This is a genomic window from Pseudoxanthomonas sp. J31 (assembly GCF_000510725.1).
Taxonomy (GTDB): domain Bacteria; phylum Pseudomonadota; class Gammaproteobacteria; order Xanthomonadales; family Xanthomonadaceae; genus Pseudoxanthomonas.
The window spans coordinates 1-56954 of the sequence record NZ_AZNZ01000014.1 but is presented as its reverse complement, the minus strand read 5'-3'; the positions used below and the strand labels follow the sequence as shown (position 1 = coordinate 56954).

Here is a 56954-nt window from a genome sequence, read left to right as displayed (position 1 = left end):
CGCAGCACGTAGGCGATCTGGCCCTGCTCGCGCATGGGCAGGGCGATCCAGACCTGGTCGATGTGCCGGGCCTCCACGAAGGCGGCCAGCCGGTCCACCCGGCCCATGGGGCGGATGCCATGCAATGCGCAGCGGTCGGCGCTGGTGGCAAACCAGCCGACAACCTTGATGCCCATCCAGGGATTGCGATGCAGCGTGTCGACGATGCGCTGTGCATCCGGGTTGCCACCCACGATCACGGCGGTACGCAGGTCCATACCGCGTGCACGGGCCCACGAGGCGCAGCCGCGCAACACGATGCGGATGGAGGCGGCGCCGGCCAGGCTAAGGCCGAACCAGGCGCCCAGCCACAGCCGCGACAGTTCGCCGATCATCTGGATCAGGGTCGTGTAGAACAGAACCCCGGTGCAGATCAGCAGCCAGCACACCCCCAGGTGCATCAGCTCGGCGCCAAGGCCGCGGCCACGCCAGCTGCGGTAGAGGGAGGAGGACCCGAAGATCAGCAGGCCGAACAGCGTGGTGATCACCACCAGGCTGACGTAGTCCTTCTGCAAGTGCCAGGTACCGAAGCGGATGCGGTACGCCAGCAGCGCACCGCCGACGAGGATCAGCGGATCCGCGATTCGTATCAGTGCACCGATGGCGGCCGTGAACTTGCTCGCCGTCCGAGGTGGGGCACTGGTTTCCGACCTGATTGGCATGAGCAGCATGGTATTTCCCCTTCATCCTTGTGCGTGGCCGGCAGGCGCCGGTTGGGGAGACTTGATGTTGCATTGCAGCATCAAGTCTTGCAAGTCCTTAGTTTGTGCCTCCCGCTCATCCAGTCTGGGAGGCTATGTCAACGGGTTATGGATCTATGTATTCAATATTGTCAAAGTAAAAGTGGCTGTCGCGTTCGCCGGTGAGCGAATAGAGGCTGTACTTGCGCTGCAGGCGCGCGCCACCATCGCGTACCAGCGGATGCCACATCAGGCGCGAACGTACCTGGCTGGAGCGGGGGAGCAGCAGGTCCATCGGCACGGACAGGTAAATGCCCTTGTCGAAGCTGCCTTCGCCGAATTCGGCCGACGAGACATCGGTCTTGGTGGCGAACGCGCCCATCACCACGCCATTGCGGAACATGCGCGAAACATCCAGGGTCACGCCCCAGTCGCCGGCCAGGTAGCGTCCGGCGGAGGTGGCCACCTGCACGCGGCCGTCGTCGCCGAAGTGGGCGTAAAGCGTCGCGTGCCCGGTCGCGACCTCGTAGTCGCGGAACGAGAACTTCTGGCCGAAATCGCGCTGCTTGACCCAGTTGGCCTCCACGCCCAGTGCCCAGCGCTGGCCGACGGGACGGTACAGCAACTCGCCGCCCACGCCGCCATACATCATCTCCAGCAGGCCCGCATAGGCCATGCCGTACAGGTCACGGCCCAGCGCATGCACCGTGGTGACCTGAAGGTTCGGGATGGTGACGTCGGAGGTGGTGACGTAATGGCGGATGTCGGTGCGGACGCGCGGCAGGTTGCTCGGGGCGTCGTACTTGAACTTACGGAAGTTGTTGTGCACGTCCACCGCCGTGGTGGCGGTAAGCCAGGTGCTGTCATTGACCCGCAGGCTCGTGTGCAGGTTCGCGGTCAGCTGGTACAGGAAGAAGCCGTCCGGGCCGCCAATGATCTCGTTCAGCCCGGGGGAGACGTGGTAATCGAAGCGTCGCCCCTTCGGCCCCTCGTAGACCACCTCGCCCTCGCGCGAGCTGCCGGGCGGATTGACCTCCACATGGCGCGCCATTTCCCTCAGGTCGATATCGCCCTGCGCATAGGCGTTGAGCGCATTACGAGAGACGCTGCTCTGCGCGATAGGCATGTTTTGCCGCGTGTATTCCAGCGTGACCCAGTCGACACTGGGATCGATCGCCGTATCCAGCACGCGCGCCGCGCGCCCGAGGCCCTCGGTCGGGTAGAAATACTTCAGCTGGGTGCCGTGCAGGATCACCTCGTGGTCGTTGACTTCGACCTTCTGTACGTAGAAGCCGGCATTGCGACGCAGTTCCGTATCAACGCTCTCCCATGTGTGGCCGAGAAGGAGGGGATATCCATCTTGGTCAGTCGAAGAAATTGTGCCGCCGAAGGGGGGGGGCTCCCCTTGCATGGCATTGCTTGAGGTAGACGCTGCTTCGCTGTCTATCTCACTTCTCAAAGGGCGCTTGAGTGGATCCAGCCAGCGTGCCTGGCGCGGCCTAGCTTTCAGGTTGGTATAGAACGCAACGCTTGCAAGAAGCTCGTTTCCTCTCTCCCATCCTAAAGTAATGCGCATGCCAGGAGTCGGACTGTAATTAAATCCAATGTTAATCCGACTGCTTTGCGCAATCTGGACAGGAACTCTTCTGGGGCGTGCCTCTTTATCATAATCGTGCCCGTCATATTCGAGCTTAACGAGCAAAGGCTCCCACGGGGTCTGCCAAGATAGGCCGCCAAAAATACCAACTGGGCCACGGAACATCAGCTTTGAGTTAAATCCACCGGCACCCTGGGTACCCGGACGTATCTCAAATTCATCCCGGATAAAGCGCAGCGGGTTACGGAAGTCGCCATTGCTGCCCAAGTAGCCAGTAGCCAAGCCAATGCTGGCGTCAAGCTGCCCGAAGCGTTTGCTGGCTACCAGGTATTCGCTCGCGAACAGGCCTGTGCCACCAAAATCGCGCACACCGAACGCAACCGCGGGCAGCCACCTGCGTTCATTCCACAAACTGACCTTGAAATCGATTGATTTATCTTTGTAATTTTGGTCGCCGCTTAGGGATTCTGGGCCATAGGGCACACCCGCCACGTTGACGTAGCGGTAGATACCCTCGAACCAGGGGAAGGGCTGCATCGCCACGTTGTAGCGGCTGTAGGGCGAGGTATGGCTTGCGGTAAAGGCAAACTCGCCCTCCTCGGCCATGCGCGCTGTAGGCGTCTGCAGCAAGCCGATGCCGCCCCAGTCGTTCTGCGTGGCCGGCACCTCGGCATGCAGCCCGCCGCATACCGCCAGGCTGAGCAGGCTCAGGGCGGGCAGGGCGCGGCGGCGGAGGTTGTTGCGGCTCATGGCGTCACCAGCCCGGCGTGGGGCAGGGGCAGGGTGGCGAGGAAGGTGGTCATCGCGCCATCCAGCTCGGGCGCGAATTTCTCCGTGGCGCGTGCGCGCAGCGGCACGTAGACGATGGCACCCGGTGCGAGGGCCAGCGGCTCGTTGCGATTCCACAGGGCGATACCGAGTGCGTGGATGCTGCCGTCGGGCTGCACCACATGGATCACGTCGCGGTTGGCCGCCTCACCATCCACCGTGCAATCGCGCAGGTAATCGGCCGCGTCGCGCAGCGGCACATGCGCCACCGCGCAGGGCTGGAGCACGGCGCCGACGATGGTCACCGTTGCCGGGCGCTCCGGAAAGTGGAAGCGGTCGCCATCGGCAAGCAGGCGGTTGCGGTCGCCCTTGCTCGCCTCCAGCCGCCGCGGGTTGCCTTCCAGCGGCAGGCGGCCGGTGGCCGGCAAGGCGGAGACCCAGGCATGCAGGGCACGGGCGCGTGCGGCCACGGCGGGCGGCGCTTCGGTGGCCGTGGCCAGGGATTCCAGGTCATGGAGCAGGCCGGCGCGCAGCCTGACCTGCCGGGCAAGTTCATCCCTGCGGAAGACCGAGGCGCCCAGGGCATAGGCATCACGGCGCGGCATCGCGGCCACGACGGCGTCGTCGAACCGGCTGCCCTCGGGCAGCTGCAAGGTGCCGGCGCGCTGCACCGCGCCCTCGGCCGAAACCTGCAGCGTGCGGGGCTGGGCGGCGGAAGCGAAGGAAATGCAGGCCAGCAGGCCGGCCATGGCCATTACCCGCGATCGCATCATCGCGACCTCCGCCGGTAAGGCTTGATCAGGCTGATCTCGAGGTAGGCGTCCGGGGCGGCCAGCTGCCGGCTCTTCCACAGCATGCCGGTGGCCGGATCGACCCAATAGGTATTGGTGCCTTCCACGCCGGGGCCTTCCAGGCGTTCCTCGTACCTGGCCAGGGTGCGGCTGCGGCCCAGCGGATCCACCATGGTTTCCTGGCCCACCCGGCGCAGCACGCCGGTGACCGGCACGCCGTAGCGGTAGCCACTGCGCCAGTCATAGCGGCGGCTGACGGTGATGCCCGCCTCGCCCACCGTGCGCAGGTCGGTGAACGGGTTGTCGCCTTCGATCCGGGCCTCATCCAGGCCCGCGCGCAGGCCATGGGTGCCGCACAGCACGCCGCCCTCGCACAGGAACACGACGGCCTGCCGGCTATGCCAGGAAAGCCGCCCCTCGTCATCGTTGCCCAGCACCATCACCGCGCGGTACTGGCCATCGTCCATGAGCAGGCTGGCGTAGGGCAGGGCGGCTACCTTGGTTGCGGCCTCGGAGAGGTCGTCCTTGCCGGCCACGGCGGTACGAACGAAGTCCACACTGGTTTGCATCACCGTGCCGCAGCCGGCGAGCATCAGCACCAGCGCCAGGGAAACCAGGGCGCTGGTGCATGCTGGAAACGGGCTGGAACCGGGGCGGCGGCGGGAGCCTTGGGCCCGGTGGACGGTAGACGCTTGCACGGCGGCCGTCAGTTGTTGGAAAGATCGTTGCTGGCGCTTGCGGCGTTGCTGATGATCCCGGTGAACGGCAGCAACTGGTTCACGAAGCGGCTCCAGCGGGTAATGCCGGCGGCGCCCACGAACACCACGTCGCCGGGCAGCAGCTCGAACTGGCTGGCCACCGCGAAAGCCGCGGGGGACTTGGCCTCCAGCTGGTAGACCACGGAAGGCTGCTGCTCGAGGGCATCAGGCTTGGCGCCGCGGATCACGTACACCGCATTGCCATCCGCCGTCGCCTGCGCCAGACCGCGCGCCCGGCCCAGCGCCTGGCTGAGGCTGATGCTGCCGGTCTTGAAGTTCTGCGCGCCGGGCTGGTTGACCTCGCCCACCACAAAGACTTCCTTGGCATCCAGGTAAGGGATGTAGATCTGGTCCTCTGCCTTCAGGTAGATCGGGGTGCCTCCGAGCCGGGTCATGTCGAGCACGTATGTGGTGCCGTCGCGGGTCAGGCGCACGCCGGATAGATCGGCTTGGGAGGGATCGAAACCGGCGGTGCTGATGGCGTCTTGCAGCGTCAGCGGGACCACGGTCAGCGGCACCACGGAAGCCTGGCGTGCAGCGCCCGACACCCAGACCCTCTGACTGGCATAGGTCAGGATCGACACGTCCACCTGCGGCTCATGGATCACAGCTGCCAGCTGGCCGGCAAGCTTGTCTCGCAGCTCGGTCGGAGTGAGCCCAGCTGCTTGGATCTTCCCTATATATGGGTAGAACAGCGTTCCGTCGCCCTGGACCAGGCGACCCGCGAGATTGACCTGCTGCTGTGGACCCGCAGGGACCGTCAGCTCCGGATGGTCCCAGACGGTGATGTAGAGCACATCACCCGCTCCAATGCGGTAAGGATCGGGGTGGTAATCCAGCAGGGCGCGCGGGATCTGCTCCGAACTGGCGCGGCCGGCATGTTCCTGCGCAATGAGGCGCGGGGTAATCGCCACGAGATCCAGCTGGTCATTGCCGGATGTCCGGATCTGGCCTGGTCCTGGCTTGGTACGGGCCAGATGCTGGCCGGGGGCCCAGACACAGCCGGAGAAGAAAAACGCCGCCATCAGCGCGAGTGCGCCGGACCGGTAGGCTCGATTCATGTCGCTTCCATTCGAGTTCACGGGGGAGGGGGCCCCGTACACAAAAAAGCCCGCCGGACATCGAAGGCCGGCGGGCCTTGTGCTCAAGACATCCAGGGCGGGCTATCAGCCGCCGGTGCCACCCGTGCCGCCGGTACCACCCGTGCCGCCAGTGCCACCGGTACCGCCGGTACCACCCGTGCCCGGATCAGGACCCGGACCCGGGCCCGGGCCCGGGCCGGGACCCGGCTGGGCGCGGTTGTCGTTATCGTCATTGATCACCGACAGCACGCCGATGGCCAGCGCGGTGCCACCCGCGGCCCAGGCAACCGCTTCGCCATCGACGCCGCCACCCGCAGCGGTGTCGCTGCCCGCCGCATCGCCGCTCTCTTCCTGCTGGGTGCTACCGGAATCCTGCGCAAACGCGTACGGCTGCGCGACCAGACCCAGTGCGATGGCCAGACCGATCAGTTTGGTCTTCATGGGGGAAACTCCGTTTCAAGATGGACGGGCTACTTCACAGGCCAGACCATAAGCGGGCCCAGGGGGGCTTGTCAATCAGTGGTTTATGCACGAAACCTTCACGCTGTCGCGCTGCAGCATCGGGTTGCATCGGGTAAGCTTGCGCGCGGCCGGGACGTACTGCGCTCCGGAACCATTGGAACCAGTCAGCGCGGGGACCGGCGTTAGTGTTCAGAAAGATCCTGTTTGTCTGTGTGGGCAACATCTGCCGCAGTCCCACGGCGGAACTGCTGATGCGCCACCGGCTGCAGGGGCGCCCGGGTGTGGAAGTGTCGTCCGCGGGCCTGCAGGCCCTGGTCGGGCGGCCGGTCGATCCGGAAGCGGCCGCCCTGCTGCGCGAGGCGGGCATCGACCCGGACGGGCACCAGGCGCGGCAGGCGACGCCCTCCATCCTGGCCGCAGCGGACCTGGTCCTGGTCATGGAGCACGCCCACCAGACCAGGATTGCGCGCGAAGTGCCCCAGGTCAGTGGCAAGACCTTCTTACTCGGCAAGTGGCGGGGGCAGCGCGAGATCCCCGACCCGTACCGCCAGCATCGCGAAGCCTTCGAGCACGTGTACCAACTGATTGATGATTGCGTCGACAGCTGGCTCCCCTACATCAAGTGATGTTGCCGGCGTCACGTTCCCCCGGTCTTACAACTCTGGAAGAGAACTATGGGCAAGGAAAAGGCAGCGGTAACGCCCGCCACTGAAGACGAGATCGACCTGCGGGAACTGGTCGGCGTACTGATTGACCGCAAGTGGTGGATCATCGCCACCACGGCAATCTTTTTCGTGCTGAGCGTGGCCTATGTACTGTTGGCCGCGCCGGTGTACCGCGCCCAGGCGATGGTGCAGGTCGAATCGAAGATGCCCAGCATTCCGGGCTTGTCTGACCTGACTTCGTTGGCCGGTGGCGGCAGTGTCGCGTCTACCACCGAGGTGGCTCTGCTTCGCTCGCGCACCGTGGTTGGCTCGGCAGTTGATCAGCTGAAACTCGACATCTTCGTTGAGCCGTATAGGCTCCCTTTGATTGGCGGTGCGCTGGCCCGCCGGTTTACTCCGCTCGAAGGAGGGAAGATTGCTGAGCCATTCCTGGGCTTGGATAGCTTCGGCTGGGGAGGAGAGACCCTTGAATTCCAGCGTCTGGAGGTGCCTCAGGCTCTTGTCGATAGCGAGCTGACCCTTGAGGTGCTCGACGATCAGGGTGCTTACGCACTGCGTGATGAAGATGGCAATGAACTGGTGAGGGGCAGGGTGGGCAAGCCCGCAGAGCGTGGCTCCGTGCTGGCCGAAGTCTCGACCCTCCATGCCAATCCGGGCATGAGGTTCAAGGTCGTCAAGGCTCGTCGCCTGGACGTCGTGGCCGCTCTGCAGCAAGACATCAATGTTGCGGAGCAGGGCAAGGAATCCGGCATTCTCCTTGTCACCTACGAAGATACCGATCCGGCGCGCGCTGAAGCTGTAGTGCAGAAGATCGTTGAGGCCTATGTCCGCCAGAACGTCGAGCGCAGCTCGGCCGAGGCGGCTGCCCAGCTGCAGTTCGTCAAGGACCAGCTGCCCACCGTGCGCAAGCAGGTGGAGGAAGCGCAGGAGGCCATGGCCCGTTACCAGTCCTCGGCCAACTCCGTGGACATCACCATGCAGACCAAGGGCCTGCTGGAGCAGGAGGTCGCGGTCGAAACCAGCATCCAGCAGCTGCGCCTGAAGCAGGCGGAGATGGACCGCAGCTTTACCCGCGACCATCCCGCCTACCGCGCGCTTATGAGCCAGATCGGCGAGCTGGAGGCACGCAAGGCCAGCTTCCGCCGCCAGGTCAGCGAGCTGCCGGATACCCAGCAGGAACTGCTGCGCCTGACCCGCGACCTGCAGGTCAGCAACGAGCTCTATACCGCCCTGCTGAACCAGGCCCAGCAGCTGGATGTGGCGCGCGCGGGCACGGTGGGCAATGTGCGCATCGTCGATCCGGCCGTGGCTGACACCTCCAACCCGGTCAAGCCGCGCAAGGCGCTTGTGGTGCTGGTGGCGACGATGCTGGGCGCATTCCTTGCCATCGCCTTCGTGTTCGTCCAGCGCATGCTCAACCCGGGCATCGAGGACCCGGCCGTGATCGAGGAGCTGGGCCTGCCGGTCTATGCGGCCATCCCGCTGAGCAACTCCAAGGCGCTGCCGACGGCCAAGCGTGACCGCCTGGGTGTGCACCATATCCGCGCCGACGGCCGCCAGCACCTGCTGGCCGTCGACGAGCCTGCGGACCTGGCGGTGGAGGCGCTGCGCAGCCTGCGCACCAGCCTGCACTTCGCCATGCTGGAGGCAAAGAACAACATCCTCACCATCTCCGGTCCGCGTCCGGGCGTGGGCAAGACCTTCGTCTCCTCCAACCTCGCCGCGGTGATCGCCCAGGCCGGGCAGCGGGTGCTGGTGGTCGATGCCGACATGCGCAAGGGCACTTTGCACAAGCTGCTGGGCATCAGCCACAAGAACGGCCTGTCCGACGTGCTGGTCGGCAAGCTGGACCTGGACGCGGCCATCCACGCGGTGCCGGACCTGCCGAACATGCACTACATCGTGCGTGGCGACATCCCGCCGAACCCGTCCGAGCTGCTGATGCACCCGCGCTTCAAGCAGATCGTCGAGACGCTGGCGCCGCGCTACGACCTGGTGATCATCGATACCCCGCCGATCCTGGCCGTAACCGATGCAGCCATCGTCGGCGCCCACGCCGGTTCGACCCTGCTGGTGACCCGTTTCGGCCTCAACCAGGCCAAGGAGATCCTGCTCACGCTCAAGCGCTTCGAGCAGAACGGCGTGCAGGTCAAGGGCACGATCTTCAACGCGGTGGAGAAGCGCGCCACCGGCTACTACAGCTACGGCTACTACGAGTACAAGGCGGCCGACGCCTGATGTAGCGGAAGCAGGCCGGCACCCGTTGCCGGCCTGCTAACCTTTGCGCCATGGGTTACGAACGTTACGAGCGGGCCACCGCGCCGGGCCCCGGCTGGCGCGAACGCCTGGGGCAGTACTGGAAGCTGGTCCGCGGCGACCGCCCGATCGGCGTGCTCCTGCTGCTGTGGCCGACCTGGTGGGCGCTGTGGCTGGCCGCCGGCGGCGTGCCGGGTCCCTGGACCCTGTTCGTGTTCACCGCCGGCGTGTGGCTGACCCGCTCGGCCGGCTGCGTGATCAACGACTACGCCGACCGCTGGCTCGATCCCAGGGTCGAGCGCACCCGCGACCGCCCCCTGGCCACCGGCGCCGTCTCCGGCCGCGAGGCGCTGGCGGTGTTCGCGGCACTGATGCTGGTGGCCTTCGCCCTGGTGCTGACGCTCAACCTGCTGACCATCCTGCTCAGCTTCGTCGGCCTGTTCCTGGCGGCCACCTATCCCTACCTGAAGCGCTACACCTACCTGCCGCAGGTCTACCTGGGCATGGCCTTCGGCTGGGGCATCCCGATGGCCTTCGCCGCGGTGCAGGGCGAGGTGCCGGCGCTGGGCTGGCTGCTGTACTGCGCCAACATCCTCTGGTCCACCGCCTACGACACCTGGTATGCGATGGTCGATCGCGAGGACGACATCCGCGCTGGCTCCAAATCCACCGCCATCCTGTTCGGCGACCTCGACCTGGTCGCGCAGGGCGTGCTCTACGCCTTGGCCTTCCTTGCCCTCGCGCTCGCGGGGCGGCAGGCACAGCTGGGCATGGCCTACTGGGCCGGCCTGGGCGTGGCCGCGCTGCTGGTGGCGTGGGAGTTCTGGATCGCGCGCCGGCGCGAGCGCGGGCCCTGCTTCCGCGCCTTCCTGCACAACAACTGGGTCGGCGCGGCGGTATTCGCCGGCATCGCCGCGCACTACCTGATGGCCGGCTGAGCCGGCCGGCCCGCCGCGCCACCCCGGATCCCTGCCCTCCCCTCGCCGTGTTGCGGCGCAAGATGAAACCGCGGGCGGCATTGGGTAACGTTACCTGAGGCCGGAAGAGGCGGGGGCGATTGCGCCGCCGCGGAGACGCCACGGGCTGGGGAGGATCGGATGTTGGATCGCGTGTTGCGCAACGCGTGCGGGTGGCTGCTGGCTGCCGCGCTGTTCGCGCCGTGCCCCTCGGGCGCCGCCGAAGGGCCGTGGAACGTGGAGGCGCTGTCCGGGGGCATCGGCCTGGAGAAGCCGCTGGCGGAGGCCTCAGCCCTGCGCGCGGCGGCGGACTGGACCGTGCATGGCTGGGTCCGCGCGGACGAGGTGCCCGCCGGGCGCATGCTGCTGGCCGGCCACGGCGATCCGCAGGGCGCGGGGCGGTTCTTCCAGAGCGACGGCGGTGCGCTCGGGTTCTGGTTCGGCGACGGGCGCAGCGTGGAATCGCAGGCGCGGCTGCAGCCCGGGCGCTGGCACTTCGTCGCCGCGGTCGCCCAGGGCGGCCGCCTGGCCCTGTACCTGGACGGGCGCCGCGTCGCCGGGGGCGACGCACCGGCGGCAGCGGTCGCGCCGAAGCTGGTGTTCGCCCCGCACCTGCAGCCCTGGCCGCAGGCGCCGCACTTCGCCGGGCGCATCGCCGGCTTCACCTGGGAGCCGCGTGCGCTCGATGCGCGGGCCCTGGCCGAGGCCGGCTGGCAGCCGCCCGACGACGGCCTGACCCGCTACGAGCAGGCCTCGCCGGCGTGGCCGGTGCAGACGCGGCAGCAGGCCGGGCAGGTGACGCCGCAGCCGCCGGCGACGCTGCCGCGCAGCCGCGCCGGGTTCGACGCGCCGCGGGCCACGCCGCCGGCCGCCGGCGCGGCGCTGCAGCCGCTGGATGCGCACACCTGGACGGTCGCGCGCTGGCGCCTGGCGTCCGCGCGCGACGTCGGCCCGGCCGGCGGCGCCGCACTCTCGCGCCCCGGCGCCGCGGCCGGCGGGCCCTGGCACGAGGCCACCGTGCCGGGAACGGTGCTGGGCACGCTGGTGGACCGCGGGGTGTACCCGGACCCGGACCACGGCCTCAACAACATGGCCATCCCCGAGGACCTCAACCGCCAGGACTGGTGGTACCGCAGCGAGTTCGACGCGCCGGCCGCGCTCGCCGGCCGGCAGCTGCGCCTGGATTTCAACGGCATCAACTACGCCGCCGAGGTCTGGCTCAACGGCCAGCGCCTGGGCCACATCCGCGGCGCCTTCGCGCGCGGCCGCTTCGACGTCACCGGGCGCCTGCTGCCCGGGCGCCGCAACGTGCTGGCGGTGCGGGTCTCGCCGCCGCCGCACCCGGGCGTGCCGCACGAGCAGTCGCTGGCCGGCGGCGTGGGCGAGAACGGCGGCATGCTGGTGCTCGACGGCCCCACCTTCGTCGCCAGCGAGGGCTGGGACTGGATCCCCGCCGTGCGCGACCGCAACACCGGGCTGTGGCAGGACGTGCGCCTGCATGCCGGCGGCGCGGTCGCCATCGGCGACGCCTGGGTGGCCAGCACCGTGGCCGCCGACCACCGTACCGCCGAGCTGGCCATCGAGGTTCCGCTGGAGAACGACACCGCGGCCGCGGTCGAGGGCGAGCTGTCCGTCGCGTTCGACGGCGTGGACCTGCGCAGCGCGGTGGTCGTGCCGCCGGGCGGCACCACCGTGAAGCTCGATGTCGCCCGCTTCCCGCAGCTGCGCGTGCAGCAGCCGCGGTTGTGGTGGCCCAACGGCTACGGCGCGCCGGAGCTGTACACCCTGCACCTGGCCTTCCGCACCGGCGGCGCCGAGTCCGACCGCAAGGCCGTGCGCTTCGGCATCCGCGAGGTGAGCTACGAACTGTCGCTGTTCGACGCCGAAGGCCGCCTGCGCCGGGTGGAGTACAGCCCGGCGCGCGAACCGGGCCGGCGCGTGGTCGACGTGCGCCACGAAGCCATCCGCAAGGCGCCCGGCGGCTGGGCGCAGTCGCTGCTGCCCGGCGCGGAGGCCTCGCCGGCGCTGCGACCGCTGCACGACACGCGGCTGGCGCCGTACCTGGCCTTGCGCGTCAACGGCGTGCGCATCGCGGTCAAGGGCGGCAACTGGGGCACCGACGACTGGCGCAAGCGCAGCTCGCGCGAGCGGCTGGAGCCCTACTTCCGCTTGCAGCGCGACGCGCACATGAACGTGATCCGCAACTGGGTCGGGCAGAGCACCAATCCGTCCCTGTACGAGCTGGCCGACGAGTACGGCATGCTGGTGTTCAACGACTTCTGGGCCTCCACCCAGAACTACAACCAGGAGCCGGCCGACGAGGCGCTGTTCCTGGCCAACGCGGCCGACGTGGTCCGCCGCTACCGCAGCCACCCGTCGATCGTGCTGTGGTTCGGCCGCAACGAGGGCGTGCCGCCGCCACTGCTCAACGAGGGCCTGGACGAGCTGGTCGCGCGCCTGGACGGCACCCGCCTGTACATGGGCAGCTCCAACGAGGTCAACCTGCAGGGCAGCGGCCCGTACAACTACCGCGAGCCGGAGGAGTACTTCACCCGGCTGGCGCAGGGGTTCTCGGTGGAGGTCGGCACGCCCTCGTTCGCCACCCTGGAGGCGTTCCGGGCGATGGTGCCCGAGGCCGACCGCTGGCCGATCAGCGACGCCTGGGCCTACCACGACTGGCACCAGGCCGGTAACGGCGATACCGCCAGCTTCATGCGCGCGCTGGAGCGCAAGCTGGGCCAGGCCACCGGGCTGGAGGACTTCGAGCGCAAGGCGCAACTGCTCAACTACGAGACCCACCGCGCCATCTTCGAAGGCTTCAACGCGCACCTGTGGGAGAAGAACAGCGGCCGGCTGCTGTGGATGAGCCACCCGGCCTGGCCCAGCCTGATGTGGCAGATCTACAGCCACGACTACGACACCCACGCTGCCTACTACGGCGCCCGGAAGGCCGCCGCGCCGCTGCACCTGCAGATGAACCTGCCGGGCCGCGACCTGGCCGTGGTCAACAACACCGCCGCCGCCCACACCGGCCTGCGCGCCCACGTGTCCGCCTGGGCGCTGGACGGGCGCGCGCTGGGCCGTGGGGAAGCGGCGGTGGATGCCGCGCCGGTGGCGGTCACGCCGGTACGCACCGCGCTGGACCTGGGCGCGATCGTGGCCCGCGAGCGCGTGGCCATCGTCGCCCTGGAGCTGCGCGACGCGACCGGCACGGTGCTGGACGACAACGTCTACTGGACCGCCGCCACGCCGGAGGACCTGCGCGCGCTGGAAGGGCTGCCCCGGGTGGCGCTGCAGGCGCAGGTGGCCGCGGCCGGGCCCGGGCGGCTGGAGGTGAACCTGCGCAACCCGGCGCCGGTGGCGGTGCTCAACGCCAAGCTGACCCTGGTCGACGCACGCGGGGAACGCATCCTGCCGGCGTACTACAGCGACAACTACCTGCACCTGCCGCCGGGGCAGTCGCGCACCGTCGCCATCGAGGTGCCGCGCGGCACGATGCCCGACGGCGCGCGGGTCACCCTGCGCGGCTGGAACGTCGAGCCGGCCACGGCCGAACCCGCCGCCGTGCCCGCCCCGGCCACCACCACCGCGTCCGCACAGGAGTAGACCCATGCACTTCGCTGGCCAGCAGGAACCCGGAGCGCCAGGCTCCGCCACCGCCTCGACCCGGCTGCTGCCGCTGGTCATCGCCCTGTTCTTCGCCTGGGGCTTCTGCACCGTCCTGGTGGACGTGCTGATCCCCAAGCTCAAGGCCACCTTCTCCCTCGGCTACGCCGAGGCGATGCTGACCCAGTTCTGCTTCTTCCTGGCCTATTTCCTCGTTTCCATCCCCGCCGGCCTGCTGGTCAGCCGCATCGGCTACCTGCGCGGCATCGTGCTGGGCCTGCTGGTGATGGCCGGCGGCTGCCTGATGTTCTCCCCGGCCGCGTCCATGGGCTGGTACCCGGCGTTCCTGGCCGCGCTGTTCGTGCTGGCCGGCGGCATCACCATCGTGCAGGTGGCCGCCAACCCCCTGGCGGCCGGCCTGGGCGACCCGGCGCGCGCGCACAGCCGCCTCACCCTGGCGCAGGCGTTCAACTCCGTGGGAACCATGCTCGGCCCGCTGTTCGGCTCGGCCATGATCCTGGCCGCGGGCGTGAGCGAGCCGGCGCCGGGCATGGATGCGGCCGCGCTGGCCGCCTTCCGCGTGGAGCAGGCCGGCCACGTGCGCGTGCCGTACATGATCATTGCCGCGGTGCTGGTGCTGCTGGCGGCACTGTGCTGGTGGGTGCGGCGCGCCCCGGTGCCGGCGGTGCGGCCGGTGAACCAGGGCGACTACCTGCGCCTGCTGGCCATCCCGCGGCTGAGCCTGGGCGCGCTGTCCATCTTCCTCTACGTCGGTGCCGAGGTCGCCATCGGCAGCGCGCTGGTGAACTACCTGATCATGGCCGGGGCCACCGATTCCGAGCACGCCGCCGGCAACCTGATCTCGGTGTACTGGGGCCTGGCGATGGTCGGGCGCTTCGTCGGCTCGTGGGTGCTGCGCTTCGTGGCGCCGGGCCTGGTGCTGGCCGCGTGCGCGGTGGGCGCCGGCACGCTGGCGGTGCTGGCCGCCACCACCCTGGAAGGCACCGCCGCGGCCGTGGCGATCCTGTCCATCGGCCTGTTCAACTCGGTGATGTTCCCGACCATCTTCACCCTGTCCATCGACGGCCTCGGCGAGGACACCGCCGGCGGCTCGGGGATCCTGTGCCTGGCCATCGTCGGCGGCGCGGTGGTGCCGCTGCTGATGGGCCTGGCCGCCGACCGCATCGGCCTGGCCCTCGCGCTGCTGGTGCCGGCGGCCTGCTACGGCTGGATCGCCTGCTACGGACTGCTGGTGAAGTGGGGCCTCATCGGCGCTCCGCGCGCCACGGCCACCGCCGTGCCCGACGCATGACCTGAGCGGTGCCGCGCGCGCCCCGGCGCCGGCCGGGGCGGTCGCAGCTGCCGCGCATAGCGAAGATATCGTTACCTCAACTGCGGCCCGGCCGCGCATGCAGACCACCCTGGGAGGGGCACATGAAGCAGTCGCACCATCGTAGGAAGCCGCTGGCGACGTCGATCGCCGTCACCCTGTTCGGCCTGGCCGGGACCATGCCGGCGCTGGCGCAGGACGCCGCCCCGCCGCCGCCGCAGGAGGGCGCGGTCGAGCTGGACCGCATCGTCGTGCGCGGCGTGCGCGGCGCGCAGGCCACCGCCATCAACACCAAGCGCGACGCGCTCCAGATCGTGGATTCGATCTCGGCCGAGGACATCGGCAGGCTGCCGGACATCACCATCACCGACTCGCTGCAGCGCGTGACCGGCGTGCAGATCCGCCGTTCGGCCGGCGAGGGCGCGCAGGTCAACATCCGCGGGATGCCCCAGGTGCAGACCACGATGAACGGCGAGCTGTACCTGGGCGCCGGCGGCGGCGACCAGTTCGGCCAGCCCAACCTGGGCACCGCGCAGGCCGATTTCGTGGACGTGCCGCCGACCCTGTTCGACGGCGTGGACGTGATCAAGTCGCAGACCGCGGCCGACCTGGAAGGCGGCATCAGCGGCACCATCTCGCTGCGCACGCGGCGCCCGTTCGACCTGCCCGAGGGCGTGACCGCCAGCGGCCAGGCCGAGGCCTCGTACGGCGACGCGGTCGAGGAGGTCAACGCGCTCTACTCGGGCCTGTTCAGCTACCGCAACGACCGCTGGGGCGCGCTGCTGTCGGTGTCCTACTCCGACGCCACGCTGGAGAACAAGCGCCCGAGCGTGTGGAGCAACGGTGCGCAGAAGTCCAGCGAGGCCAACGTCGGCTTCGACTTCAACGGCGACGGGGTGGTGGGCGGCAACACCGACCCGGCCAACGAACCGCGCGAGTACTTCTACAACTGGGTCGCCACCGAGCTGGAGACGCGCCGCACCGAGCGCGAGCGCACCGGCGTGAACGGCTCGTTCCAGTTCAACGCCACCGACGCGCTGACCCTGATCGGCGACGTGGCCTACACCCGCCTGGAGGACTTCAACGCCTCGGTCGCCGCGCAGCTGCACACCGGCTGGGCCACCGACCAGCTGCAGCCGGGCTCGATCGTCGACGGGAACGGCGTGGTCGAGTACGGCCTGTTCCACTACAACCGCTTCCAGGCCCACAGCGTCGGCGCGCCGAGCACGTCCGAGGCGCTGAACACCAACCTGGAGCTGCGCTACGACAACGGCGGCCCGTTCCGCGGCACCCTGCGCTGGGTGCACGGCAAGTCCGAGCGCACCTACGACGAGGCGCGCGCCGACGCGGTGGTCACCCGCGGCAGCCAGATCACCCGCGCCGACGGCACCACCCAGTGGGCGAACGCCAACGGCCTGGAGTCCGTGGACGCGGCGATCGACTTCCGCGGCCGGTTCCCGCAGCTGACCATGCTCACCGACGTGTCCAACCCGGACAACTGGCAGCTGATGTCCACCTGGGCACAGGGCAACAGGATCGACGCGACGCTGGACGCGCTGCGCGCCGACGGCGTTTTCGAGTTCGACGACGGCGCGGTGCGCTCGTTCCAGTTCGGCCTGCGCTACGGCGAGCGCGACTACGAGTACGCCGCCTACCGCTACCTGTCGCCGGTCTCGCCGGGCCCGTGCGCCAACCCGGACCGCGCGCTGTACTACTTCAAGGACCCGCTGATCACCGACGCCTGCACCGGCTACTCCGAGGCCCGCGTGCTGCCGTTCAACGCCATCGACGGCTACTGGGCGCGCTTTTCCGACTTCGGACCCGTGCGCATCGAGGGCATCGGCCAGGGCCTGCCGGCGGTGGACCCGGAGGCGATGCGCGACCCGGTCGCGTACCTGGACAGCCTGTACCCGGGCAACGTGGCCTACATGCACGCGCCGGACTCGTTCAAGGTGGCCGAGAAGACCCTGTCGGGCTACTTCATGGCCAACCTGGAGGGCACCACGGGCGGCAACGGCATCCCGTGGCATGCCAACGTCGGCGTGCGCGTGCTGCAGACCCGCACCGACATCGACCAGTACCAGGTCGACGGCGGCGATTTCATCGGCAGCCACGACTGGAACGGCGTCAACCCGGCCAGCGACGTGAACCGCATCGCCAAGAGCCGCACCGACGTGCTGCCGGCGCTCAACCTCACCTTCGACCTGTCCGACGAGCAGAAGCTGCGCTTCGGCTACAACAAGGCCATCGCGCGGCAGAGCCTGCCGGACCTGGGCCGCGGCCTGGTGGTGTTCTACGCCGCCAACGGCACCCCGCCGCGCAACCCGGCCCTGCCGCCGGACGCGCAGCTGTTCCTCAACGGCCGCGCCGGCAACCCGGACCTGGAGCCCTACGAGGCCGACTACTTCAACACCTCCTGGGAGTGGTACTTCGCCGACGCCTCGCTGCTGAACGTGGGCGTGTTCCTGATCGACGTGGAGAACTCGCCGGCGGGCGTCACCCGGATCGAGCTGCTGCCGGACGCCGACGGCGTGGTCCGCGAGGGCGGCCCGGTGCAGCGCGTGGTCAACGGCGGCAGCGGCACCATCAAGGGCTTCGAGGTGGGCTACCAGCAGGCGTTCGACTTCCTGCCCGGCTGGTGGAGCGGCCTGGGCGTGAACCTCAACTACACCTACTCCGACGCCACCGCCGGCGGCGGCGAGGACATCGAGGGCAACGTGCTGCCGGTGGCCGACAACTCCCGCCACCAATACAACGCCATCCTCTGGTACCAGAAGGACCGGTTCCAGGCCCGCCTGGCCTACAACTGGCGCAGCAAGCGCTACAGCGCGCTGGACACGGCGGCCTGGGGCGACGCGCTGGCGCTGTGGAACGAAGCGGTGGGCTACCTGGACGCCTCGGTCAGCTTCGACATCACCCCGGCCTGGAGCGTGTACCTGCAGGGCACCAACCTGACCAACGAGAGCGAGCGCCGCTACGCGCAGTGGAGCAACCACTTCTACGACGCCAACGTGTTCGAGCGTCGCTACTACGCCGGCGTGCGCTTCCGCTTCTGACCGGCCACCGCCGCCCGGCCCGCCCTCCCTCCCCTCCGGGGCGGGCGGGGCGGCGGCATCGCGCGGCCGCTGCCGTATGCTGCGCCGCGGCCGGCACCTGCCGCGTTCGGCCGCGCCTTCGCCCGGCGCGGCCACCTTCTTTCCTCCGTCCGCCAGCGAGGCCCGCATGACTTCCATCGCTCCCCTGCCCCGGCTCGTGGTCTTCGGCGAGGCGCTGACCGACTTCGTGCGCACGGGCGAGGCGAGCTGGCGCAGCGTGGCCGGCGGCGCCTGCTGGAACGTGGCGCGGGTGGCCGCCACCCTGGGCCTGCCGACCGGCTGGGGCGGGGCGGTGAGCGAGGACTTCCTCGGCCGCGAGATCGTGGACAAGTCGCGCGAGGCGGGCTTGGACCTGCGCTTCCTGCAGGTGGTGGCGCGGCCGCCGCTGGTGGCGATGGTCCACGAGCTGTCCCCGCCACGGTACTTCTTCCTCGGCGAGGGCGCGGCCGACCTGGCCTTCGACGCGGCGCGCCTGCCCGCCGGTTGGGAAGCGGCCTGCGAGTTCGCCCATTTCGGCTGCATCAGCCTGGTGCGTCAGCCGCTGGGCGCGCAGCTGGTGGCGCTCGCGCAGCGTCTGCACGCGGCCGGCGTGCCGCTGAGCTTCGATCCCAACTGCCGCAACCTGATGGGCGCGGACTATCCGCCGCTGTTCGAGCGCATGGCCGCGCTGGCGCGGGTGGTCAAGCTCTCGGACGAGGACCTGCGGCATGTCTACCCGTCGCTGCCCGCGGACCAGGCCCTGGCGCGCGTGCGCGGGCTGGCGCCGCAGGCGGTGCTGCTGTACACCCGCGGCGGCGAGGGCATGAGCGTGCACCCGCCCGGCGGTGCGGGCTTCGAGCAGCCCGCCTTCGCCGTGCCGGTGGCCGACACCGTCGGCGCGGGCGATGCCTGCGTGGGCGGGTTCCTGGCCAGCCTGCTGGCGCGCCCGGACGCCGGCCTGGCCGGGCACGCGCGCTTCGCCGCGGCCACCGCCGCGGTGGCCTGCACCCGCGCCGGCGCCTATGCGCCGACGCGGGCGGAGGTGGAGGCGCTGCTGGCCTCGGCGTGACCGCGCCGGTCGCCTAGGCGAGGACCCGCAACACTTCGTAGCAGGCGCCCATGGTGTGGTAGTCGGTCTTGCCGGCCGGGCTCTTCTCGTCGTCGTACTTGCGGTTGTCGCGGGTGAGGATGCGGTACCAGGCGCCGTGCCGGTGGTCCACGAAGTGGGCCCAGCTGTAGCGCCACAGGCGGTCGTACCAGTCCCAGTAGCCGGCCTCGCCGGTGCGCTCGCCCAGCAGCGCCGCGGCGGCCAGCGATTCGGCCTGCACCCAGAAGTACTTGTCGTCGTCGTAGAAGCGGCCTTCCGGGTCGTTGCCGTAGACCAGGCCGCCGTGCGCGGCGTCCCAGGCCATGGCCACCGCGCGGTCGAACAGCGCGCGTGCGCGCGGCAGGCGCCAGTCGGCCGGCGCGTGGCGGTCCAGGATCAGCAGCAGCTTGGCCCATTCGGCCTGGTGCCCGGGCTGGAAGCCCCAGGGGCGGAAGATGTTGCTGCGGTCGCCGCGGTTGTATTCCCAGTCCACGCTCCAGTCGGGCCGGTAGTGTTCCCAGACCAGGCCCCCGGCCAGCGTGGCCTGGCGCAGGGTCATGTTGTGCGCCAGCAGCGCGGCCCGCTCCAGGTAGCGGCGCTCGCCGGTGGCCTCGAACGCCGCCAGGAAGGCCTCGCATGCGTGCATGTTGGCGTTCTGGCCGCGGTAGGGCGACAGCCGCCAGTCGGCGGTGGCCTCGTCGGCGTACAGGCCGTGCTGCGGTTCCCAGAAGCGCTGTTCCATCAGCGTCCAGGTTTCGTCCAGCCACCCGCGCGCCTCGCCGATGCCGGCCTCCAGCGCCTTGGCGTAGGCCAGCACCACGAAGGCCAGGCCGTAGCAGTGGTTGGTGGCGTCCACCGCCTGGCCGTCGCGCAGCAGCCAGGCGTAGCCGCCGGTGCGCGGGTCGCGGTGCGCCTCGCGCAGGAAGGCCACGCCGTGCGCGACCGCGTCGCGGTAGGCGGGATCGCCGAAGGCCTGCCACGCCATCGCGTAGTTGAAGACGAAGCGCGTGCTGCTGACCAGGTGGCGGGTGCGGCGGTCGTAGACGGCGCCGTCGTCGCGGAAGAAGTGGAAGAAGCCGCCGTCCGGGTCGATGCAGCGCGGATGGTAGAAGGCCATGGTGTGGCGGACGTGGTCCAGCAGGAACGCCCGCGAGCGGAAATCGGGCGTGGGGCCGTGGCCTGCCTGCGCTGCCGTCATGCGTGGCTCTCGTGTCTTGGATGGAGAGGGCCGCCTCGCCGGAAAGCCTTGCGCGACGGGCGTGGTAAGGTTACCTCATCGCCCGCCCCGGCGCATGGTGCGGCGCCGCAATCAGCCGGGCGCGGCCGAGGACTGGCGTCTGACCAGCGCGTACTTCATCACCTGGTGCGCCGCTTCGCGGCTGCGGCCGGCGCGGCGGTCGCGGATGCGCTCCAGCAGCGCGGACACCGCGGCCTTGCCCATCGCGGTCACCGGCTGGCGGATGGTGGTCAGTTCCGGCCACAGCGTGGTGGCCACGGGCGTGTCGTCGAAGCCGACCACGCTCAGCTCGCCGGGGATGCGCAGGCCCATGCCGTGGGCCACGGCCATCGCGCCGGCGGCCATGTCGTCGTTGCTGCAGAAGATCGCGGTCGGGCGCTGCGGCAGGTCCAGCAGCTGGCGCGCCGCCGACAGCCCGGAGCGGTAGGTGAACAGCCCCGGCGCCACGTAGGCGTCGGGCACGGCGATGCCGGCCTCGGCCATGGTGTCGCGGAAGGCCTGCAGGCGCAGCTGCGCCGGGGTGTGCTTGGGGTCGCCCTGGATGAAGCCGATGCGGGTGTGGCCCAGGTCGAGCAGGTAGCGGGTCATCGCCCGCGCGCCCTGGTAGTCGTCGATGCGCACCGAGGGCACGTCCTGCATCGGCGCGGCGGTGGCCACGGCCACCACCGGGATCCCGCGCTCGTCGAGCTCGCACACGGTCTGCGGCGAGTCGCACAGCGGCGGCGGCAGGATGACGCCGTCCACGCCCGCCTCCAGCAGGCGCTGGGTCGCCGCGCGCTGGCTCTGCATGCCGGCGCATTTCTCCACCAGCACCTGCACGCCGCTGAGGCTGCTCTGCTCGAGGATGCCGAGCATCAGTTCGTTGAGGTAGGCGGCGCTGGGGTTGCTGTACAGCACGCCCACGCGCGCCGAGCCGGTGGTGCGCAGCGAGCGCCCGGCCAGGTTGGGGCGGTAGTCGAGTTCGCGCACCGCCGCCTGCACCCGTTCCCGCAGTTCCACCGCCACGCGGGTGCTGCCGTTGATCACGCGCGAGGCGGTCATGGGCGAGACGCCGGCGTGCTTGGCCACATCGAGGATGGTCACCGCGCCGGGGGTCTTGCGCTTGCGCTGGGGCATTCTGGATCCGGATGGGACGCGCGGGCGGCCCGCGCCGGGCCGTTAGCGTAACCGCTCGCGCGCGTGCCGGCGCGCGCTAGGGCGTGCGCGCGCAGACCCAGGCGTCGACCCGGGCCACGCCGGCGCGGCGCAGCGCGCGGGCGGCCGCGTGCAGGGTCGCGCCGGTGGTCATCACGTCGTCCACCAGGACCACGTGCGCGGGCAGGGGCGGGCGGCCGTGCACGGCGAACGCGTCGCGCAGGTTGCGCCGCCGCGCCATCGCGCCCAGCTCGGACTGCGCCGCGGTGCGCCGGTGCCGCTGCAGCAGCCCGGCCGCCAGCGGCACCCCGGTGGCCCGCGCCAGCGGCCGCGCCAGTTCCAGCGCCTGGTCGTAGCCGCGCTGGCGCAGGCGGCTGCGGTGCAGCGGGACCGGCACCAGCGCCTGCGGGCGCTCGACGCCGTCCAGGGTCTCGGCCAGCAGGCCGGCCAGCAGGCGTCCGGCGGCCAGGTCGCCATGGAACTTGTAGCGCGCCAGCAGGCCATCCACCGGCGGGGCGTAGACGAAGGCGGCGTGGGCGAAGTGCAGCAGCGGCTCGCGCCGCAGGCAGCGGCCGCAGGTGCCGGGCACCGCCAGCGGGATCGCGCAGCGCGGGCAAGCGCAGTGGTTGCGCGGCAGCCACCAGTGGCAGGCCGCGCACATGTCGCGGCCGTCGTCGCCGGGCTCGCCGCACAGCAGGCAGCGCGGGGGCAGGAGGGTGGTGCCGATCCGGGCCGGCAGTCCGCGCAGCCATTGCCGCCAGTTCGCGGCGACCTTGTAAACCAGTGCGTCCATGTCAAGGTTGACAGCTTCCGGAGGTATTTCCAGACTGCCCGCCTCTTCTTGCCCCCGCAGTCAGGAAACTCCCTCCCATGGCCTCGGAAATCCGCCACGACTGGCGCCGCGACGAACTGCTCGCCCTGTTCGACCTGCCGCTGCCGGAACTGCTGTACCGCGCCGCCCGCGTGCACCGCGAGCACTTCGACCCCGCCGAGGTCCAGGTCTCGACCCTGTTGTCGGTCAAGACCGGCGGCTGCCCGGAGGACTGCGCCTATTGCCCGCAGGCCCAGCGCTACCACACCGGGGTGCAGGCCACGAAGCTGATGGACACCGAACAGGTGCTGGAGAAGGCACGCCAGGCCAAGGCCGCCGGCGCCTCGCGCTTCTGCATGGGCGCGGCCTGGCGCAGCCCCAGGGACCGCGACATCCCCAAGGTGGCGGCGATGATCGCCGGGGTGAAGGCCCTGGGCCTGGAAACCTGCGCCACCCTGGGCATGCTCTCGCCGGACCAGGCGCGCGCGCTGCGCGAGGCCGGCCTGGACTACTACAACCACAACCTCGACACCGCGCCGGAGTTCTACGGCGACATCATCCACACCCGCGAATACCAGGACCGCCTGGACACCCTGGCCCACGTGCGCGAGGCCGGGCTGAAGACCTGCTGCGGCGGCATCGTCGGCATGGGCGAGAGCCGCGAGCAGCGCGCCGGCCTGCTGCAGGCCCTGGCCAACCTGCCGGCGCATCCGGACTCGGTGCCGATCAACCGCCTGGTGCGGGTGCCCGGCACGCCGCTGGCGGAAACCGCCGAGCTGGACCCGTTCGAGTTCGTGCGCACCATCGCCGTGGCCCGGATCGCGATGCCGCGCTCGATGGTGCGGCTGTCGGCCGGGCGCGAGTCCATGTCCGACGAACTGCAGGCGCTGTGTTTCATGGCCGGGGCCAACTCGATCTTCTACGGCGAGCAGCTGCTGACCACCCCCAATCCGGCCACCGGGCGCGACCAGGCCCTGTTCGCGCGTCTCGGACTACGTGCGATGCCCCTCGTCGTATGTGATGATCATCACGGAACGGGCACGGTTGCAGGCGCTACCGTGCATGCGCAGATCATCGAGCCGGCATCCGCCTGAGCTGGGATGCGGCTCCCGCAGGTAGGGCTTACGCCCAGGGAAGTGCAGGGAATCATGGGCCGCATCGACATCCGCGAACGCATCCAGTCCGACCACCGCCTCCGCGCCGCGCAGGGCCGGCTGCGCCAGCGGCGCACCATCACCCGCCGCGACGGCGTGCGCCTGGAGGTCGACGGGCAGTGGCTGACCGGCTTCTGCGGCAACGACTACCTGGGCCTGGCCGCGCAGTTCGAGGTCGGCGCCGCGCTGCAGGACGCCGCCGCGCGCGAGGGCGTGGGCGCCACCGCCTCGCACCTGGTGTGCGGCCACCACGCGCTGCACCAGCAGCTGGAGCGCGAGGTCGCCGAATGGCTGGGCGTGCCGCGCGCGCTGCTGTTCGGCAGCGGCTTCGCCGCCAACCTGGCGGTGCAGCAGGCGCTGCTGGAGGACGGCGACGTCTGCGTGCAGGACCGCCTCAACCACGCCAGCCTGATCGACGCCACCCGCCTGGCCGGCGTGCGCCTGCGCCGCTACCCGCACCTGGACGCCGAAGGCGCGATGCGCCAGCTGCGCGGCACCGGCGAGGGTGCGGCGATGCTGGCCACCGACGGCGTCTTCAGCATGGATGGCGACGTGGCCCCGCTGCGCTCGCTGGCGCTGGTGGCGCGCACCGGCGAGGCCCTGCTGTACGTGGACGATGCCCACGGCGCTGGTGTGCTCGGCCCGCAGGGCCGCGGCAGCGTGGCCGAGGCCGGGCTGGGCGTGGCCGACGTGCCGCTGCAGCTGGTCACCCTGGGCAAGGCCCTGGGCGGCTACGGCGCGGTGGTGGCCGGCGACGCCGACCTGATCGAACACCTGGCTGGCACCGCGCGCCCGTACCTGTACACCACCGCGCTGCCGCCGGCCCTGGCCGCCGCTTCGCTGGCAGCGCTGAAGCTGGCCCGCCGCGACGACTGGCGCCGCGAGCGCCTGCGCGAGCTGGTGGGCCTGTTCCGCGAGGGTGCCAGCCGCTTCGGCCTGGAACTGATGCCCTCGAACACGCCGATCCAGCCGATCGTGTGCGGTAGCGAGGCCAGCGCGCTGGCCATGTCCGCGGCGATCGAGCGGGCCGGCTTCCTGGTCACCGCGATCCGGCCGCCCACCGTCCCCGAGGGCAGTTCGCGCCTGCGCGTGACCCTCTCGGCCCTGCACACCCCGCAGCAGGTGCAGGCGCTGCTGGCTGCGATCGCCGATGCGCGCGAGCGCGTCGACAACGGACGCGAAGCCGTGGCGTGAGTACCACCGCGCCAACGCCGGAACGCCGGCAGGTGTGGGAAGCGATGTCCGAGTTGTACCTCGACACGGACGTCGACGCCGAAGTGCTGACTCGCGTCGCCGGGGTGCTGGCGCAATCGCCGTACTCGCTGGACGAGCTGCAGAAGATCCTGCGCAACGAGGTCCACCCGGTGCTGGTGCCCAACCTGTGCAGCGTGGCGCCGGTGTGGGACGGCTTCGACCCGGAATGGCTGGCCGCGGAGATCGGCGCCCACCTGCGGCGGCCGTGGCCGGTGCGCTGGTGGCGCGCGCGGGTGATGCGCAGCCACGCCATCATCCTCTGGCACCGCCTGATCCGGCGCATCGCCTCGGCCCGGCGCCGCCACCATTGAGCGGCGTACGTCGCCCGCCATGGGCGACAATGCACGCATGCACATCGAAACCCTCGGCAGCGGACCGGACCTGGTCCTGATCCATGGCTGGGCGCTGCACGGCGGCGTGTTCGCGCCGCTGGCCGAACGCCTTGCCCCGCGCTTCCGCCTGCACCTGGTCGACCTGCCCGGGCATGGCCACAGCCGCGACTCGGAGGTGCCGCTGCAGCCGGCCGCGGTCGCCAGCGAGATCGCCTCGCGCGTGCCGCCGGCGCTGTGGCTGGGCTGGTCGCTGGGCGGCCTGTTCGCGCTGCGCGCCGCCGCCTCGCTGCCCACCGTGCGCGGCCTGGTGATGGTCGCGGCCACGCCGCGCTTCGTGCGCGCACCGGACTGGCCGCACGCGGTGGAACCGGCGGTGTTCGAACAGTTCGCGCGCGACCTGGAGCAGGACTACGACGGCACCCTCGAGCGCTTCATCGCCCTGGACACGCTCGGCTCCGAGCATGGCCGCGCCGAGCTGAAGTCGCTGCGCACCCTGCTGCACGCGCGCGGGCGCCCGCAGCCGGAAGCGCTGCACGCCGGCCTGCAGCTGCTGGAATCCACCGACCTGCGCCGCAGCCTGCCTTCGCTCGCGGTGCCCAGCCTGTGGCTGGCCGGGCGCCGCGACCGCCTGGTCAATCCGCGCGGCATGGCCGCCGCCGCCGGGCGCGCGCCGGGATCGCGCTTCGTGGAACTGCCCGGCGCCGGGCACGCACCGTTCCTCGGGCATGTCGATGCGGTCGCAGCGGAGCTGCTGGCTTTCGCCGACAATACCGGGCCCTGAGCCGCCCTCCGCCATGGATCCCGTATTCGACCCCCGCCAGGTGCGCCGCGCCTTTTCCCGCGCCGCCGCCGGCTACGACGATGCCGCCGCCCTGCAGGCGGAAGTGCGCACGCGCCTGCTCGAGTCGCTGGTCTACCTCGACGACAAGGTGCCGCAGGTGGTGCTGGACCTCGGCAGCGGCACCGGCCATGCCGCCGCGGCCATGCGCAAGCGCTGGCCGAAGGCGCAGGTGGTCGCCGTGGACCTGGCCCTGCCGATGCTGCGCCAGGCGCGCCGCCAGGCCGGCTGGTGGAAGCCGTTCGCGCGCGTGTGCGCCGATGCGCGCGCGCTGCCGCTGGCGGACAACAGCGTGGACGTGATCTTCTCCAACCTCTGCCTGCAGTGGGTGGAGGACCTGCCGGCGGTGTTCGCCGGCTTCCGCCGCGTGCTCAGGCCCGGCGGCCTGCTGCTGTGCTCCAGCTTCGGCCCGGAAACCCTGGTCGAACTGCGCGAGGCGTTCTCCGTGGCCGACGAGGCGCCGCACGTGAGCCCGTTCGTCTCGATCGCCGGCTTTGGCGACGCCCTGGTGCAGGCCGGCTTCCGCGACCCGGTGCTGGACCGCGACCTGTTCACCCTGACCTACACCGGCCTGCCGGCGCTGATGCGCGAACTGCGCGCGATCGGTGCGACCAATGCGTTGGCCAGCCGCCGCCGCAGCCTGACCGGCCGTGCCCGCTTCGCCGCCGCCGAAGCCGCCTACGAACCGCTGCGCGACGCCGACGGGCGCCTGCCCAGCACCTGGGAAGTGATCTACGCCCAGGCCTGGGCCCCGGACCCCGGCGCCCCGATCCGCCACGGCGGCCACGAGATCGCCGCCGTCCCCGTCTCCTCCATCCCCATCCGCCGCCGCAATCCCTGAGGCGCGTGGCGCCTCCCCACCGGGGAGGCGCCGGGGAGAAGGTCGGCACGCCTGCGCGACCAGCACTCCGCCGTGCGCAAAGCCCCGGATGCGCTTCGCTTATCCGGGCTACGCGCGATTACGAATCACAAATCACAAATCACGAATTCCCGCTCTCACCCCACCTGCGCAATCCAGTCCTGCAGGTTGTAGTAGTTCGTCACCCGCGCGATCTTGCCGTCGCGGATGTCGAAGAACGCGCCGCCGGGCAGCACGTAGGCCTGGCCCTTGGCCGGCGGCAGGCCCTCGTCGTCCTTCAGGTACTGGCCGTGGACCACGTACTCGGCCGCCGCGCGCGTGCCGTCGGCCGTGGCCAGGACCACGATGTCCTCCAGCCGCTCGCGGTAGCTGGCGTCCATGCGCTGCATGAAGGCGGCGAAGGCCTCGCGGCCGGTTTCGCGCGGGCCCTGGTTGAGGTCGTGGACCACGTCCTCGGCCAGCAGCGCGAGCATGGCCTGGCGGTCGCCGCGGTTGAACGCGTCGTAGTAGGCGGTGACCAGGGCAATGGCCCGGGCCTGCGGGGTGGTGTCGTTGCTCATCTTGGTTCCGGTGGAGGGAAGGCCGCGCATGATACGGCGCGCTTCAGGCCACGCGCGCCACCAGGTCGCGGTGGAAGAAGTAGACCTCCTGCAGCAGGAAGCGCCACTGGGTCTGGAAGCTGCGGAAGCGGGTGCTGGGCGTGGGCGAGCCGGCCGCCTCGATGCCCAGGTGCCGGCACAGGCGCAAGGCGCGGGACATGTGCAGCGGGTCGCTGACGATGATCGCGCTGTGCAGGTCGCGCTGCCGCATCAGTTCGCGCGCCTGCAGCAGGTTCTGCAGGGTGGTGCGCGAGGAGGTCTCGATCAGGATCGCCTCTTCCGGGATGCCCTGGCGCACGGCGTAGCGCCGCGCCACCTGGGATTCGGCGAAGCGCGCGCCGGTGCCGTAGCCGCCGGTGAACAGCAGCACCGGGGCGTAGCCGGCGCGGTACAGGTTCAGGCCGTGGCGGATGCGTTCCTCGAACACCGGCGAAGGCCGCGCGTCGTAGGCGGCGGCGCCGAGCACGATGATCGCGTCGGCCGGGCGCGCATCGTCGCGGTGCCCGACCCATACGATCCAGCCGGCCACGCCGGCCAGCCAGGCCAGGACCAGCAGCATCAGCCGCGCCATCCAGCGGCCGAATCCGCCGCCGCGCCGGCGCCGCGATCTCAGGCGCGCCAAGGCAATGCCTCCAGGTCCACGTTGCCTCCGGTGAGGATCACGCCCACGCGCTTGCCGGCCAGCTGCGGCGCACGCGCCAGCACCGCGGCCAGGGCCAGCGCCGAGGACGGTTCGATGGTCTGCTTGAGCACCTGCCAGGCCAGGCGCATGGCCTCCAGGGTGGCCGCGTCATCGACCACTGCGACCTCGGCGCCGGCCGCGCGCAGCACCGCCAGGTTGGGTGCGCCGATGCGCGCGCGCAGGCCGTCGCACACGGTGTCCGGGACGAAGTCCTGCGGCGGCGCGCCATGCGCCAGGGCATGCGCGGCATCCGCGGCGCCGGCCGGTTCGGCCAGCAGCAGGCGGCAGCCGCGCCCGGCGACTTCCAGCGCCAGCGCGCAGCCGGCCGCCAGGCCGCCGCCGCCGACCGGCGCCACCAGCACGTCCAGGCTGCCGGCCTGGTCCAGCAGTTCCAGCGCGGCCGTGCCCTGGCCGGCGATCACCAGCCGGTTCTCGTAGGGATGCACGATGCTGGCGCCGGTTTGCGCGGCGACGTCCGCGCAGGTGGCCTCGCGCGCGGCCTGGGTGGGCGCGCAGCGCCACAGCACGGCGCCGTGGCGGCTGATGTTGGCCAGCTTGGCCCCGACCGCGCCCTCCGGGACGACCACGTGGCAGGGAATGCCGCGCTCGCGCGCGGCCAGCGCCAGGGCGGCGCCGTGGTTGCCGGAGGAATGGGTGACCACGCCGCGGGCGGCGGCTTCGGCATCCAGCGCCGCCACCGCGTTGCAGGCGCCGCGGAACTTGAACGCGCCGCTGCGCTGCAGGTGTTCGGCCTTCAGGAACAGGGTGCAGCCGGCCAGTGCGTCGAGCGTGCGCGAGCGCAGCACCGGGGTGGTGGCTGCCCGGCCTGCGATGCGCGCGGCGGCGGCGAACACCTCGTCGGCGGCGGGCAACTGGGGGATCATGCGACACAGGTTAACTGAACGGCCCCGCCGCCGACCCCTGCCCAAGGCTGCATTGGGGCGCGGGAGCGGCAAGGGTTAAGCACGGATTCAAAGCGCGGCACCGAAGCTGCCGGCATACCGTACAGGGGGTGGCCCATGAAACTGAGGATGCTGAGCGGACTGGCCTGCGCCCTGGCGCTGTCCGGTTGCGCGACCTACGACTACGTGGGCACCGGCTACGGTGGCGACTATTACAGCGGTGCGCCGGTCACCGAGTACCACTACCACGAGTACGGTTACGGCTACCCCTATTACCGCTACACCCCGGGCGTCTCGCTGGGGGTGCATTACTACTACGGCGGGCGTTACCCGGCCTACGGCTATCCCGCCTACCCGTACTACCACGCGCCGTACCGCCCGCCGGTGCGGCCGCCGGCCACCGCCGGCGGCAGCCGCCCGGAAGGCCATCGCCCGCCGCCGCCGAAACACGACAATCCCGGCCATGATCGCCCGCGCGAGCGCGCGCCCTGGCGCGACCTGGACCGGCTGCGCGAGCAGCGCGCCGGCGCCGCGCGCGGCCCCGGGCGTCCGCAGCCCAGGCCGCAGGCGGCCCAGGGTGGCCCCTACCAGCCCCGCCCGCAGGCCGCCGGCCGGCCGGGCGGCATGGGGCCGGCCGCCGCCCCGGCGCCGCGCCCGGTGCAGGAGTACCGTCCGCGTCCGGACAACCAGGGTCGGCGCCTGCCGCTGCAGCAGCGCCTGCGTGCCGAGGAGGCCAACGCCGCCCCGGCCGCGCAGCCGGCGGTCACGGGTGGGCCGCGCCCGGCCACCTACGGCGAATCGCGTCCGGCCACGGTCCGCTCGCCGCGCCCGGTGGCCGGCGACGTCCCGCGTCCGGTCAGCAGCCCGCGGCGGGCCGAGCGGGTTCCCAGGTTTGAGACGCGGCGCACGCTGGAGCGCTGAAAATACGCTTGCGTTTGTGCGGCGCGCGCCGGCAAGCTAGCGCCCGTGTGACCGGCGGCGTCAACTTCTGACCCAGTCCGGCCAAGCCATGTCGATGTCCGGTAGGGAAATCTGGATCCCCCCTGTTCCGGCCCTACCGGACGTCGGCACCTCTGCACAGCCCGGCCCGAAAGGCCGGGCTGTCCCTTTTCCGGGCCGGAAAACCCGTAGCGACGCGGGTTGCGGGCAAAAAAAGGGGGCCGGCAGTCCCCCGACTGCCGGCCCCAGGCTTCCCCATCGCGCGCATGATCGGCCCCTGTTCCAATTCCGATCAGCGCCCCCCGACGCTTTGCCGCGATGGGTGCACATCCGGTATATCCGCACGAAGCGTGCCAAACTTTAGGGCCTGTCCTAAAAAAGCCCGGCCGTGCCTGGTCCCCGCGCGGGACCCCCGGCCGTGGCGGGAACCGCCCCCATGCCTTCCTCCTTCCACCAGTACGACGTCATCGTGATCGGCGGCGGCCACGCCGGCACCGAGGCCGCCCTGGCCTCGGCCCGCTCCGGGGCGCGCACCCTGCTGCTGACCCACAACATCGAGACCGTGGGCGCGATGAGCTGCAACCCGGCCATCGGCGGCATCGGCAAGGGCCACCTGGTCAAGGAGATCGACGCCCTGGGCGGGGCCATGGCCCATGCCGCCGACCTGGCCGGCATCCAGTGGCGCACCCTCAACGCCTCCAAGGGCCCGGCGGTGCGCGCCACCCGCTGCCAGGCCGACCGCGCGCTGTACCGCGCCGCGATCCGGCGCATGGTCGAGAACCAGCCCAACCTGACCGTGTTCCAGGCGGCGGTGGATGACCTGGTCATCGAAGGCGACGCCGTGCGCGGCGCCATCACCCAGACCGGGCTGCGCTTCGAGGCCCCGGCCGTGGTGCTGACCGCCGGTACCTTCCTGGCCGGCAAGGTCCACATTGGCCAGACCACCTACGCGGCCGGGCGCATGGGCGATCCGCCATCCACCACCCTGGCCGCGCGCCTGCGCGAGCGCCCGTTCGCCATCGACCGCCTCAAGACCGGCACCCCGCCGCGGATCGACGGCCGCAGCCTCGACTACTCGGTGATGGAGGAGCAGCCCGGCGACGATCCGCTGCCGGTGATGTCCTTCCTTGGCCGGGTCGAGGAGCATCCGCGCCAGGTCCCGTGCTGGATCACCCACACCACCGCGCGCACCCACGAGATCATCCGTGGCGCGCTGGACCGCTCGCCGCTGTACACCGGCCAGATCGAGGGCATCGGCCCGCGTTACTGCCCCTCGATCGAGGACAAGGTGGTGCGCTTCGCCGACAAGGAGAGCCACCAGGTCTTCGTCGAGCCGGAGGGCCTGGACGTGGTGGAGATCTACCCCAACGGCATCTCCACCTCGCTGCCGTTCGACGTGCAGCTGGAACTGGTGCGCAGCATCCGTGGTTTCGAGCACGCGCACATCACCCGTCCCGGCTACGCCATCGAGTACGACTTCTTCGACCCGCGCGGGCTCAAGCCCACGCTGGAGACGCGGCTGGTGTCGGGCCTGTTCTTCGCCGGCCAGATCAACGGCACCACCGGCTACGAGGAGGCCGCGGCCCAAGGCCTGCTGGCCGGCCTCAACGCCGCCCGCCACGTGCGCGGGCAGGAAGGCTGGGCGCCGCGCCGCGACGAGGCCTACCTGGGCGTGCTGGTCGATGACCTGATCACCCACGGCACCAACGAGCCGTACCGCATGTTCACCAGCCGCGCCGAGTACCGGCTGCAGCTGCGCGAGGACAACGCCGACCTGCGCCTGACCGAGACCGGCCGCCGCCTGGGCCTGGTCGACGACGTGCGCTGGGCGCGCTTCTGCGCCAAGCGCGAGGCGATCGAGCGCGAGACCGCGCGCCTGCGCGCGCTGTGGGCCACCCCGGCCAATGCCGTGGGCCGCGAGGTGGAGCAGGTGCTGGGCGTGGCGGTGAGCCGCGAGACCAGTGCCCTGGACCTGCTCAAGCGCCCGGAGCTGGACTACGCCGCGCTGATGCGGGTGCCGGCACTGGGCCCGGGCGTGGACGATGCCCAGGTGGCCGAGCAGGTGCAGATCGGGGTCAAGTACGCCGGCTACCTCGACCGCCAGCGCGAGGAGATCGAGCGCCAGCGCCGCCATGAGTCCACCCCGATCCCCGCGGACTTCGACTACGCCGCGGTGCGCGGCCTGTCGGCCGAGGTACAGCAGAAGCTGGAGCGCGTGCGTCCGCTGAGCATCGGCCAGGCCCAGCGCATTCCCGGCATGACCCCGGCGGCGATCTCGCTGCTGCTGGTCCACCTGGAACGCCAGCGCCGCAGCCGCGTGGCCTGAAGCGGCCGCGGCGGCGCCGTATGATCGGCGCGTACGCCGTCGCCCCGGCGGCGCGAAGGAGCGTGCCGATGTACGTGCTGCATATCGCCAACCGCAACTACTCGTCCTGGTCGCTGCGGCCGTGGCTGCTGCTGCGGATGCTCGGTATCCCGTTCGAGGAGCGCATGGTGCCGTTCCACGACACCGCGGCCTGGGAGCGGTTCCGCGCGCTGTCGCCCAACGCCAAGGTGCCGCTGCTGGTCGATGGCGACACCGTGGTCTGGGAATCCCTGGCCATCGTCGAATACCTGGCCGAGCGCCATCCGGGCGTCTGGCCGGACGATCCGCTGGCACGCGCCTGGGCGCGCAGCGCCGCCGCGGAGATGCACGCCGGCTTCGGCGAGCTGCGCACGCGTTGCTCGATGAGTTGCGGCCAGCGTGTGCGCCTGCGCGAGGTCCCGGCTTCGCTGCAGCGCGACCTGGACCGGCTTTCGGCGCTGTGGCGCGACGGCCTGGACCGCTTTGGCGGCCCGTTCCTGGCCGGCGCGGCCTTCAGCGCGGCCGATGCGTTCTTCGCGCCGGTGGCGTTCCGCCTGCAGGGCTACGGCCTGTCGCTGGCGGACCCGCAGGCGGAAGCCTACGCGCAGCGGCTGCTGCAGCTGGAGCCGATGCGGCAGTGGTACGAACAGGCGCTGGCCGAGGATTTTCGCGACCTGCCGCATGACGAGGAAATCACCACCTGGGGCACGGTGGTCGAGGACCTGCGGGTGCCGGCAGCCGGATAACCCGGACGCCGCACGCCGTGGTTCAGGCGCGCATCGCCCGGTTCCATGGCATGCGCAGCAGCACGTGGGCCAGGCCGCAGAAGCCGGACACGCCGGCAAACAGCAGGCCGGCGCCGAGGAAGCCGGTCAGCAGCAGGAACCAGGGCGAGACCGTGGCCGCCAGCGTGCTGCCGGCCAGCAGCAGCACGCCCACGGCGATCTGCACCTGGCGGTTCAGTTCCAGCGGCGCCCCGGCTTCGCGCACCACTGGCAGCCCGGCCTGTTTCCACGCATCGATGCCACCGTCCAGCAGCAGGACCTCGCGACCGCCGGCCGCGGCTTCCAGCGCGGCGGCATTGGCCCGGGTACGCATGCCGGAGCGGCAGTGGAAGACCACGGTGCTGGCGGCGGCGTCGCGCAGCTGCGGCGCGTCGTGCAGCCGGTCCAGCGGAATGCAGCAGGCGCCGCTGATGCGTTCGCGCGCATGTTCGTCCGGCGCGCGGATATCGACCAGCAATGCGCCCTGTTCCAGCAGCGAACGGGCGGTGCAGGCATCGACGGTTTTCATGGGGAATCCCTCAGGGGCAGAACACGGACTTGAGCGCGCCCACCAGCGTGGCCACGCGCGGATCGGCGATGCGGTAGTAGACGGCCTGGCCTTCGCGCCGGCAGTCGACCAGGCCGTCCGCGCGCATCCGCGCCAGGTGCTGCGACAGCGCCGACTGGCTCAGGTCCACCTGCTCCAGCAGCTGGCCAACGCCCAGCTCGCCATGGCCGACCAGCAGGCACAGCACCAGCAGGCGCTGCTCGTGGCCGAGCGTGCGCAGCATGGCGGCCGCCTCGGCGGCGCCTTGCTGCATGAAGGCGAGGTCCTTGCGGGAGATGGCTGGGCTCATGCGGCCATTATATGAGCATTGCCTAATTTAGCAATCTCTAATATTCTCGCTGCACATCCTACTGCCGGAGGCCAGCATGAACGCCGCCAACTACACCGAACTGACCCGTGACATCTCGCGCAACCTCACCGCGCTGCGCACCCACAATGCCGACGTGATGCAGGGCTTTGGCGCGCTGGCCAAGGCGGCGATGGCGCCGGGCGCGCTGGACGAGAAGACCAAGGAACTGATCGCCATGGCCATCGGCGTGGCCAACCGCTGCGACGGCTGCCTCGGCTTCCACGCCAAGGCGCTGGTGCGCCTGGGCGCCACCCCGGAGGAGTTCCGCGAGATGCTGGGCGTGGCGGTCTACATGGGTGGTGGTCCGTCGCTGATGTACGCGGCCAATGCCCAGGCCGCCTACGACGAGTTCCGCAAGGCGGCCGAAGCGGCCTGAGTGGTTCGCCCGGGTTGCCGGGCGCGGTCGATTCCGCTCCGGCTTCCCCCGGGCCTTCCGGCGTGGCCTCTCCGGCGCGTCGCGACGGAGCGCTACCGGGCGGTGCCGCATGCGCCAGACCGCCGCCGCCGCGTTAACCTCGACGCCATGTCGTCGTCGCCACTTCCGCCACGGCAGGTCCAGGCAGGTCCCAGCGAGCAGACGGTGCTGGCCGTCTCCATCGGCGTGACCCTGCTGGTCGCGGCGCTGGGGATCGTGTTCGGACTGCTGTCCCACTCCTTCGCCATCGTCTTCGATGGCGTGTACTCGCTGGTGGACGTGCTGATGACGGTGGTCACCCTGCTGGTGGCGCGGCTGATCGCCGCGGCCGATGCCGGCGGGCCGCAGAACCGGCGCCTGGTCGAGCACTTCAGCATGGGCTTCTGGCACCTGGAGCCGATGGTCCTGGCCTGCAGCGGGCTGATGCTCACCAGCGCGGTGCTGTACGCCCTGATCAACGCGGTGCACAGCTTCATCGAGGGTGGCCGCGTGCTGCACTTCGGCCACGCCATGCTGTATGCCGGCGTCACCCTGGTGGCCTGCATCGTGATGTCGGTCTACCAGCTGCGCGCGAACCGCCGCCTGAAGTCGCAGCTGGTGGCGCTGGATGCGCGGGCCTGGATGATGTCCGGAGCGATCACCACCGCCCTGCTGCTGGCCTTCGCCATCGGCAGCACGCTGCAGGGCACGGCGCTGGAGCACTGGACGCCCTACATCGATCCGGGCGTGCTGGCGCTGGTGTGCGTGCTGATCCTGCCGTTGCCGCTGGGAACGATCCGGCGCGCGCTGGCGGACATCCTGCTGGTCACTCCGCAGGACCTGCGCCTGCAGGTGGAGGAGGTCGCACGCCAGGTGGTGGCCGAAGAGGGCTTCCTCGACTTCCGTGCCTACGTGGCCCGGGTCGGGCGCGGTCGCCAGATCGAGCTGCACTTCATCGTTCCGCGCGGCCAGCCGCCGCGCACGCTGGAGTCGTGGGACCAGCTGCGCGACAGCATCGGCGAACGCATCGGCGGCGATCCGCAGCAGCGCTGGCTCACCATCGCCTTCACCACGGACCTGGAGTGGGCCGAGTAGTCCCCCGACGCGACCGGTACGCGGGTAGCCATCTGCAAAAAAAGAAGGGCCGGCAATGCCGGCCCCTCGTTGGTCGCTGCCGGCCTGCTCAGCCGCGGCGCAGGTTCTTCAGCGCATCGGCCATGGCGCTGTTGAACGGCGCGGCCTGCTGAGGCGCACGCGCCGGGTTGCCGCCACGGCCACCGCGATCGCCGCCGCGCGGGCCGTTGCGCTGGTCGCGGTCGCCGCCACGCGCATCGCGCGCGCTGGCCTGGCCCGGCTCGTCGCTGAGGCGGCAGGTCAGGGCGATGCGCTTGCGCGCCACGTCCACCTCCAGCACCTTCACCTTGACGATGTCGCCGGCCTTGACCACGTCGCGCGGATCCTTGACGTAGCGCTCGGACAGGGCGGAGATGTGGACCAGGCCGTCCTGGTGCACGCCGATGTCCACGAACGCGCCGAACGCGGCGACGTTGCTGACCACGCCTTCCAGGATCATGCCGGGCCTGAGGTCCTTGATGTCCTCCACGCCCTCGGCGAACTTCGCCGCCTTGAACTCCGGGCGCGGGTCGCGGCCGGGCTTCTCCAGCTCCTTGAGGATGTCCCGCACGGTCGGCACGCCGAACTTCTCGTCGGTGAACTGCTCGGGCTTGAGCGAGCGCAGGAAGGCGGTGTCGCCGATGATCTGCTTCACCTCGCGGCCGGTGCCGGCGAGGATGCGCTCGACCACCGGGTAGGCCTCCGGGTGCACCGCCGAGGCGTCCAGCGGCTGCTCGCCGCCGTTGATGCGCAGGAAGCCGGCGCACTGCTCGAAGGTCTTCTCGCCCAGGCGCGGCACCTTCAGCAGCGCCTTGCGCGAGGGGAAGGCGCCGTTCTGGTCGCGGTAGGCGACGATGTTCTCGGCCACGGTCGGGGTCAGGCCCGACACGCGCGCCAGCAGCGCGGCCGAGGCGGTGTTCACGTCCACGCCGACCGCGTTCACGCAGTCCTCGACCTTGGCGTCCAGTGCGCGCGCCAGGCGGAACTGGTCCACGTCGTGCTGGTACTGGCCCACGCCAATGGCCTTGGGCTCGATCTTGACCAGCTCGGCCAGCGGATCCTGCAGGCGGCGGGCGATCGACACCGCGCCACGCAGCGACACGTCCAGGTTCGGGAATTCCCTGGCGGCCAGCTCGGAGGCCGAGTACACCGAGGCGCCGGCCTCGCTGACCACGACCTTCTGCATCTTCAGTTCCGGCGCCAGCTTCAGCAGCTCGCCGGCCAGCTTGTCGGTCTCGCGCGAGGCGGTGCCGTTGCCGATCGCGATCAGCTGCACGCCGTGGGCCACGCACAGCTTCTTCAGCGTGGCCAGCGACTGGTCCCACTGCCGCTTGGGCTCGTGCGGGTAGATGGTGTCGGTGGCCACCAGCTTGCCGGTGGGATCGACCACCGCCACCTTCACGCCGGTGCGCAGGCCCGGGTCCAGGCCCAGCACCGCCTTCGGGCCGGCCGGGGCGGCCAGCAGCAGGTCCTTGAGGTTGTCGCCGAACACCGCGATGGCCTCCGCCTCGGCCTTCTCGCGCGCCTGGTTGAACAGGTCCAGCAGCAGGTGCATGTGGATCTTGGCGCGCCAGGCCAGGCGGCAGGCGTTGCGCAGCCAGGCGTCGGCGGGGCGGCCGCGGTCCTCGATCCCGGCGTGGCGGGCGATGCGGCCCTCGGCGTAGGCGTGGCCGGCCTCGGCGTCGGCGCCCGGCTCCAGGTCCAGCTGCAGGAACTCCTCGCGGCGGCCGCGGAACAGCGCCAGCAGGCGGTGCGAGGGGATCTTCGCCAGCGGCTCGGCGTGGTCGAAGTAGTCGCGGTACTTCTCGCCGGCGGTCTCCTTGCCTTCGACCACCTTCGAGCGGATCTGGCCATTGGCCTCCAGCCAGGAGCGCAGCTCGCCCAGCAGGGTGGCGTCCTCGCCCCAGCGCTCGATCAGGATCGCGCGCGCGCCCTCCAGCGCCGCCTTGGGGTCGGCCACGCCCTTGTCGGCGTCGACGAACTGCGCGGCGAACTCCTCCGGGACGCGGGTCGGATCCTCGAGCAGGCCGTTGGCCAGCGGCTCCAGCCCGGCCTCGCGCGCGATCTGGGCGCGGGTGCGGCGCTTGGGCTTGTACGGCAGGTACAGGTCCTCCAGGCGCGACTTGCTGTCGGCCGCCTCGATCTCCGCACGCAGTTCGTCGGTCAGCTTGCCCTGCTCGGCGATGCTGGCCAGGATCGCGGCGCGGCGCTCCTCCATCTCGCGCAGGTAGGCCAGGCGCACCTCGAGGTTGCGCAGCTGGGTATCGTCCAGGCCGCCGGTGACTTCCTTGCGGTAGCGCGCGATGAACGGCACGGTCGCGCCCTCGTCGAGCAGCGCGACGGCGGCCTGCACCTGCTGCGTCTGCGCGCCGATTTCCTCGGCGATGGTCTGGGCGATCTTGCGCGCGAGCGCGGGGGAAATCTCGGTCATGGACTGCGGTTTTCGCGAGGAAAGAGTCGAAAAACCGATTGTCGCCCCCTGCCGCCGGCGATGTAAGCCGTTGACAAGCGCCGCGCGCGCAGTCCCGGTCCGGCTCAGTCCCCGCCCATCGCCGCCGCGCGGGCGCGCGCCCCGGCCAGGGTGGGCACGCCCATGCGCAGCCGCTCGGCGTCGTCGACCGCGTCCTCGTCAACCGGGGAAAGCTCCAGCGCTCCGTCCTTCCCGGCCTGGTACTGGGTGCCGTACCACTGCGGCTGGCCGCGGTGCAGCAGCAACCGGTCCCAGGCCGCGGCGGTCAGCCAGCGCGCGGCGCTGCGTTGCGGATCCAGGGTTGCCGAAACCTGCGCCAGGGCCAGCGCCGTGCGGTAGTCGTCATCGCTTTCGCCGCGCTGGAACAGGATGCCGGCGCGGAAGTAGTCGGTGGCCGTGCGCAGCTGCCCGGCGCGCAGCAGCGCCAGTACCTCGGCGCGGTGGGCACGGTCCTGCTCGCGCTGGATGTCCCAGTCGATGTCGTCGCGGCTGCGGGCGGCCTGGTCGGCCGCGTAGATCGCTGCCAGGCGCGGGTTGTCAGCGGGGGCGGCGGGGTCGTCCGCCATGGCTGGGCCGGCGATCGCCAGCCCGAGCATCGTGCAAAGCAACAGCCTGCGCATGCAGCCTCCCTGTCGGCACGTGGACGCGCCGACAGGGAGGTGGCCGGGCTTACAGCCCCATTTCCCGCAGCACGTGCGGGGCAGGGTAGACCTTTTCCATCAGCCAGCGCATGTAGCGCATGTCCACGTGGACGGCGCGCTTGTAGCGCGGGTCGAACCACCAGCTGGCACTGACCGCTTCCCAGTTGCTGTCGAAGTTCAGGCCGATCAGCTCGCCGCGGGCGTTGAGCACCGGCGAGCCGGAGTTGCCGCCGGTGGTGTCCAGGTTGGTGAGGAAATCCACAGTCTGGGTGCCCAGCTCCGGATCGGCGGTGTGACCGAAGTCGCCGGCGGCGATTGCGTCCAGCAGCGGCTGTGGCGCGTCGAACGGCACCTGGCCGGTGTGCTTCTCGACGATGCCGGCCACGGTGGTGACCGGGGCGTAGCTCACCGCGTCGCGCGGCTGCAACGGCGCGAGCTTGCCGTAGCTGACGCGCAGGGTGCCGTTGGCATCCGGGTACAGGGCGCGGCCCTGGGCCTTGCGCCAGGCGGCCAGCGCGCGCATGTATGCCGGGCGCAGGCGCAGCTGCTCGCCCTCGCTGGTCTTGCGCACGTTCTCCAGGCGGATCTGCGCCGGGACCAGGCGCGCGGCCAGGGCCAGCAGCGGATCGGCCGGCAGCGCCTTGCCCTCGCGTGCGGCGGCGAAGGCGTCCAGGCGCGCCTGCTCGTCGCCCAAGCCGGTGCCGGCGTACAGCGCATCCAGCGCCTGCGCCAGCGCCTCAGGGGTGCGCCCGAAGGCGGCGTCGAACTCGGCCACGCGCTGCGCGTCCGGCAGCTGCTGGTAGCGGCCCAGCAGCTCGCGCAGCAGGGCCTTCTCCACCTCCGGGTGGAAGCGGCGCTGCACCTGGCGCAGCTGGCCCTCGATCAGGGCCAGGTCGCGTGCCTGGTAGCCGGGGGCACGCGCGGCGTCGGGCTTGCCGGACTCGATCCGCAGCCGCTCCAGCACCAGGGCCGAACGCAGCAGCTGGCTCTGCGAGGTGGCCACGCCCAGCAGCAGGTCGCGCTCGCGCATGGCGTTGTCGCGCTCCAGCACCTCGGCCAGCGCGTCGATCTCGCGGCGCTCGGCAGCGGGGGTTGCGGCCAGCATCGCCTGCTCGTCGGCCGTGCGCTGGCGCACCGCGTCGCTGCGGCGCAGGCCTTCCAGCTCGCCGGCGGCGCGCTTGCGGTTGTTCTTCAGGCCCTGCAGCTGCGAGGCGTACAGGGTGCGGGCGCGGGCGTCCTCGCGGCCGGCCTGCTCGATCACCGCGATCAGCGCGTCGAACAGCTCCACGCGCGCCGGCAGGGTCCACTCCACCTGGCGCGCGAACTCGGCCGCGGTGCGGTGGCGGTAGGTCACGCCCGGGTAGCCGGCGAGCATGGCGAAGTCGCCGACCTTCGGCCCGGTGGCCGAGACCTGCAGGTGCGAGGGCGGGTTGTAGGGCACGTTGTCCGGCGAATACGCGGCCGGCTTGCCGTCCTTGCCGACGTAGGCGCGCAGGATGGTGAAGTCGCCGGTGTGGCGCGGCCACATGAAGTTGTCGATCTCGTCGCCGTAGTTGCCGATGGCGCGCGGCGGGGCGTAGACCAGGCGCAGGTCGCGCAGCTCCAGCTGGCGGATGCGGTAGAAGTCGCTGCCGGCGTACATGGCCGCCACCGAGCAGCGGATGCCCGGCTCCTGTTCGCATTCGGAGACGATGCGCTTGGTCGCCGCCTCCACCGCCTCCTGGTAGGCGCGGCCCTTGCGGCCGCGGGTGCCGGCCAGGACCTGGTCGGTGACCCTGTCGAAGCCGACCGTCACCAGCACGCGGAAGTCCGGGTTGGCCGGCAGTTCCTCGGCGCGGGTGGCGGCGACGTAGCCGTTGTCGATCAGGTTGCGCTCGGGCGTGGAGTTGTACTGGATCACGCCGAAGGCGACGTGGTGGTTGGTCAGCACCAGGCCGTCGGCGGACACGAACGCGCCGGTGCCACCGCCGGCACGCACCACCGCGTTGAGCGGGGCGGCGGTCAGGTCGGCCAGCTGCGCCGGATCCCCGGCGTAGCCTGCCTCGCGCAGGGCGCCGGCCAGCTGCGGCAGCTGCGAGGGCATCCACATGCCTTCGTCGGCGCGCGCGGGCGCGGACAGGGCGGTAAGGCAGGCCAGGGCGAGGCCGGCGAGCGCGGCGGGTCTTGCTTTGGACATCTGGGGATCCAGCTGGGAAACGAACCGGGGACGGTAGCCGCGCGCGCCGCGCGCGACAACCGCCGCAGGTCACGGATCAGCGTTCGTGGCGCCAGTTGACCGAGCCGCGGGTCTCCACCGTGGACGACTCGATCTCCAGGTCGAAGCCACGCCGCAGCAGGTACTTGAGGATCAGCACCTGGCCGCTGCCGACCAGCGACACGCCGTAGCCGACGTACAGCTTGGGCGACAGGTACTTGCCCACGCCCACCACCGAACCGCCCAGGGCGCGCGACTGGGTCACGCCGGCGTCGTCGAAGCCCAGGCGCGAGCCCAGCTGCGCCGCCAGCAGGCCGGTGCCGGCGGACATCGCCGCCGAGGCCGCGGTCACCTGGTTGGCCTGGTCGCGGGTGGCGCCTTCCAGGCTGCGGCCCAGCATCAGGTAGGCCAGGGCCTCGGACTGCGGCATGCCCGGGTTGGACCACACCTCCACCCGCGGGGTGGTGGCGTTGCCGGTGACGTCGATGCCGGCGGTGACGTCGCCGACGCGGCGCTCGGCGCGCAGGTTCACCCGCGGGTCGCTGACCCGGTTGTTGCTCCAGGTCATCTGTCCGCGGGTGATCTGCAGCTCCTGGCCGTAGGCCTCGTACTTGCCGCCCACGTCCAGGGCGCCGGTGGCGGTCATCTCGCGGCCGGGGCGGGCGCGCACCTGCAGGCGCCCGGCGAGGGTGCCGGTGAGGCCGTAGCCGCTCAGGCGCACGTCCTCGCCCAGCACCAGGGCCAGGTCCAGGTCCAGCGGTGCCTCGGCGGTTTCCTCCGGGTCCACCGGGTCCAGCACCACCACGTCCTCGGAGATCTCCGCGCCCTGCTCGAAGCGTTCCAGGTCGATGCGCGCACTGGGCACGCCGACCTCGCCGGTCAGGACCATGGTCGGCCCGTCCATGCTGAAGCGCAGGTCGGGATTGGCCACCGCGTGCAGCATCGGGGTGTCGGCGATCAGCACGTCCTGGCCGCGGATGGCCAGCTGCAGCGGCGTGGCCTGGCCGTACCAGGACAGGCCGCCGTCCACCCGCAGCGTGCCTTCGCCGGAGCGCATCGAGGCCTCGATCCGCGCCGAGCCGTCCGGCTGCGCGTCGAGCATGCCGCGGCCCTCGCTCAGCACCAGGCCCAGCGCCGGCAGTTCGCCCTGGAAGTCCTCCAGCAGCAGCTGTCCGCCCAGCGCCGGCGCGGCGCGGGTGCCGCGCAGGCTCACGTGGCCGCGCAGCACGCCGCGCGGCCGCACCAGGTCCGGCGAGAACAGCTCCAGCCAGAACAGGCGCGACATGTAGGTGTAGATCTCGCCGTTGAGCGGCGAGCCGGGATCCCAGCCGGTGGCCACCCGGGCATCGATGTAGCCGTCGCCGGAGAAGCCGCTGCCGAGGCGGCCGCTGATCTGGCGCGGGTCGAACTCCACGTCCAGGCTGAAGTGGTCGTAGCGCACCAGCTCGCGGCGGGTGCGGTCGCCCAGGCGCAGGCCGCCCTCGAGCGAGGCCAGGTGCACGCCGCCGCTCCAGCGCCCGCCCTGCGGGCGCAGGTCGGCGTCCAGCGACAGCTCGCCGCGCAGCACCAGCGAGCGGCCCTCGTTCTTGGGCAGCCACGGCTGGACCAGGGTCAGCGGCAGGCGGTCGCTGTGCAGCTGCAGGCCGCGGCGCGGCCAGTCCGCTTGCGCGCACAGCGCGGCGTCGCCGTCGGCGCCGGTGGTGGCAAGGCAGGCCGGCTGCAGCTGGAAGCGTTCGCCGGCCTGGCTGAAGGCGGCGGGCTCCTGCAGCGCCCAGGCGCTGCCGCGCGCCGGCGCGATCCGCAGCCGCTCGAGCGTGCCCTGCCAGCCGTTGCCGCGTTCGCGCAGCTGCGCGGACAGGACGATGCCGGCGGCCTCCGGGCTGTCGACCTCGGCGTCCAGGTGCAGGTCGGCGACCGCGCCGCGGGCGTGCACGTCGATGCGCTGGATCGCCAGCCCGGCCTCGATGTCGCGCGCCAGCAGGCGCAGGTCGCCGTCGCGGCCGCGCCAGGGCAGGCGCCCGCGCAGCGACAGCGAGGCGGCGCGCCAGTCGTCCCATTGCAGGCCCATGCCCTGCAGGTCGGCGTCCAGGTCCGGCGTGGCCCGCGGGCCGCGCAGGCGCAGGCTGCCCTGCAGGCTGCCGGCGGTGCCGGGCAGCAGGTCGTCCAGGCGCAGCGGCTGCAGCCGGGCTTGCACGTCGATCCGGTCGCCAACCAGGCCGCTGGCCTGCACCCGGCTGCCGCCCAACGCCAGTTCCAGCGCGCCATTGCCGGCCTCGCCCTGCAGCTGGAAGCGGCCGCGGCCGTCCAGCGGGCGCCCGCGCAGGCGGCCGCCGAGGTCCTCCAGCACGAAGCTGGCGTCGAAGCCGTCGGCCGGCTGCCCCGGCGCGGCGCGCTCGCGGCCGTTGCTGGCCAGGCGGCCGTTGACGTTGCCGTCCCAGCCGGGGACGAAATAGCCCGGATCGAAGCCGTCCAGGCGCAGCGCCAGGTCCCAGGCCAGCACCGGATCCCAGCTGGCCTGGCCCTGCGCCTCCAGGGTGCCGGTGGGCATGCGCGCGCGCAGCGCATGGATGCGCGCGCTGCCGGCATCGCCGCGCACGTCCAGCTGCAGGCTGGCGCGGTCGCTGCCGCGCTGCAGGCCGGCATCGCCGTAGGCGGCCCACAGCGTGGTGCTGCCGGCCAGGCCCAGGGCGGCGTCGATGCCTACCGCCGGCGCGTCCGGCTCGGCCGGCTGCAGGCGGATGCCCTCGGCATTGAGCGCGAAGCGGAAGCGGCCCTCGTCGGGATTGGTGAAGTCGGCGCGGCCGCGCAGCCGCACCTGGCCTTCGAGCAGCTGCAGCACCAGCGGCTCGACTTCCAGCACCTGGTCCTCCAGCCGCACGTGCGAGGGCGCGACCACCACGTCCTGGCCGGCCACGCGCGCGCGGCCGGAGATGTCGGCCGCGCCGCCGCTGCCGTCGGCCTGCAACTCGAACGCCAGCGGCTCGTCCATCGGCGCGGCGCCGGTGAACAGGCCCGGATCCAGGCCTTCGCTGCGCGCGCGCAGCTGCCAGGCCGGCGCGTCGGCGTTGCCGCCCAGGCCCAGGGTGGCGCGCAGCGGCTGCGGCGCGCGCCCGCCGATGCCCACTTCCATGCGCGACAGGTCGCCGCGCGCGATCAGCCCCAGCCGCGCCGGCACCCCGCCGTCGGTGGCGGGGAACACCGCGGTGGCCAGCAGGTCGCTGCGGTAGTCCTCCGCCGGCACGTAGTCGCCGTGCACCGCGAACAGGCCCAGGTCGCTGTCCACCTGCAGCTGTTCGGCGTGCAGGCGGCCGTTGGCGATGTCGATGCCGCCGCGCAGCCTGCGGATGTCGATCACCGGCTCGCCGCCGGAGCTCACGCGCAGGCCGTCGACCATGATCGCGTCGGCCTGGATCGCCAGTGGCATCTCGATCGCCGGCAGCGACTCCGGCCAGCTGGGCAGCTCGAACGGTTCGTCGCTGCGTGCCAGGTTGAGGGTGGCGTCCTCGAGCACGAACGCATCCAGGCGCAGGCGCCTGCCCAGCAGCGGGCGGATGTCGGGATCGAGCACCGCCCGGCGCGCGGTGAACCGGTAGTCCTGGTAGCGGAATTCGAGGCCATGCAGGACCAGCGGACCGGCGACCGGGCCCTCGGCGCGCTCCCAGGTCAGCGCCGAGTCCACCGGCAGGCGCGAGACGATCTGCGCCAGCAGCACGTCGCGCCCGGCCACGGTCTGCAGCAGCCAGTACACGGTGACCAGCACGGCCAGCACCAGCGCCAGCACGCCCAGGCCGGACCAGGCCCAGAAGCGGCGGCGCCGGTAGAAGCGCGGGCGGCGCGGCGGCGGGGCGGGGGCGTCGGTCGTGCTCACAGGTTGGCCCCCAGGCTCAGGTAGATCTGGAAGCTGGAATCAGGGTCGTCCAGGCCATGGGCGATGTCGATCCGCACCGGACCCACCGGCGAACGCCAGCGCGCGCCGATGCCCACGCCCACGCGCGGGTTGAAGTCGCCGTCGAAGGCATCGCCGGCGTCGACGAAGGCCGCGCCGCCCCAGGGGCCGCCCTTGAAGTAGTGCTCGTACTCGACCGAGGCGGTGACCACCCGGCGCGCGCCGAGGGCGAAGTTGTCCGGCGGCGGGGTACGCGGGCCGACCTCGCGCCAGGCGTAGCCGCGGATGCTGCGGTCGCCGCCGGCGAAGAAGCGCAGGCTGGGCGGCATCGCCACCAGTTCGCCGGTCCAGGTGGTGCCGGCCTCGCCGCGCACGATCAGGCGGTCGGCCACGCCGAACGGGCGGTACCAGGTGCCGCTGCCGTGCAGCTGGATGAAGCTGGTGTCCGAGCCCACGTTCTCCACGCCACCGCGCACGGCCAGGGTGCCGCTGAGGCCACGGCGCGGGAACAGGCGGTCGTCCACGTCGACGTAGGTGGCGCTCAGTTCCGGGTAGACCAGGGTGGAATAGGTGTACAGGCGCGAGCCGGTGGCCGTGTCCATGTCGTAGCTCCAGCGCTCGCGCAGCGCGTTGAGCGAGGCCACCGCGGTCCAGCGCTCGCTGATCTCGCCGCTGCGGCTGGCCACCAGCTTCACGTTGCGCAGGTCGATGTAGTCGGTCTGCTCGTCGTAGAAGCCGATCGAGAAGCCGTACCAGCCGTCCAGCCAGGCGAACGCGGGGACCCGGTACTGGGTGAGGAAGCTCTTGCGCTTCTGCGCCCAGTCCAGGTCCCAGTTGAGCTTGTGCCCGCGGTCGTTGACGTAGCGCCGCTCCACGCCCAGGCGCACGCCGGTGCCGCTTTCGGTGCCGTACGAGAGGCCGGCGGTGTAGATGTTGCGCTTGGCCATCACCAGGTTGACGTCCACCGGCACGCGCAGGTCGTCGCTGGCTTCCTCCGGCTTGGGCTGGATGTCGATCGCGCTGAAGTAGTCCAGCCGCACCAGCGACTCGCGCAGGCGGTCGAGCTTGCCCTCGTGGTAGTAGCTGCCTTCCTCCCAGGTCACCAGCTTCTCCAGCAGGCCGGGCCGGAAGTAGTCCTGGTGGAAGGTGGTCGGGCCCATGTCGTAGCGGAAGCCGCTGTCCCAGACCAGGTCGACGTCGGCCGCGGCCTCGGCGCGGCTGACCCGCACCTCGCGGGTGAGGAAGTCGGCGTCGAAGTAGCCGCGTTCGGCCAGGCGCCGGGTGATGCCGTCCTTGTGTTCCTCGTACAGGGCGTGGTCGAAGCGCTCGCCCGGGCGCGGGCGGAAGCCGGCCAGGTCTTCCTGCAGGTAGTGGTCCTCGCCGCCGGGGCCGGCGATGTCGACCCGGAAGTCGCGCACCTGCACCGGCTGGCCCTTGTCGATGCGCAGGGTGACGGTGATCCGGTCCTGCTCGTCGCGGACCGAGTCGACCTCGATGCTGGGCGAGTAGTAGCCGAACGGCTCCAGCGCGCGGCGGGCGTCGCGCTCGGCGTTGAGCAACAGCAGCTCCAGCCGCGACTCGCCCTGTTCCTTGCCCAGCACGTCGTTCAGGCCCAGCGACAGGCGCACGTTCTGCTCGATCGCCGGGTCCTTCTCCAGGCCGTCGATCTCGATCTTGCTGATGGTGCCGCGCGCCAGCGCCAGCGACGGCGCCAGGGCCAGGAGCAGGAGGGGCAGGCAGGCTTGGACGCGACGTGGAAGCGGCATCGGCGCAGGATACCGGGATCGCGCCAAGGCGGCCTGAAGGGCCGCGTACCGCCGGCCGCGAACCCCGCGGCCGGCAATGGAGGCGGTGGCGCGCGGCGGGGCCGCCACGCGCCGCGGGGATCAGGCCGACAGGTGCCCGATCGCGGCCACCGCGCCGAAGCGGTCGGCCAGGCGCTTGAGCAGGGCCAGGCGGTTGCCGCGCACGGCCGGGTCCTCGGCGTTGACCATCACCTGGTCGAAGAACGCATCCACCTGCGGCCGCACTTGCGCCAGGCGCTCGAGCACGCGCACGTAGTCGTGCTGCCGCAGCGGGCCGTCGGTCTCGGCCAGCGCCGCCTCCACCGCCTCGCCCAGGGCGCGCTCGGCGTCCTCGGCGAACAGCGCCGGGTCGGTCGCCTCCGGAATGGCGATGTCGGCCTTCTTCAGGATGTTGCCGATGCGCTTGTTGGCCGCGGCCAGGGCATCGGCCTCCGGCAGCGCGGCGAAGGTGCCGATCGCGGCGATGCGGGTGTCGAAGTCGGCCAGCGAGGCCGGGCGCAGCTCCGCCACCGCGTTGAAGTGCGCGGCGGGCACGCCCTTGTCGGCGTAGTAGCCGCGCAGGCGGTCGAGGATGAAGTCGTACAGCTCGGCCGGATCGGCCGACGCGGTGGCGCCGTCCTTGCCGGCCGGCAGCGGGCCGATCGCCTGCGCCGCCCTTTCCAGCAGTTCCTTCAGCGACAGTTCGAAACCGGACTCGATCAGCGTACGCGCCAGGCCCAGCGCATTGCGGCGCAGGGCGAACGGATCCTTGTTGCCGGTCGGCTTCAGGCCCGCGGCGAAACCGCCGGCCAGGGTGTCGGCGCGTTCGGCAATCGCCAGCACCTGGCCCAGGCGCGAGCCGGCGATGGCGTCGCCGGAGAAGCGCGGCATGTAGGCCTCGTCGATCGCCAGCGCCACTTCCTGCGGCTCGCCCGCGGCCAGCGCGTAGTGGCGGCCGGCGATGCCCTGCAGTTCCGGGAACTCGTTGACCATGCGGCTCTGCAGGTCGTTCTTGCCCAGCTCGGCGGCACGGCGCGCCTGCGCCGGATCGGCGCCGACCTGGACGGCGATGGCCTCGGCCAGCGTGGCCACGCGCGCGACCTTGTCGGCCACCGTGCCCAGCTTGGCCTGGTAGGTGACGGTCTTCAGGCCCTCGCCCATGGCCACCAGGCCCTGCTTGAGGTCCTCGTCGAAGAAGAAGCGGGCGTCGGCGAAACGCGGGCGGATCACGCGCTCGTAGCCCTTGCGCACCTCGGCCACGTCGCGCGACTCGATGTTGGCGGTGCCGATGAAGTACTCGGTCAGCTTGCCGGCCGCGTCCAGCACCGGGAAGAACTTCTGGTTGATCTCCATCGTCTCGATCAGCGCTTCCTGCGGCACGGCCAGGAAGTCGCGCTCGAAGCTGCACAGCACCGCCGCCGGCCATTCGGTCAGGCACACCACCTGCTCGAGGTTGTCCTCGGTGATGCGCGCGCTGCCGCCGGCCTGGGCCGCGGCCTGTTCGGCCTGCTCGACGATGCGGGCGCGGCGCTCGGCCGGATCGACCAGCACCTTCGCCGCGCGCAGCGCTTCCACGTACTGGCCCGGCGCGGCGATCTCCACCGGGCCATTGGCCTCGAAGCGGTGGCCGCGGCTGCTGCGGCCGGCGGCCACGCCCAGCACCTGCGCCGGCACCACCTCTTCGCCCAGCAGCAGCACCAGCCAGTGCACCGGACGGGCAAAGGCGTAGTCATGGCCGCCCCAGCGCATCGGCTTGGGTACCGGCATCCCGGCGATGGCCTCGGCCAGCACCTCCGGCAGCAGCTCGGCGGTGCGCGCGCCCGGCTTCACCGAGCGGTGCACGAAACGCTCGCCCTTGGCGTCGCTGGTGCGTTCCAGCGTGGTCCACTCGACCCCGGCCTTGGCGGCGAAGCCTTCCAGCGCGCGGGTCGGCTTGCCCTCGGCGTCCAGGGCGATGTTCAGGTACGGGCCCAGCACTTCCGAGCGCTGCTCGGGTTGCTCGGTGCCCACGCCCGGCAGCAGCACCGCCAGCCGGCGCGGGGTGTACAGCGGGCGCGCGCCGGTGGCGTCCACCGCCACGCCGCGCTTCTGCAGCGCGGCCACGACGCCGTCGAAGAAGGCCTGCGCCAGGCCCGGCAGCGCCTTGACCGGCAGCTCCTCGGTGCCCAGTTCGATCAGCAGGGGAAGTTGCGTGCTCATGGATGTTCCTGTGGTGGATGCGGCGGCCGGGAAGGGGGCGCGGTCACGCGCCGTTCTTCAGTCCCGGGAAGCCGAGCTTCTCGCGCTGGGCGTAGTAGGCCTGGGCCACGGCCTGGGCCAGGGTGCGCACGCGCAGGATGTAGCGCTGGCGCTCGGTCACCGAGATGGCGCGGCGCGCGTCCAGCAGGTTGAAGGTGTGGCTGGCCTTGCACACCTGCTCGTAGGCCGGCAGCGGCAGCTGCGCCTCGACCAGCTTCAGCGCCTCGCGCTCGCAGGCGTCGAAGCGGTGGAACATCTCGGCCACGTCGGCGTGCTCGAAGTTGTACGCGCTCTGCTCGACTTCGTTCTGGTGGTACACGTCGCCGTAGGTCACCGGGCCCTGCGGGCCGATGGTCCAGACCAGGTCGTAGACGTTGTCCACGTTCTGCAGGTACATGCACAGCCGTTCGAGGCCGTAGGTGATCTCGCCCAGCACCGGGCGGCACTCCAGGCCGCCGGCCTGCTGGAAGTAGGTGAACTGGGTCACCTCCATGCCGTTGAGCCACACCTCCCAGCCCAGGCCCCAGGCGCCGAGGGTCGGCGATTCCCAGTTGTCCTCGACGAAGCGCAGGTCATGCACCTTCGGGTCGATGCCCAGCGCCTCCAGCGAGCCCAGGTACAGCTCCTGGATGTTGTCGGGGTTGGGCTTCATCACCACCTGGTACTGGTAGTAGCGCTGCAGGCGGTTGGGGTTCTCGCCATAGCGGCCATCGGTCGGACGGCGCGAAGGCTGCACGTAGGCGGCGTTCCACGGCTCCGGGCCGAGGGCGCGCAGGAAGGTGGCCGGGTGGAAGGTGCCGGCGCCGACCTCGAGGTCCAGCGGCTGGATCAGCACGCAACCCTGTTCGGCCCAGTAGGCATTGAGGGCCTGGATCAATCCCTGGAAGGTCGGACCAGTCATCGGCATTTATTGCGCTGCGGAAAAGCGGGCTAGTATAGGCCCAAGCCCCGTCCCGTACGGGTTTCCGCCGCCCCGGACCCCCCGGATCCTGCCGTGACCGACCGCGCGCCCTTCCTGATCGTGGAAACCGGCCAGCCCGTGGGCAGCCTCAAGCGCTATGGGCGCTTCCCGCACTGGATCCGGGTGGCGGCCGGCCTGGCGGCCCGGGACGTGACCGAGGTCAACGCCGAGCGCGGCGAGCCGCTGCCGGAGCCGCACGGCCTGGCCGGGGTGATCGTGACCGGTTCGGCGGCGTTCGTGACCGATCGCGCCCCGTGGAGCGAGCACACCGCCGGCTGGATCCGCGAGGTGGTGCAGGAGGGCACGCCGCTGCTGGGCATCTGCTACGGCCACCAGCTGCTGGCCCACGCCCTGGGCGGTGAGGTGGACTACAACCCGGCCGGGCGCGAATCGGGCACGGTGTTCATCGACCTGCACCCGCCGGCGTTCGAGGACCCGCTGTTCGCCGGCATGCCGCCGCGCTTCGCCGCCCACGCCACCCACCTGCAGACCGTGATCCGGCCGCCGGAGGGTGCGGCGGTGCTGGCCCGCTCCGAACAGGACGCCTGCCACGCCTTCCGCTGGGGGCAGGGCGCCTGGGGCGTGCAGTTCCACCCCGAGTTCGCCACCCACCACATGCGCGGCTACGTCCACGCCCGCGCCGAGTGCCTGCGCAACCACGGCCGCTGCCCGCGCACGGTGGCGCGCGAGGTCAGCGCGGCGCCGCAGGCGCGGCGGTTGCTGCGGCGATTCGTGAAGCATGCCCGCGGCCAGCACGGCGCAGGTACCCACGCCCGCGGCGCCGATCGCGGATAATTGCCGCAGACGCGCCGACCCCCGGCGGCGACGCACACGGAACAGGAATGGACACGATTCGCAGGCTGCCGGCTTCGGCCGGCGCGGAATGGCTGCTGGGCGGTTTCGCCCTGCTGCGCCAGGCGCCCCTGGCGCTGGGTTCGCTGGGCGCACTGTGGGGACTGCTGGGCACCCTGGTGCTGGCGGTGGCCGCCACCGTGCCGGCGCTGGGCGCGCTGGTGCAGCTGCTGGTCGCGATCGCCGGCCCGCTGCTGTTTGCCGGCCTGGTATGGGCGGTGCGCGAGGTCCAGCAGGGCCGCCCGGCGCTGCCTTCGCACCTGGGCCAGGGCGTGCGCGACGGGCACCTGCCCGGGCTGCTGGCGACCCTGCTGCCGCAGGTGGTGGCGGGCCTGCTGCTGGGCATCCTGCTGCTGGTCCTGGTCGGCCCGGAGCAGCTGCAGCGGCTGAGCGCGGTCAGCGAGGAGCTCAACGCGATGGCCGCCTCCGGCGTGCAGCCGAGCCCGGAGCAGGTGCAGGAGATGATCGCCGACCTCCCGGCCGGGCGGATCCTGCTGTGGCTGCTGCTGGGCCTGGGCCTGGCCGTGGTGGTGGCGATGACGGTGTTCGTCTCGGTGCCGCGGATCGTGTTCGACGGCCGCCCCGGCCTGGCCGCGATGGGCGACAGCCTGCGCGCCAGCCTGCACAACCTGCCGGCGCTGGCGGTGTTCTTCCTGCTGGCCGTGGTCGCCCTGTTCGCGGTCTACTTCGCGGTGATGCTGCTGGCGCTGCTGGCCCAGGCCCTGGCCGGCCCGCTGTTCGGGGCGCTGGTGGCGCAGGTGCTGCTGATGGCGGTGGTGATGCCGCTGCTGGCCGGCGCGGTGCTGGTGGCCTGGGGCCAGCTGTTCGGCCATGCCGCGCCGCCGCCGGTGCCCGGCGCGGCCGCGTCCGGCCGGCTGGAGGCCTGAGCGCGGCTCAGGCCTGGTCCGCTTCCCCGTCCTCGCCGCGGCCCAGCAGCCGGGCCGCCCAGATCCCGGCCTCGTACAGCAGGCACATCGGCACCGCCAGCAGCAGCTGCGAGACCACGTCCGGCGGGGTGATCACCGCCGCCAGGATGAAGATGCCGACGATCGCGTAGCCGCGCCCGGCACGCAGCTGGTCCGGGGTGACCCAGCCCAGCAGCACCAGGATCACCAGCGCCACTGGCAGCTCGAAGCTGGCGCCGAAGGCCAGGAAGATCACCAGCACGAAGTCCAGGTAGGCGCTGATGTCGGTCATCATCGCCACGCCCTCGGGCTTGACCGCGGCCAGGAAGCCGAACACCGACGGCAGCACCACGAAGAACGCGAACGCGCAGCCGGCATAGAACAGCAGCACCGAGGACACCAGCAGCGGCAGCGCCAGGCGCTTCTCGCGCCGGTACAGGCCCGGGGCGACGAAGGCCCAGGCCTGGTACAGCAGCCATGGCGCGCTGCCGAGCACGGCGGCGAAGAACGCCAGCTTCAGCGGGGCGAAGAACGGCGAGGCCACCTCCACCGCGATCAGCTGGCCGCCCTCGGGCAGCTTCTGCAGCAGCGGGGCGGCCAGCCAGGCGTAGAGCCGGTTGGCGAACGGCAGCAGCGCCAGCAGCAGCACCACCAGGCCGGCCAGCGCGCGCATGATCCGCGCGCGCAGCTCCAGCAGGTGCTCCATCAGCGGGCTTTCGCTGTCCGTCTCAGGAGTGGCGGGGTCCATCGCGCTCCTCGGCGGGATCGGCGGGCGGGGCGGGTTCGGTATGCGACCCGGGTGCGGGCAGCGGCGCTTCCGGGTCGGCTGCGGGCTGGGGGGCTTCCCCGGCCGGTTCCGGCGGGCGCAGGTCCGCCTCGACCTGCTGGCGCAGGCCATCCAGGCCGCTGCGCGCGGCTTCGGCTTCCTGGCGCAGGGTGGCTTCGGCCTGGCGCAGCGAATCCTGGGTCTCGCGCAGGCTGCGCTTGAGTTCCTCGGCGGCCAGCTCGCGCTCCAGCTCGGCGCGCACCGAGTACCACTGCGCGCGGGCGCGGCGCACCCACAGCCCGGCGAAGCGGGCCGCCTTCGGCAGCCGCTCCGGGCCAAGCACGACGAGGGCGACCACCGCGATCAGCAGCAGTTCGCCAAAACCGATGTCGAACATTCCGCGTACGCCGACGCGGGATCAATGCTGCGCGCGGTCGCGCTCGGCTTCGGTCTTCGATGCGTCGGTCCGCTCGTCGCCGAGCTGGCCGGCCGGCTTCTCCGGCTCGCGCATCCCTTCCCTGAAGCCCCTCACCGCCTCGCCGATGTCCTTGCCGGCACCGCGCAGCCGTTTGGTGCCGAATACCAGCAGCACCACGACCAGCACGACGATCCAATGCCCGATGCCCCAAGCGCCCATGGCTGCTCACATAGTCAAATCAACGGTCTGACAGCATAGCGCAGGCCCAGCGGAACCGGGCCGTTCCGCTGGATGGTTCAGCAATCCCGGTCAGTACGGCAGCGGCTCGCTGCGCACGCCATCGTCCACCGGCTCGAAGCCCTGGGTCGGCGCCGGGCCGGCCGGCGGCGGCGCCGGCAGGGTCTGCAGGCCCTGGGTCTGCGCCTGCGGCTGCTGGTTGGGGATGGTCACCCGGCCGACCGGGGCGGCGGCCGGGGCCGCGGTGCCGCGGGTCACGCGCGCGGCATGGGTGGCTTCCTCCAGCTGGTCGCGGAAGGCCACGATGGCGTTGCTGGGGGCAGCCTGGGCGCGGTCCTCGAACACCATGCGCGGCGTGGTCGTCGACCCGTAGACCACGGCCTGGGCGTTGCTGTCGATGCGCAGCACCGCGCCGTCCAGGGCCACGCCGGCGAACAGGCCGCGGGCGCGCGACCAGGACCAGATCTCGGCCTTGAGCTGGCCGTCGGTGGCCGCGGCGGCATTGCGGCCCACCGGGCCGGCGGCCACGGCGGCGTCGGCGCCGAGGGTGAACTTGCCGTTGACCACGTTGTCGAGGCTGCGGTCGTTGCGGAACACCAGCACGATGTCCGAGGACTGCACGCCGGCCTGGAAGCCGATGCTGCCGCCGGTCAGGGTCACGAACACCGGGTTGGACCAGGTACCGTCGGCGGTCTTGACCGACATCAGGCCGTGGCCGCGGCGCCCGCCGATCACCAGGCCGGCCTTGATCGCGTCCGGGATGACCACGATCGCCTTGGCCTCGTCCAGCAGCTTGTCCGGGATCGCCTGCTCCGGGATCTTCTGGATCTCCTCCAGCACCCGCACCGCCTCGCGCGCCCGCGCGTCCTCCTCCGGGCCGGCGATGGCCGGAGCGGCCACCAGCAACAGGACGGGAAGCAGGAACTTGCTCAGTTGCGACATCGTTGGACTCCGCGAGGGTGGCCGGCGGCCACGGTTCGCCCGGAACTTAGGTTTGCGGCAATGAATCGCGCCTGAGGCGCGCTGCCCCCGCGCGGCGTCCCGGGCCGGGCCGGCGCGCGTCTGTCAGAATACGACGCCATGAACAACGCCGCCGCCACCACGCTGCTCGTGGTCAACCTGGGGACGCCGGAGGCGCCGACCGCGCCGGCCGTGCGCCGCTACCTGGCCGAGTTCCTCGGCGACCCGCGGGTGGTGTCGATCCCCGCGATCCTGTGGAAGCCGCTGCTGCATGGCCTGATCCTGCCGCTGCGCGGGCCGCGTTCGGCCGCCAACTACGCCAAGATCTGGCTGCCGGAAGGCTCGCCGCTGCTGGTCTACACCCGCCGCCTGGCCGCGCGCATGCAGGAGGCGATCCCCGAGTGGCGTGTGCTGCCGGCGATGCGCTACGGCGAGCCGGCCCTGCGCCAGCTGCTGCGCGACCTGCGCAGGCAGGGCGTGCGCCGCCTGGTGGTGCTGCCGCTGTACCCGCAGTACTCGACCACCACCACCGCCTCGGTGGCCGACGTGGTCGCCGCCGAGACCCAGGACATGGACGTGACCCTGGTCGAGGACTATTCGACCGACGCGGCCTGGGTCGAGGCCGTGGCCGCCAGCATCCGCGCCCACCGGGCGCAGGGCGGCGAAGGGCGCCACCTGCTGTTCTCCTTCCACGGCCTGCCGCAGCGGGTGGCCGATGCCGGCGATCCCTATCCGCAGCGCTGCACCGCCAGCGCCGAGGCCATCGCCGCCGCCGCCGGCCTCCAGCCCGGGCAGTGGTCCATCGGCTACCAGTCGCGCTTTGGCCGCGAGCGCTGGCTGGAGCCCTCCACCCAGGCCGAACTGGACCGCCTGGCCGCGGCCGGCGTGCGCGAGGTCGACGTGGTCTGCCCGGGCTTCGCGGTGGACTGCATCGAGACCCTGGAGGAAGTGGCCCTGGGCCTGGCCGAGCACTTCAGGTCGAAGGGCGGCCAGCTGCGCTACATCCCCTGCCTCAACGACGCGCCGGAACACGCCGCGGCCCTGGCGCGGCTGGCCCGCCACGCGGCCGGCACGGTGGAATGACCCCGGCCGAGGTCGCGCTGCCGGGCAGCTGCGGCGAGCTGGCGGCGCTGCGCGTCGAACGTCCCGGCGCGCCGAAGGTAATCGCCCTGCACGGCTGGCTGGACAACGCCGCCAGCTTCCTGCCGCTGCTGCCGCACCTGCCGCCGCTGGACCTGCTGCTGCTCGACTTCCCCGGCCACGGCCGCAGCGCGCACCTGGCGCCGGGGGCCGAGTACGTGATGGTCGCCTACGTGCACGCGCTGCTGGACGCGGCCGATGCCCTCGGCTGGGAGCGCTTCGCGATCCTGGGCCATTCCATGGGCGCGGCGGTGGCGGCGATGGCCGCGGTGGCCCAGCCGCAGCGCGTGGCCCGCCTGGCCCTGGTCGAGAACCTCGGCCCGCTGGCCGAGGACGAGGACGCCGCGCCGGCGCGCCTGCAGCAGGCGGTCTCCGCCGCGCGTGCCCGCCGCGGCAGGTCGCTGCGCGTGTTCCCGGACCTGGAGCTGGCGGTACGCGCCCGCCTGCAGGCCGGCCCGATGCAGGAACACGCCGCGCGCCTGCTGGTGGAACGCGGCACCCGCGCGGTCGACGGCGGATACGTGTGGAGCAGCGACCCGCGCCTGACCTTGCCCGGCGCCAACCGCATGACCGAAGGCCAGGTGCGCGCCCTGCTGCGCGCGCTGGAATGCCCGCTGCACCTGCTGCATGCCCGCCGCGCCCAGCCGTACTTCCCGGAAGACGTGCGCGCGCAGCGCCTGGCCGAGGTGCCCGGGGCCGCGGTCACCGTGCTGGAGGGCGGCCACCACCTGCACATGGACCAGCCCGAAGCCGTGGCCGCGGTGCTGGGCCCGTTCCTGGCCGCGGGCTGATCGCGCGCCACCGTCGACAGGGCCCGGCCCGCAGGCGAGGATGCGCCAAGGCCGTCAGGGAGAAGACCGGATGGGGCTGTACCCGCTGTTTGCCGATCTGGCCGGGCGCGAGGTGCTGGTGGTCGGCGGAGGCGAAGTGGCCGCGCGCAAGATCGCCGCGCTGCTGCGCGCCGGCGCCGAGGTGCACCTGCATACCCGCAGCATCGACCACCCTGACATCCAGGCCGCGGTGGACGCCGGCCGCATCGCCTGCCTGCACGGGGAGTTCGACCCGGCCTGGCTGGACGCGGTGTGGCTGGTGGTCGCCGCCACCGACGACCACGCCTTCAACGCCGCCCTTGCCGCGGAAGCCGGGCGCCGCCGGCGCCTGGTCAACGTGGTCGACGATGCCGTCCTGTCCACCTACCAGGTGCCGGCGGTGGTGGACCGCTCGCCGCTGGTGGTCGCGATCTCCTCCGCGGGCGCGGCGCCGATGCTGGCCCGGCGCATCCGCGAGCGCCTGGAAACCCTGCTGGATCCGGCCATTGGCACGCTGGCCGGCCTGTTCGCGCGGCATCGCGAACGCATCCGCGAAGCGCTGCCGGACCTGGCCCTGCGCCGGCGCTGGTTCGAGCGCATCCTCGATGGGCGCCTGGATCCGGTGGCCGCGGACCCGCAGGCCCTGGAAGCCGCCTTCCTCGGGGAACTGGACGCGGCCGCTGCCCGCGGCGACGTGCGGGGCAGCGTGTCCGCCATCGCCGCGGTCGAGCCCGACCTGCTCACCTTGCGTGCGCTGAGGGCGCTCAACGAGGCGGACCTGATCCTGGTCGGCCCGGAGGTGCGGCCGGAAGCGCTGGAGCCGGCGCGGCGCGACGCCAGCCGGGTGGCTGCAGGGTCGGCCGACGAGGCCGCGCGCCTGGCGGTCATGCATGCCGGCGATGGAGCGCGCGTCGTCTATCTATATGCAGCGCGTGCTGGCGGCGACGGTATCGACCGCGTGGAAGCCGCTTGCGCCAATGCCGGCGTGGCTTTCCGCCGCATCCCCGGGGTGCCGGTGAAAATTCCCTGAAAATTTCCCTATTCAGGTACTTCCCAAACGCGCCGGGCACGTGCACAATGCGCGCCCTCCCGACGACACCACGGTGTTGCCGGTGGTCCGGGAAAACGGAGTGGCTTCAACACGAAGTGCTTGCGGATTTCTGGAAGTCGCCTATACTGGGCGGCTCGCTCACCAAGGACGCTTCGGCGGGTTGGTGAGGGGTTTGGAAAACGACCTCTTCACGAGGTGTTGACGAAACCCAAACGGGC

At 71.6% G+C, this 56954-nt stretch carries 47 protein-coding genes (1 of these 47 running past the window's edge); 22 read left to right on the top strand and 25 right to left on the bottom strand.

All coding sequences use genetic code 11. From position 1 onward, the window contains the following. From PSEJ31_RS0113560 to PSEJ31_RS16940, 6 genes are all read right to left on the bottom strand, one after another. Positions 1 to 701: the beginning of an undecaprenyl-phosphate glucose phosphotransferase gene (locus tag PSEJ31_RS0113560; protein ID WP_232211029.1), read on the bottom strand. Its footprint begins 724 nt before the window's first position; the window shows 701 of its 1425 coding nt (coding positions 1-701); it begins with the start codon at positions 699 to 701; its stop codon lies beyond the left edge, outside the window. A gap of 145 nt (positions 702 to 846) precedes the next feature. Further along, positions 847 to 3066, bottom strand: a complete 2220-nt coding sequence (locus tag PSEJ31_RS0113555; protein WP_028915764.1) for a YjbH domain-containing protein — start codon at positions 3064 to 3066, stop codon at positions 847 to 849. Continuing rightward, positions 3063 to 3833: a capsule biosynthesis GfcC family protein gene (locus tag PSEJ31_RS0113550; RefSeq protein ID WP_198015064.1), complete on the bottom strand. Its 771-nt coding sequence runs from the start codon at positions 3831 to 3833 to the stop codon at positions 3063 to 3065. The genes PSEJ31_RS0113555 and PSEJ31_RS0113550 overlap by 4 nt, the downstream gene beginning before the upstream one ends. Before the next feature lie 20 nt (positions 3834 to 3853). Continuing rightward, a complete protein-coding gene (locus PSEJ31_RS0113545; RefSeq protein ID WP_232211028.1) occupies positions 3854 to 4432 on the bottom strand; it encodes a YjbF family lipoprotein in 579 nt (192 codons plus the stop codon). A gap of 149 nt (positions 4433 to 4581) precedes the next feature. Next, positions 4582 to 5694 carry a polysaccharide biosynthesis/export family protein gene (locus tag PSEJ31_RS0113540; protein ID WP_084220875.1) on the bottom strand — a complete coding sequence of 371 codons (1113 nt, stop codon included), beginning with the start codon at positions 5692 to 5694 and terminating at the stop codon, positions 4582 to 4584. A 105-nt stretch (positions 5695 to 5799) separates the two neighbouring features. After that, entirely contained in the window at positions 5800 to 6156 is a 357-nt protein-coding gene (locus PSEJ31_RS16940) for a hypothetical protein (protein ID WP_028915760.1), read from the bottom strand. 206 nt (positions 6157 to 6362) lie between these two features. Here PSEJ31_RS16940 and PSEJ31_RS0113530 point away from each other — a divergent pair, with 206 nt between their 5' ends. The 7 genes from PSEJ31_RS0113530 (at position 6363) to PSEJ31_RS0113500 (ending at position 19133) form a co-directional block, all read left to right on the top strand. Further along, positions 6363 to 6803 carry a low molecular weight protein-tyrosine-phosphatase gene (locus PSEJ31_RS0113530; RefSeq protein ID WP_019398118.1) on the top strand — a complete coding sequence of 147 codons (441 nt, stop codon included), beginning with the start codon at positions 6363 to 6365 and terminating at the stop codon, positions 6801 to 6803. Between the two features lie 48 nt (positions 6804 to 6851). Further along, positions 6852 to 9080, top strand: a complete 2229-nt coding sequence (locus PSEJ31_RS0113525; protein ID WP_028915759.1) for a polysaccharide biosynthesis tyrosine autokinase — start codon at positions 6852 to 6854, stop codon at positions 9078 to 9080. A gap of 50 nt (positions 9081 to 9130) precedes the next feature. Further along, complete coding sequence (gene ubiA, locus PSEJ31_RS0113520; protein ID WP_028915758.1) at positions 9131 to 10036, top strand: 4-hydroxybenzoate octaprenyltransferase; 906 nt, start codon at positions 9131 to 9133, stop codon at positions 10034 to 10036. 195 nt (positions 10037 to 10231) lie between these two features. Beyond that, positions 10232 to 13660 carry a LamG-like jellyroll fold domain-containing protein gene (locus PSEJ31_RS0113515; protein ID WP_232211030.1) on the top strand — a complete coding sequence of 1143 codons (3429 nt, stop codon included), beginning with the start codon at positions 10232 to 10234 and terminating at the stop codon, positions 13658 to 13660. Positions 13661 to 13664: 4 nt separating this feature from the next. Further along, positions 13665 to 14972, top strand: a complete 1308-nt coding sequence (locus tag PSEJ31_RS0113510; RefSeq protein ID WP_028915756.1) for a sugar MFS transporter — start codon at positions 13665 to 13667, stop codon at positions 14970 to 14972. A 122-nt stretch (positions 14973 to 15094) separates the two neighbouring features. Then, on the top strand, positions 15095 to 18046 hold the full coding sequence (locus PSEJ31_RS0113505; protein ID WP_028915755.1) for a TonB-dependent receptor: 2952 nt from the start codon (positions 15095 to 15097) through the stop codon (positions 18044 to 18046). A 166-nt stretch (positions 18047 to 18212) separates the two neighbouring features. Continuing rightward, a complete protein-coding gene (locus PSEJ31_RS0113500; protein WP_028915754.1) occupies positions 18213 to 19133 on the top strand; it encodes a carbohydrate kinase in 921 nt (306 codons plus the stop codon). A 13-nt stretch (positions 19134 to 19146) separates the two neighbouring features. Here PSEJ31_RS0113500 and PSEJ31_RS0113495 read toward each other — a convergent pair whose 3' ends face one another. The 3 genes from PSEJ31_RS0113495 to PSEJ31_RS0113485 form a co-directional block, all read right to left on the bottom strand. Then, the gene (locus PSEJ31_RS0113495; RefSeq protein ID WP_028915753.1) at positions 19147 to 20349 is read right to left on the bottom strand and encodes an AGE family epimerase/isomerase; all 1203 of its coding nucleotides are present in this window, start codon (positions 20347 to 20349) and stop codon (positions 19147 to 19149) included. Positions 20350 to 20460: 111 nt separating this feature from the next. Beyond that, on the bottom strand, positions 20461 to 21504 hold the full coding sequence (locus PSEJ31_RS0113490; RefSeq protein WP_028915752.1) for a LacI family DNA-binding transcriptional regulator: 1044 nt from the start codon (positions 21502 to 21504) through the stop codon (positions 20461 to 20463). A gap of 76 nt (positions 21505 to 21580) precedes the next feature. After that, entirely contained in the window at positions 21581 to 22315 is a 735-nt protein-coding gene (locus PSEJ31_RS0113485; protein ID WP_028915751.1) for a ComF family protein, read from the bottom strand. A 77-nt stretch (positions 22316 to 22392) separates the two neighbouring features. On the opposite strand from PSEJ31_RS0113485, the gene bioB reads away from it, so the two are divergent. From bioB to bioC, 5 genes are read left to right on the top strand one after another with little or no spacing between them, the layout of a single operon-like run. After that, on the top strand, positions 22393 to 23427 hold the full coding sequence (gene bioB, locus PSEJ31_RS0113480; protein ID WP_019398107.1) for a biotin synthase BioB: 1035 nt from the start codon (positions 22393 to 22395) through the stop codon (positions 23425 to 23427). A 54-nt stretch (positions 23428 to 23481) separates the two neighbouring features. Next, positions 23482 to 24681: an 8-amino-7-oxononanoate synthase gene (gene bioF / locus PSEJ31_RS0113475; protein WP_028915750.1), complete on the top strand. Its 1200-nt coding sequence runs from the start codon at positions 23482 to 23484 to the stop codon at positions 24679 to 24681. A 44-nt stretch (positions 24682 to 24725) separates the two neighbouring features. Further along, a complete protein-coding gene (locus tag PSEJ31_RS0113470) occupies positions 24726 to 25052 on the top strand; it encodes a hypothetical protein (protein WP_232211027.1) in 327 nt (108 codons plus the stop codon). 37 nt (positions 25053 to 25089) lie between these two features. Further along, the gene (bioH, locus tag PSEJ31_RS0113465) at positions 25090 to 25854 is read left to right on the top strand and encodes a pimeloyl-ACP methyl ester esterase BioH (protein WP_037035230.1); all 765 of its coding nucleotides are present in this window, start codon (positions 25090 to 25092) and stop codon (positions 25852 to 25854) included. 13 nt (positions 25855 to 25867) lie between these two features. Then, entirely contained in the window at positions 25868 to 26752 is an 885-nt protein-coding gene (gene bioC, locus PSEJ31_RS0113460) for a malonyl-ACP O-methyltransferase BioC (protein WP_019398103.1), read from the top strand. 155 nt (positions 26753 to 26907) lie between these two features. On the opposite strand, the gene PSEJ31_RS0113455 is transcribed toward bioC, so the two are convergent. From PSEJ31_RS0113455 to PSEJ31_RS0113445, 3 genes are read right to left on the bottom strand one after another with little or no spacing between them, the layout of a single operon-like run. Continuing rightward, the gene (locus PSEJ31_RS0113455; RefSeq protein WP_028915747.1) at positions 26908 to 27330 is read right to left on the bottom strand and encodes a ketosteroid isomerase-related protein; all 423 of its coding nucleotides are present in this window, start codon (positions 27328 to 27330) and stop codon (positions 26908 to 26910) included. A gap of 43 nt (positions 27331 to 27373) precedes the next feature. After that, on the bottom strand, positions 27374 to 27991 hold the full coding sequence (locus PSEJ31_RS0113450) for a YdcF family protein (protein ID WP_019398101.1): 618 nt from the start codon (positions 27989 to 27991) through the stop codon (positions 27374 to 27376). Further along, the gene (locus tag PSEJ31_RS0113445) at positions 27979 to 28935 is read right to left on the bottom strand and encodes a pyridoxal-phosphate dependent enzyme (RefSeq protein WP_028915746.1); all 957 of its coding nucleotides are present in this window, start codon (positions 28933 to 28935) and stop codon (positions 27979 to 27981) included. Before PSEJ31_RS0113445 ends, PSEJ31_RS0113450 begins: the two co-directional genes overlap by 13 nt. Before the next feature lie 135 nt (positions 28936 to 29070). Here PSEJ31_RS0113445 and PSEJ31_RS17135 point away from each other — a divergent pair, with 135 nt between their 5' ends. The 3 genes from PSEJ31_RS17135 to PSEJ31_RS0113430 all read left to right on the top strand — a co-directional run bounded on the left by PSEJ31_RS17135 (position 29071) and on the right by PSEJ31_RS0113430 (position 32982). Then, complete coding sequence (locus PSEJ31_RS17135) at positions 29071 to 29874, top strand: hypothetical protein (RefSeq protein ID WP_198015062.1); 804 nt, start codon at positions 29071 to 29073, stop codon at positions 29872 to 29874. 454 nt (positions 29875 to 30328) lie between these two features. After that, positions 30329 to 32218: a tRNA uridine-5-carboxymethylaminomethyl(34) synthesis enzyme MnmG gene (gene mnmG / locus PSEJ31_RS0113435; RefSeq protein WP_028915745.1), complete on the top strand. Its 1890-nt coding sequence runs from the start codon at positions 30329 to 30331 to the stop codon at positions 32216 to 32218. A 68-nt stretch (positions 32219 to 32286) separates the two neighbouring features. After that, positions 32287 to 32982 carry a glutathione S-transferase gene (locus tag PSEJ31_RS0113430; protein WP_026010798.1) on the top strand — a complete coding sequence of 232 codons (696 nt, stop codon included), beginning with the start codon at positions 32287 to 32289 and terminating at the stop codon, positions 32980 to 32982. Between the two features lie 22 nt (positions 32983 to 33004). On the opposite strand, the gene PSEJ31_RS0113425 is transcribed toward PSEJ31_RS0113430, so the two are convergent. After that, complete coding sequence (locus tag PSEJ31_RS0113425) at positions 33005 to 33529, bottom strand: rhodanese family protein (RefSeq protein ID WP_028915744.1); 525 nt, start codon at positions 33527 to 33529, stop codon at positions 33005 to 33007. Between the two features lie 10 nt (positions 33530 to 33539). Beyond that, a complete protein-coding gene (locus PSEJ31_RS0113420) occupies positions 33540 to 33857 on the bottom strand; it encodes a metalloregulator ArsR/SmtB family transcription factor (protein ID WP_019399989.1) in 318 nt (105 codons plus the stop codon). Positions 33858 to 33933: 76 nt separating this feature from the next. Between PSEJ31_RS0113420 and PSEJ31_RS0113415 the strand changes: the two genes are divergently transcribed. After that, a complete protein-coding gene (locus PSEJ31_RS0113415) occupies positions 33934 to 34293 on the top strand; it encodes a carboxymuconolactone decarboxylase family protein (protein WP_019399988.1) in 360 nt (119 codons plus the stop codon). 204 nt (positions 34294 to 34497) lie between these two features. Continuing rightward, positions 34498 to 35406 (top strand): cation transporter, encoded by a 909-nt coding sequence (locus PSEJ31_RS0113410; protein ID WP_028915743.1) that lies wholly within the window; start codon positions 34498 to 34500, stop codon positions 35404 to 35406. 88 nt (positions 35407 to 35494) lie between these two features. On the opposite strand, the gene PSEJ31_RS0113405 is transcribed toward PSEJ31_RS0113410, so the two are convergent. The 7 genes from PSEJ31_RS0113405 to glyQ all read right to left on the bottom strand — a co-directional run bounded on the left by PSEJ31_RS0113405 (position 35495) and on the right by glyQ (position 49544). After that, a complete protein-coding gene (locus tag PSEJ31_RS0113405) occupies positions 35495 to 37855 on the bottom strand; it encodes a Tex family protein (protein WP_019399986.1) in 2361 nt (786 codons plus the stop codon). Positions 37856 to 37959: 104 nt separating this feature from the next. Next, positions 37960 to 38514, bottom strand: coding sequence for a DUF6624 domain-containing protein (locus PSEJ31_RS16100; protein WP_156924950.1), 555 nt, complete (start codon positions 38512 to 38514; stop codon positions 37960 to 37962). A 49-nt stretch (positions 38515 to 38563) separates the two neighbouring features. After that, positions 38564 to 40723: a S46 family peptidase gene (locus tag PSEJ31_RS0113395; protein WP_028915742.1), complete on the bottom strand. Its 2160-nt coding sequence runs from the start codon at positions 40721 to 40723 to the stop codon at positions 38564 to 38566. Between the two features lie 64 nt (positions 40724 to 40787). Beyond that, positions 40788 to 44597 carry a translocation/assembly module TamB domain-containing protein gene (locus PSEJ31_RS0113390; protein ID WP_028915741.1) on the bottom strand — a complete coding sequence of 1270 codons (3810 nt, stop codon included), beginning with the start codon at positions 44595 to 44597 and terminating at the stop codon, positions 40788 to 40790. Beyond that, positions 44594 to 46381: an autotransporter assembly complex family protein gene (locus tag PSEJ31_RS0113385; RefSeq protein ID WP_019399981.1), complete on the bottom strand. Its 1788-nt coding sequence runs from the start codon at positions 46379 to 46381 to the stop codon at positions 44594 to 44596. The genes PSEJ31_RS0113390 and PSEJ31_RS0113385 overlap by 4 nt, the downstream gene beginning before the upstream one ends. Positions 46382 to 46501: 120 nt before the next feature. After that, on the bottom strand, positions 46502 to 48598 hold the full coding sequence (gene glyS / locus PSEJ31_RS0113380) for a glycine--tRNA ligase subunit beta (RefSeq protein WP_019399980.1): 2097 nt from the start codon (positions 48596 to 48598) through the stop codon (positions 46502 to 46504). A gap of 43 nt (positions 48599 to 48641) precedes the next feature. Beyond that, a complete protein-coding gene (gene glyQ, locus PSEJ31_RS0113375) occupies positions 48642 to 49544 on the bottom strand; it encodes a glycine--tRNA ligase subunit alpha (protein WP_028915740.1) in 903 nt (300 codons plus the stop codon). Positions 49545 to 49631: 87 nt separating this feature from the next. Between glyQ and PSEJ31_RS0113370 the strand changes: the two genes are divergently transcribed. Both PSEJ31_RS0113370 and PSEJ31_RS0113365 read left to right on the top strand, forming a co-directional pair. Then, complete coding sequence (locus PSEJ31_RS0113370; RefSeq protein WP_028915739.1) at positions 49632 to 50393, top strand: glutamine amidotransferase; 762 nt, start codon at positions 49632 to 49634, stop codon at positions 50391 to 50393. 47 nt (positions 50394 to 50440) lie between these two features. Beyond that, positions 50441 to 51337: a BPSS1780 family membrane protein gene (locus PSEJ31_RS0113365; RefSeq protein ID WP_019399977.1), complete on the top strand. Its 897-nt coding sequence runs from the start codon at positions 50441 to 50443 to the stop codon at positions 51335 to 51337. 7 nt (positions 51338 to 51344) lie between these two features. On the opposite strand, the gene tatC is transcribed toward PSEJ31_RS0113365, so the two are convergent. The 4 genes from tatC to PSEJ31_RS0113345 all read right to left on the bottom strand — a co-directional run bounded on the left by tatC (position 51345) and on the right by PSEJ31_RS0113345 (position 53718). Beyond that, complete coding sequence (tatC, locus tag PSEJ31_RS0113360; RefSeq protein ID WP_019399976.1) at positions 51345 to 52103, bottom strand: twin-arginine translocase subunit TatC; 759 nt, start codon at positions 52101 to 52103, stop codon at positions 51345 to 51347. After that, positions 52084 to 52518 carry a Sec-independent protein translocase protein TatB gene (tatB, locus tag PSEJ31_RS0113355; protein ID WP_019399975.1) on the bottom strand — a complete coding sequence of 145 codons (435 nt, stop codon included), beginning with the start codon at positions 52516 to 52518 and terminating at the stop codon, positions 52084 to 52086. The genes tatC and tatB overlap by 20 nt, the downstream gene beginning before the upstream one ends. 21 nt (positions 52519 to 52539) lie before the next feature. Next, on the bottom strand, positions 52540 to 52758 hold the full coding sequence (tatA, locus tag PSEJ31_RS0113350) for a twin-arginine translocase TatA/TatE family subunit (RefSeq protein WP_019399974.1): 219 nt from the start codon (positions 52756 to 52758) through the stop codon (positions 52540 to 52542). Positions 52759 to 52848: 90 nt separating this feature from the next. Beyond that, a complete protein-coding gene (locus tag PSEJ31_RS0113345; protein ID WP_028915738.1) occupies positions 52849 to 53718 on the bottom strand; it encodes a lipid-binding SYLF domain-containing protein in 870 nt (289 codons plus the stop codon). A 138-nt stretch (positions 53719 to 53856) separates the two neighbouring features. Between PSEJ31_RS0113345 and hemH the strand changes: the two genes are divergently transcribed. The 3 genes from hemH (at position 53857) to PSEJ31_RS0113330 (ending at position 56715) form a co-directional block, all read left to right on the top strand. Then, entirely contained in the window at positions 53857 to 54819 is a 963-nt protein-coding gene (hemH, locus tag PSEJ31_RS0113340; protein WP_028915737.1) for a ferrochelatase, read from the top strand. After that, on the top strand, positions 54816 to 55667 hold the full coding sequence (locus PSEJ31_RS0113335; RefSeq protein ID WP_028915736.1) for an alpha/beta hydrolase: 852 nt from the start codon (positions 54816 to 54818) through the stop codon (positions 55665 to 55667). The genes hemH and PSEJ31_RS0113335 overlap by 4 nt, the downstream gene beginning before the upstream one ends. Positions 55668 to 55737: 70 nt before the next feature. Next, complete coding sequence (locus tag PSEJ31_RS0113330; protein ID WP_028915735.1) at positions 55738 to 56715, top strand: bifunctional precorrin-2 dehydrogenase/sirohydrochlorin ferrochelatase; 978 nt, start codon at positions 55738 to 55740, stop codon at positions 56713 to 56715. The last annotated feature ends 239 nt before the right edge of the window (positions 56716 to 56954 follow it).

Bases quoted from the DNA above. Each gene is read 5' to 3' on its own strand.
- ubiA (WP_028915758.1), top strand. From the start codon at position 9,131: ATGGGTTACGAACGTTACGAGCGGGCCACCGCGCCGGGCCCCGGCTGG.
- PSEJ31_RS16100 (WP_156924950.1), bottom strand. From the start codon at position 38,514: ATGCGCAGGCTGTTGCTTTGCACGATGCTCGGGCTGGCGATCGCCGGC.
- tatC (WP_019399976.1), bottom strand. From the start codon at position 52,103: ATGGACCCCGCCACTCCTGAGACGGACAGCGAAAGCCCGCTGATGGAG.
- tatB (WP_019399975.1), bottom strand. From the start codon at position 52,518: ATGTTCGACATCGGTTTTGGCGAACTGCTGCTGATCGCGGTGGTCGCC.
- bioH (WP_037035230.1), top strand. From the start codon at position 25,090: ATGCACATCGAAACCCTCGGCAGCGGACCGGACCTGGTCCTGATCCAT.
- PSEJ31_RS0113335 (WP_028915736.1), top strand. From the start codon at position 54,816: ATGACCCCGGCCGAGGTCGCGCTGCCGGGCAGCTGCGGCGAGCTGGCG.
- PSEJ31_RS0113470 (WP_232211027.1), top strand. From the start codon at position 24,726: ATGTCCGAGTTGTACCTCGACACGGACGTCGACGCCGAAGTGCTGACT.
- PSEJ31_RS0113495 (WP_028915753.1), bottom strand. From the start codon at position 20,349: ATGACGGCAGCGCAGGCAGGCCACGGCCCCACGCCCGATTTCCGCTCG.
- PSEJ31_RS17135 (WP_198015062.1), top strand. From the start codon at position 29,071: ATGAAACTGAGGATGCTGAGCGGACTGGCCTGCGCCCTGGCGCTGTCC.
- PSEJ31_RS0113505 (WP_028915755.1), top strand. From the start codon at position 15,095: ATGAAGCAGTCGCACCATCGTAGGAAGCCGCTGGCGACGTCGATCGCC.
- PSEJ31_RS0113555 (WP_028915764.1), bottom strand. From the start codon at position 3,066: ATGAGCCGCAACAACCTCCGCCGCCGCGCCCTGCCCGCCCTGAGCCTG.
- bioB (WP_019398107.1), top strand. From the start codon at position 22,393: ATGGCCTCGGAAATCCGCCACGACTGGCGCCGCGACGAACTGCTCGCC.
- PSEJ31_RS0113430 (WP_026010798.1), top strand. From the start codon at position 32,287: ATGTACGTGCTGCATATCGCCAACCGCAACTACTCGTCCTGGTCGCTG.
- bioC (WP_019398103.1), top strand. From the start codon at position 25,868: ATGGATCCCGTATTCGACCCCCGCCAGGTGCGCCGCGCCTTTTCCCGC.
- PSEJ31_RS0113510 (WP_028915756.1), top strand. From the start codon at position 13,665: ATGCACTTCGCTGGCCAGCAGGAACCCGGAGCGCCAGGCTCCGCCACC.
- PSEJ31_RS0113540 (WP_084220875.1), bottom strand. From the start codon at position 5,694: ATGAATCGAGCCTACCGGTCCGGCGCACTCGCGCTGATGGCGGCGTTT.
- tatA (WP_019399974.1), bottom strand. From the start codon at position 52,758: ATGGGCGCTTGGGGCATCGGGCATTGGATCGTCGTGCTGGTCGTGGTG.
- hemH (WP_028915737.1), top strand. From the start codon at position 53,857: ATGAACAACGCCGCCGCCACCACGCTGCTCGTGGTCAACCTGGGGACG.
- mnmG (WP_028915745.1), top strand. From the start codon at position 30,329: ATGCCTTCCTCCTTCCACCAGTACGACGTCATCGTGATCGGCGGCGGC.
- PSEJ31_RS0113490 (WP_028915752.1), bottom strand. From the start codon at position 21,504: ATGCCCCAGCGCAAGCGCAAGACCCCCGGCGCGGTGACCATCCTCGAT.
- PSEJ31_RS0113500 (WP_028915754.1), top strand. From the start codon at position 18,213: ATGACTTCCATCGCTCCCCTGCCCCGGCTCGTGGTCTTCGGCGAGGCG.
- PSEJ31_RS0113420 (WP_019399989.1), bottom strand. From the start codon at position 33,857: ATGAGCCCAGCCATCTCCCGCAAGGACCTCGCCTTCATGCAGCAAGGC.
- PSEJ31_RS0113415 (WP_019399988.1), top strand. From the start codon at position 33,934: ATGAACGCCGCCAACTACACCGAACTGACCCGTGACATCTCGCGCAAC.
- PSEJ31_RS0113345 (WP_028915738.1), bottom strand. From the start codon at position 53,718: ATGTCGCAACTGAGCAAGTTCCTGCTTCCCGTCCTGTTGCTGGTGGCC.
- PSEJ31_RS0113425 (WP_028915744.1), bottom strand. From the start codon at position 33,529: ATGAAAACCGTCGATGCCTGCACCGCCCGTTCGCTGCTGGAACAGGGC.
- PSEJ31_RS0113330 (WP_028915735.1), top strand. From the start codon at position 55,738: ATGGGGCTGTACCCGCTGTTTGCCGATCTGGCCGGGCGCGAGGTGCTG.
- PSEJ31_RS0113445 (WP_028915746.1), bottom strand. From the start codon at position 28,935: ATGATCCCCCAGTTGCCCGCCGCCGACGAGGTGTTCGCCGCCGCCGCG.
- glyQ (WP_028915740.1), bottom strand. From the start codon at position 49,544: ATGCCGATGACTGGTCCGACCTTCCAGGGATTGATCCAGGCCCTCAAT.
- bioF (WP_028915750.1), top strand. From the start codon at position 23,482: ATGGGCCGCATCGACATCCGCGAACGCATCCAGTCCGACCACCGCCTC.
- PSEJ31_RS0113455 (WP_028915747.1), bottom strand. From the start codon at position 27,330: ATGAGCAACGACACCACCCCGCAGGCCCGGGCCATTGCCCTGGTCACC.
- glyS (WP_019399980.1), bottom strand. From the start codon at position 48,598: ATGAGCACGCAACTTCCCCTGCTGATCGAACTGGGCACCGAGGAGCTG.
- PSEJ31_RS0113385 (WP_019399981.1), bottom strand. From the start codon at position 46,381: ATGCCGCTTCCACGTCGCGTCCAAGCCTGCCTGCCCCTCCTGCTCCTG.
- PSEJ31_RS0113405 (WP_019399986.1), bottom strand. From the start codon at position 37,855: ATGACCGAGATTTCCCCCGCGCTCGCGCGCAAGATCGCCCAGACCATC.
- PSEJ31_RS0113485 (WP_028915751.1), bottom strand. From the start codon at position 22,315: ATGGACGCACTGGTTTACAAGGTCGCCGCGAACTGGCGGCAATGGCTG.
- PSEJ31_RS0113365 (WP_019399977.1), top strand. From the start codon at position 50,441: ATGGACACGATTCGCAGGCTGCCGGCTTCGGCCGGCGCGGAATGGCTG.
- PSEJ31_RS0113550 (WP_198015064.1), bottom strand. From the start codon at position 3,833: ATGGCCGGCCTGCTGGCCTGCATTTCCTTCGCTTCCGCCGCCCAGCCC.
- PSEJ31_RS0113525 (WP_028915759.1), top strand. From the start codon at position 6,852: ATGGGCAAGGAAAAGGCAGCGGTAACGCCCGCCACTGAAGACGAGATC.
- PSEJ31_RS16940 (WP_028915760.1), bottom strand. From the start codon at position 6,156: ATGAAGACCAAACTGATCGGTCTGGCCATCGCACTGGGTCTGGTCGCG.